Raw genomic sequence first — 57,671 nt, forward strand, 5'->3', positions numbered from 1 at the left:
GCCCGGCGGGATCATCGTCATGATCGAGGAGGTCCACGGCAAGCCCGTCAAGGTCGGCGAAACCTTCAGCGCGGCACACATCGTGGGCTACTTCGACACGGTCGAAGAGATGAACGAGGTCTACGACCAGTACAAAGGCCACAAAGGCCTGACCGCCGACACCTCGGGCTGGAAGCTGACGAAGTGACCTGACCCATCGACCGACCTCGGGAGGGTTGCGAGCCTCAATCCGCAGCCCCTCCCGAGCTTTGTCCCATAAGTAGTGCGAAGCTATTCGGGACATCAGGCGACCGACGGTCTTGGAAGGATGGAACGCGGCCTCATCGCCCGACGACTCGAGCCGACGAAGCATCAGGCTGAAACTTCGTTATAACTATACCGATCACCTGGCAGTGCTATCCTTAATCCCTCGTAGGGTAGTTCCCGCGGGCGCACGGGTTGGATGGACATAATCCCTCGGCTTTGCTAGAACTCCGGCGCGGTATGGGCGGCACTCGCCTTCGTGAAGGCCGCTCGGTAGGCCGGCATGGAGTTCATTCAGAGATGAAAAGCCGCCTTAAGTTGGCAGTTGTGTCGTCCCTCTCCCTGTTGGTTGCGTCGTCGGTCATTGGATCTCCGGAAGAGACGGATGAATCGAAACCGAGGCCGATCAAAATCATCGCCAGCCCGGCGATTCTACAGCCCGGAACTTCCTGCAAGATCGAGGTTGATGAACGACCTCCCACCGCACAGCGTTCGGTCGTGACGACACTCGAAGGGACCGTCATCGGGGCGGATGACAAGGGCATCCGCCTCAAGGTACACGAGTCGCGTCGCGAAATCGGCGTTCCGATCGCTTCGAAGCTTCCGTTTGCTAATCGCATGTTCCGCAACGTCGGTATCGGGAGGCCTGCTCCCGGGGCAAAGAACCCCGCCGTCGCGATCCCGGCTTCAAAGATCCGCTCTGTCACAATTCTTTCCATGAGCAAAGAGATCGCGCCAAATAGCCCGTTGAAATAGCCGCGAGTTCCGGTGGCGCGATCCCGAGCATGAGGGATGTCATCATTCCCATTGATGAGGAGTAGACTGTGCGCCGAGGCCCCTCCTGAGCCCTGCAGGGCCCTCGGCTTGCCTATCCCGGTGAGCAGGCGAAGGCTCTGGGCCAGGTCGTGGGCCGCAGCCGCGATCGTATAACGCTTGCTCACGTCTTCCAGGCCTCGCAGCCGGCTCCGACGCATGCCCCGCTGTCGCAGGTGTGCGCGAACGTCCTCATTCATGCGGGGGCAATATTCTAACGGGCTGTCAAAGCTCGATGACCGCCTTGACGACGCCATCGCCGGGCTCGTGGGCGAGGTGGAATCCGAGCTTGCGGCAGACGGCCTGCATCTCCCGGTTCTCGGGGAGGATGTCGGCCGAGATCCGGGAAAGCTTCTCGTCGCGGCCGATCTGGATCAGGCGGCGGAGGAACTCGGAGCCGAGCCCACGCCCCTGGAAGCCGTCGGAGACGAGCATGGCGAACTCGGCCTCGTCCTGGCCGTGGAGCTTGCTCAGGCGGCCGACGCCGAGGATCGCGTTCGTCCCCGTCGCCGGGTCCTTGCCGTCGGCCACGAGCGCCATCTCGCGGTCGTAGTCGTTGAAGCAGATGCGGGTCAGGCGGTCGTGCGAGGTCCTGGAGCTGAGCTTCATCGCGTGGAAGTAGCGGAAGGCCACGCTCCGCTCCGAGAGGGTCTCGTGGAACCGGATCAGGAGCAGCTCGTCCTCGGGTCGGATCGGCCGGATCAAGACGTGTGCGCCGTCCTTCGCGACCCAGGGGGAGACGTACTGGATGGGATAGGGGCGGATCGCAGGCCTGGACCACTCGCTCTCGGGGACCGAGATGTCGTGGGCGATGACCCGGGCGTCAAGCGCAAGCAGGCCTTCGGGCGAGGCGAGCAGGGGGTTGATGTCCATCTCCCGGATCCAGGGCTGCTCGACGACGAGCCGGCTGAACCTGACGAGGAGCTGCTCGAGCGCCGGGACGTCGACCGGCTTGCGGCCGCGCACGCCCCGCAGGGCTTCGAAGATCCGGGTCTGCTCCATCATCCGGCGCGCGAGCGTGGTCGTCAGCGGCGGCAGGGCCAACGCCCGGTCGCGGAAGACCTCGACGAGCTGGCCCCCGGTGCCGAAGAGTAAGACCGGGCCGAACTGGGAGTCGAGGCTGCTGCCGACGATCAGCTCGTAGCCGTCCCTGCGGATCATCGGCTGGATCGTCACCCCCTGGAAATGGCCGGGTCCGGCGTGCTCGAGCACCGAGAGGTCGATGGCCCGATAGGCGCGCCGGATCGAGTCGGCGTCGGTGAGGTTGAGCTGCACGCCGCCGACGTCGGTCTTGTGCGTGACCGACTCCGAGAAGAGCTTCAGCACCGCCGGGTAGCCGATTTCCTCGGCCGCCGCAACGGCCTCGTCCTCGGTGTGGGCGACGCGGGTGGGAACGGTCGGGATCCCGTAGAGCGCGAGGATTTGCTTGGATTCGAATTCGGTCAGAATCGTCCGGCCCGACTGGCGCACGGCCGAGCCGAGGGCATCGACCCGAGACCTCGCCTCGACGACGTCCTCGGAGTCGTCGGGCAGGGTGGGGGTCTCGTAGAGCCCCTTGAGGTTGTAGGCCGAGCGCCACATGGTCTGGAAGACCCTCGCCCCGGTGTCGGGGTAGGGGAAGGTCGGGATCCCTGCCTGATTCAGGATCATCTCGCCGGCCGCGACGTCGGCCCCCCCCATCCAGCTCGCGAGGACCGGCTTCCCCTCGATCCTGGCGAACGGGCGGAGTTGCTCGGCCGTCTGCGTCGGCTCGCTCATCGCCTGGGGGGTGAGGATCACGAGCAGGCCGTCGCTGTTGGGATCCTTGGCCACGGCCTCGAGCGTCTTGGCGTAGCGCCCGGCGTCGGCGTCGCCGAGGACGTCGATCGGGTTCGAGTGGCTCCAGGCGTCGGGCAGGAAGGTGTTGAGGGTGCCGACGGTCTCGGGCGCCAGCTCGGCGAGCGAGCCCCCTCGGCGGATCAGGGCGTCGGTCGCGAGCACCCCCGGGCCTCCCGCGTTGGTCACAATCGTCAGGCGAGACCCCTTGGGCCTCGGCTGCTTGGCGAGGACTTCCGCCATGTAGAAGACCTCGGAGATCGTGTCCACCCGGAGCACCCCGCAGCGCCTGAAGGCGGCGTCGAGGACCTCGTCGCTCCCCGCGAGCGAGCCGGTGTGCGACGCGGCGGCCTTGGCCGCGGCCTCGGTCCGGCCCGCCTTGATCGCGATGATCGGCTTCGTGAGCGCGACCTCGCGTGCGGCCGAGAGGAACGACCGGGCGTCGCCGACCGTCTCCATGTAGATCACGATGCACTTGGTGCGGGGGTCGTCGCCGAGGTAGTCGATCAGGTCGCCCCAGCCGACGTCGAGCATCGAGCCGATCGACACGAAGGCGCTGAAGCCGACGTGCTCGCGCAGGCTCCAGTCGAGGATCGCCGTGCAGAGGGCGCCGCTCTGGCTGAGGAAGCCGACGGTCCCCGGCAGGGCCATCCGGCCGGCGAACGTCGCGTTGAGGCCGCCGAGGGGGCGCATCACCCCCAGGCAGTTGGGGCCGATCAGGCGCATCCGCCCCTTCCTCGCCTGCTCGAGCACCCTGCGCTCGAGGTCGGCCCCGGCCGTGCCGACCTCCTTGAACCCGGCCGAGATCACGATCGCCCCGCGGACCCCGACCTCCGCGCACTCGCCGATCACGTCCGGCACCGTCGCCGCCGGAGTCACGATGATCGCCAGGTCGACCGGCTCGGGGACATCCGCGACCCGCTTGTACGCCTTGATCCCGAGCACGTTGGGCCGGGTCGGATTGACGGGGAAGACGGTCCCGCCGAACGGGTTCGAGATGAGGTTCCACAGGATCGTGCGCCCGACGCTCCCCGGCTTCTCGGTCGCGCCGATGACGGCGACGGTCCTGGGGGAGAAGATCGCGTCGAGCGGCTTGCGTTCCGCATGCAAGACGTCGTGCGCCAGGCCGGCACCGACGCCCTTGGGATCCCCATCCATCATCTTCCTCCTCGATGACTCTCGCGGGCGGTCGGCCCCTTATGTCCTTCGTGCCGAGGCCCGGCGCCAGTGTTTCACGGCCGGGGCGGCATTGCAACAAGAGACCCCGACGCCTGGCCTTCCCCCCCGAGGCCGACTACATTGGCGGGCCGACCCCCGACCATCGACATCGTGAAGAATCGTGACCGGAGAAGCTGAGCATGGGCAGCGGCGCCAAGGGCAAGCGGATCGTCATCACCGGGGCCACCCGAGGGCTCGGCCGAGCCCTCGTCTCCGGATTCGGCAAGCTCGGCCACGAGGTCATCGGCTGCGGGCGTTCCGCCGAGGCCATCGAGGAACTCCGCCTCGAACCGAGCCCCGCCGCCAACTTCGAGGTCGTCGACGTCGTCGACGCGGGGCAGGTCGAGGCCTGGGCCAGGGGCATCCTCGCCCGACACGGGCCCCCCGACCTCCTGATCAACAACGCGGCACTCATCAATCCCAACGCGCCCTTATGGGAGGTCTCGGCCGAGGACTTCGACCGGGTCATCGACGTGAACCTCAAGGGGGTCGCCAACGTGATCCGAAGCTTCCTGCCGGCGATGATCGGGCGGGGGAGCGGGGTCGTCGTCAACCTCAGCTCGGGCTGGGGCCGATCGACCTCCCCGGAGGTCGCCCCCTACTGTGCCACCAAGTGGGGCATCGAGGGCCTGACCCGGGCCCTGGCGCAGGAACTTCCCAAGGGGCTAATTGCTGTCCCCTTGAACCCGGGCATCATCGACACCGACATGCTCCGATCCACCTTCGGCGGCCGGGCCTCGGGCTTCCCCGACGCCAGCGAATGGGCGGAGTCGGCCGTCCCCTTCCTGCTCCAGATCGGGCCCAAGGATAACGGCAAGCCGCTCACCGTCCCGGGACATTGAAGATTCCTCCAGGATCGTGCGGGCTCAAACCGTCCTCGCTTCATTTGGACGTCGTCCGAGGCCGCGAATTCGTCTCCGGCGCATACTTCGGCTTTGGTGATCGAGGCCAGGTTTCCGCGGGATCCCTGGCTTTCAAAAGCCGCATAGCGAGCCATTCATGCTCGATTCACCGATGTCCGCCATAAAACTCGATGATTTGAGACGCCAGATGGCTCGAGTTGAGCGGAGTTCGCCTGGAGGAAGTGACGTCATCTCACCCCTCAACCCGAGCCGAAGGCCGAGGCGAGGCCCCCTCTACACGGCAACGTGACAAAACGACAGACGTGATGTCGAGGGGCGACAAAGTTGGCAACGAGGTGTCGACCCCTTCCCATGTTCTCACCATCGCCGATCCACTCGTTAGCGCCCGGGCGGACGAAAATTGTCCACCCGAAACATGCACGTGCCCCATCCGGGATCGTCCCCCAATTGATTTCACTCCAAGGCTTTAAGCGGTAACATAGAATTCCAAGTGTCACTCAAGCGATGATAGATAATTCGCCGGCGGCGAAATATTGACCGAAAGGAATCGACTTTGCATAACGATTTGAAATTGCATCCAGGAGGTGGCCTCGAGCGAAGAGTTTCGCAGAAGCTCGGCCGCACTGCCAATTGCCGGCCCAAAGTACCCATCGGCAGAATGCGAACTTGGTTCATTTAAATTCAGGTTTAAGATGCACATGCCTTCGATTTTAACGAGTTCGGAGGTCGCTTTTTGCTGAGGGTTGCTTTTTCCCAACCTCTGGTCGAACGGAAATTTAAGAAATCTTGCGGGCACACTCTCCCTGTTCCTTTTTTCGGGGGTCGAGGTATGATAAATCTCCGAAAAGTGAAGGTTTCGAGTGCTTTCGGTCATGCATACAGCAGAAGGCCTTAGGACGAGACGAACGCCTTGGGATTCATCCCGCCGCGAGTTCCTCCGCGCCGGGGGCCTGGGGTTATTCGGATTCGGCCTGCCAACCTTGCTCGAGTCCCGGGCGCGTTCCGCCGCGCCGACGGCCTCGACGTTCGGGAAGGCCAAAGCATGCATCATCCTGTTCATGTGGGGAGGCCCCGCACAGCAGGAGACCTGGGACCTCAAACCCGAGGCGCCTGCGGAGGTACGCGGAGAGTTTCGACCCATCGCCACGAATGTGCCGGGGGTCTCCATCTCGGAGCACTTCCCGATGCTGGCCAGGCAGGCCCATCGCCTGGCGATCGTCCGCTCCGTGCATCACGCCGACGTGAATCACACGACCGCGACGCATGAGTTACTGACAGGCCGGTCCATCCCCGTGGCCGGGGGTGGCCTGATGGAGGACGATTGGCCGCATTATGGAGCCGTACTCGCCCGGCTGAACAAAGGCCGAGAGCGATCGCCGCTGCCGCCGTTCGTGCAACTCCGGCCGACCGTCCCGGAAGGCGCCCCTCGCTTCGTGGAGCAGAGCCACGGGCAGGGGGCCGGCTGGCTCGGCCCGGCGCTCAACCCGTTCACGATCGACGACGATCCGAACCGCCCCGACTACCGCGTCGCGGCCTTCTCCTTGCCCGAGGATGTCGGCCCGGGGAGATTCGACGCCAGGCGTCGGTTGCTCCAGGCCGTCCAGGCTCAGGCGAGGTACCTCGACGCGAGTGCCCAGGTCCAGGCGCTAGATACTCATCGTTCGCGCGCCTATAACTTATTGACCGCCAGGCGTACGCTCGAAGCCTTCGACCTGGCCCGAGAAGATCCCAGAATCCGAGCACGTTACGGGTCCCATCCTCACGGCCAGGCCGTATTGCAATCCAGACGGCTCGTCGAGGCCGGTGTCCCGCTCGTGACCGTCTTCTGGCAGAATGACGGATTGACAAACGTCAGTGTGTACTGGGACACGCATAATCGCAATTTCATCGATCTGAAGACGCGCCTCATGCCGCCGAGCGACCAGGCCTTTTCGGCCCTGCTCGACGACCTGGACGCCAAGGGCCTGCTCGACGAGACGCTGATAGTCTGGACGGGGGAGTTCGGGCGGACCCCTCGTGTCGGGCAGGGAGTGGTAGGAGGGGCGGGCGCTGGGCGCGATGGTCGCGACCACTGGCCGCATTGCTTTTCAACCGTACTCGCGGGCGCGGGCATCCGCGGTGGCACCGTCTTCGGCGCCTCCGATCGCTGGGCGGCCCACCCCGCAATCGATCCCGTCACTCCGGCGGATATCGCCGCGACCGTGTATCACCTCCTCGGCGTCGACCCGGCCGTGGAGCTACCCGACCCGCTCGGTCGGCCCCTTCGTCTCTGTCTCGGGACACCGATCTGGGGGCTGCTCGGTTGAGTCGTTGATTGCAAGCGTGTCGAGGGGTAGGACCGACTCCGCAACGTCTTCCGGGGTAGGTTTTTGCCTCCGACACAGGCCGAGCGATCGAGTCCTAGCGTTCATGACAAAAAAAGGGCCCACCTCGGAGGGCCAGGCCACTGTCATCGACCCTTCCGAAGGATAACCTTGAGCCAAAGAACCCGAGGGTAGATCGAGTCGTCCTGAAGAGTCGTCCCCCAGCTCCACGGATTCGGATAAAGTAATCAGAGGAAGAGATTGACCCACATGACGCCATCCTTAGAGCGCCTTGCCGAGCTCGTTCGGCAAGCCGAAGCCAAGACCCGAGCGAAGAAGCTAGGGGCCGAGACTCAGCAGGCCGCCGAGCTCTTCCGCTCCGCCGAACTCCGCGCGCGTAGCGCCGCACAGAGACTCCGCGAGGTCCGCCCCGCCCGGCTCCGCGAACTCGAACAAGTCGACGCCGATGAGCTCCACCTCAAGGACCTGATCCGCAAGCTCGCGCAGTTCAAGTCGTCGCTCGACTCGGACGCCGACGCCGAGGCCCTGATCTCCAACGCCCAGATCGAGATCGACCGCAAGCGCCGGGAGGCCCAGGCCGAGCTCGAGGCCGTCGGCAAGGAGTCGGATGAGGCCAGGCGCGAGCTACGCGCGGCCATGGATCATTACCAGCAGCTTCGTCGAGAGCTTGACAGGCTCCAGCCCCAGCTTTCCGACAACTTCACCGCGGAAGACCGCCTGCTCTGGGATGCCGAGATCCATTTCCCTGGCGGACAGTTCCAGGCCCTGGCCCGCGAGGTCGAGGCCAGCGTGAATTACTTCGGAGTGCTCACGAAGCTCGAGCAATACGCCCAGTTGAAGATCTGGATCGGCCGATTCCGGATGCATCAGGCCATCAACGACGGCGAGATCTCCGAAGAGAACCAGGCGCTCGCCCAGCGCGTCTTCCACCAGCTCAAGACCTTATCTAAACAGTACGAGCCGGGTTATATCGAGGCCTTCCGCCACGACTTCCACACCGACTGGCCCGTCTACGTCGCCGAGGCGCAGGACCAGCTCGTCCAGGCCACGGAAACCGCCCGTCGCTCTAAAGATTGGGAACAGCAGCGGTTAGAGCAGCAGGCCCGGGACCAGGAACGCCAGCACCAGATGCGGGTGACGGGCGAGGCGGCCTTCGAGGAGCTCAAGGCCCTCATGGCCAGGACCTCGCTCCCGGATGAAGGGGTCGAGGAGTTCCTCGCCCAGCTCAAGCTCGTCGTCAACGGCCTGGGCGCATCCGACCAGCGCATCCTCGAACTCGTCATGCCCTATCGCGAGTTGATCTCCGGCGGCAACGGCCTCCGCGCCCTGCGTCGGAACCTCGACCGGATCCGCCAGGGGGAGTCCAAGGATGACGAGACACTTCAGGTCCGCTACGAAGACCTGATCTCGGCGACCCAGGGCATGCGTACCCTGATGATCGGGGGCAGCGTCCGCGAGGATGTCCGCAGGACCCTCCAGCGGCTCTTCGAGTTCGACCGGCTCGACTGGGAGCCCTACGAGGATGCCAAGCCGGCCATGCTCGACTCGCTCGAGCAGAGGGTACGCAACCGGGGCATGGACCTCGTCCTGATCCTCAAGAGCTTCATAGGCCATCACGTCCCGGAGCGGCTACGCCCCCTCTGCGAACAGCAAGGGATACCCTGCCTGATGGTCGAGCGTGGCTACGGCCCGGCGCAGATCGGCGAGGCATTGCGACGAGGGCTGATCAAACCCGTGAGGACGGACTGATTCCTGTCATCCCTTTCGACATCGAGTCGTCCGTCCGCCCCGAAAGCATGTCTCGTTGGCCGTGATTCGCGGTGATCCGGACCGAGCCTTCACGCGGCTTGATCTGCCAGTCGTCCGCCCCAAATCGCCAGAGCCCATCGTCTCCACCGAGCGGCATGGCCGTCCCTGGCCCTTGCTCGTGAAGCGACGGCGATCGCAACCCCGATCTCGACGGGTTGACCGGGCCTCACACCGATTCCCATCGAAATCGCAATCCCCGGGATTGCGGATTTCTAGGGAATTGCGCGCATCGAAGTCGCGTCCAAGAGCAAAGTCTCGACACCCGACGGAGGAACCCCGGAGATTCCGGCCGCATTCCGGGAAATTTCGGGATTGGTCGGGACATCGAGGTGCATAGGTCTCCTGAACGCCTCGCCGATCTTCGATCCGCCCCCGAGGACTTGGGCGAGTGGGACGGTACGATGGCTGAGGCGGCACTGCGGCGACAGAGGATGGAGGGATAAGCCTCGATGGCGAACCCGGGCCCCGCCCATCGAAATCTCGAGTCCCTGTTCGCGCGGGGGACAGCATCCGTCCATACGGACCGGCAGCTGCTGGACCGTTTCCTGGACCGGGGCGACAAGGCTGCGGCCGAGTCCGCTTTCGCAGCCCTGGTCGACCGGCACGGGCCGATGGTCTGGGGCATCTGCCTCAGGGCCCTCCGCGACCCCGCCGACGCCGGAGATGCCTTCCAGGCGGCCTTCCTCGTCCTCGCCCGCCGCGCAGGCTCGGTCACGGTGGAGACGTCGCTGGCCCCCTGGCTCCACGGCGTGAGCGTGAGGGTCGCGCGTCGAGCCCGAGTCGTCGCCCTGCGTCAGCGATCCCGCGAGCGGACCAACGGCGAGCTACCCGAATCCCCTTGCCGATCGACGGAAGCCGACGAGGGCCTCAAACCCTTGATCGACGAGGAGTTGGGCCGGTTACCCGGGCGATATCGCATCCCGTTGATCCTCTGTTACCTCGAAGGACTCACCCACGAGGAAGCCGCCGCCCGGATGTCCTGCCCGGTCGGGACCGTCCGCAGCCGCCTGGCGAGGGGCAGGGACCTGCTCCGCTCCCGCCTCGAGCGTCGCGGGCTCGCGCCTGGGGCTTCGGGCCTGGCGATGGCCTCGGCGTCGTTGCCGGCTGCCGGCCTCGATTCGCTCTCCCTCTCGACGGCCCTGGCCGCCGTGCGAATGGCGGCGGGCCGGGCGTCGGCCGAGGTCGTCTCGGCCCGCGTCGCCACCCTTGTCGACGGAGTTTCCCGGATCATGACCCTCAAGAAACTCGGCCTCGCCTCGGCAACCCTTTGCCTCCCCTCCCTGGCAATCGCCGCCTTCGCTGGCCCGAAGACCTCGGCACCGCGAACACCCCCGACACCTCCGGCAACGACCATTTCGACGCCCGCTCCCACTCCCGCCCCCAAGGTCGTGGAGTTGGCGCTCGCCCCCAAGGCGGAGGGCGCGACCGAGTCGAAGACCAGCGAGGCCTTCAACTCCTTCCCGCCCTTCGTGGTCAAGACGGTCCCGGCCGCGGGATCGGAGGAGGTCGACCCGACCCTGAAGGAGATCAAGCTCACCTTCAGCAAGACGATGATGGATGGGAGTTGGTCCGTCGTGCGGCACACCGAGAAGACCTTCCCCGAGATCGTGGGGAAGATCCATTATGAGAAAGGCCAGCGCACCTGCATCCTGCCCGTCAAGCTCGAGCCGAACACGACCTATTCCCTCTGGCTGAACACGGCGAAATTCGGCAACTTCAAGGACGAGGACGCCCGCTCGGCCGTCCCATACTTCCTCGTCTTCCGCACCAAGGGCTCCTGAGCGAAGCTTCGGATCCAAGGGCGTTCGAAACAGGGCGAGCCGGCGATCGTCTCCCTCCCGCGATCGGGAAGGGGAGGGCCGCCGGCTCATCGTCGTTAACCGCTAAAGCAAAGTCTAATCACTTGATCAGCTTGAGCTTCCGGAGCTTGGGGGCGATCACCCTCTGGCAGTATTCGTTGGTGCGGTGGTTGCGGTAGTAGTCCTGGTGATAGCGTTCGGCGGGGTAGAACGCGTTCATGGGGACGAGGTCGGTGACGATGGGCCGGCCGAAGACGCCGGCGTCGGTCAACTGCCTGTAAGACTTCAGGGCGGCCTTCCGCTGCTCTTCGCTGTGGAAGAAGATCACCGAGCGATACTGCGTGCCGAAGTCTTCCCCCTGAGCATTCAGCGTCGTCGGGTCGTGCGCCGCCCAGAAAACCTCGAGCAGGTCTTCATACGAGACGACGTCGGGATCATAGGTGACCCGGACGGACTCCGCGTGCCCGGTCTCGCCCGTGCAGACGGTGTCATAATCCGGACTCGGCACGACGCCGCCGGCGAACCCCGAGACGGCCGACTTGACCCCCGGGATGCGTTCGAAGATCGCCTCGATCGACCAGAAGCAGCCCCCGGCGAAGGTGGCCCGCTCGACCTTGGCCTTCTTGGGCTTGGCCTCCTTATCCTTCTCCGACTTGCCCTCCCCCTCGTCGGCCTTCTCCTTCTCCATCTCCTTGGCGGGCGTCGTCGACTTCTCCGAGGCGTCTCCCGGCTCCGACGCCTGCGACGGATTCTCACCAGTATTTGACGTCTTCGGCGACCCGGCGGGCTCCTGAGCCCCCACGGCCCCCGCCACGATCAGGACTGCCGCAACCCAGGGCATGACCAGCAGCGAACGAAGCCTCATGGCACGACCCCTCGAAAGTTACGAACCACGCCCCTTGGCCGAGACCCTTGGGCCCCGAAAGAAGATCCATCGAAAGCGTCCACACATCTCCAGATCGTATGCGAGAAAGCGTCCTCGCCACGACGAGAAAAGAGCCGACGGGGGATCGCCGATCGTGCCCGGGGAGGGGCAGGCCCTTTTCCTTCGCGGGGAGGCGCGGTGGAAAGGCCGGGGGGTGGCTTCGCGATCACGGCCGACGTTCCATTCTAGCAGGACGTCCAGACCCGCCGTAACCTGCGACAACGCGGTTATGGAGCTGCACGCCCAGGGGCGCCACCCTGGAGGAATCTCGCAAGGTCCTTCGCCTCCCCGGTTGGAATGTTACGGAGTCCTGGAGCCGGGCGAGGTGGCCCGAAACTCCGCTCGCAGTTTGTCGAAGGCCGGCGCCTTCTTCGAATTGTCGTGAAAAACTGCGAATCGATCGTCTTCGAAGCCCCGATTCAAACGAATCGTGCTCTCTTCGACGTCATATACCTCCTTAATCACGGGGAGGAGTTTGAACTGATTCCCATTCAGGAATGAGCTGAATTCTCCGTGCACGGGCAACCAGGCCGTCTTACCGTCGCGAAGGGAAATCCGGGCGAGTTTGACATTGCCCATGGCATACCAGAGATCGCCATTCGACCGGAACTCGTGCTTCAAGACGTGGCCTCCTCGCTCGAGATCAACCCAGAGCAGATGAGAACTCGCGCCCGGCACATTGGCTTCCGGGAGGATGACGACGCGGGCGCAACGATGCCCATCAATGTCTTCCCACCCCTGGAATTGGTAGGAACCTGCATGGAGCTTGGGAAGAATGTCGTCCCAGAACTCCAGGTAGAGAAATCGCTGCGGCGATCCAGTCATCCCTGTATAGGCGTGGTCGAGCTCGAGATAGGCCTTATGATCTCTCAAGATGCTGAGCCTCCGTCGCACGGCCTGATCTCGTGAGGAGTTGGGCTTCACATAGAGTTCCAGGATTCTCGCCCCATCCTCCGAACGGCGGGCATAGATGGCCTGGTAGCTCTTATCGACCCTCTCGGACTTCGAACGGTCGGGATCTTCCGGATCCACGAACGTCACGGATCCTCCGCAGATGAACTCGCAATCGCGGATCCTGGAGTGGAGGGCGCCAAGCATCTTCGAGAATTGTCCGGCATCGAGCGTCCCCGCATCCTTATCGTCGAGGGCCAGGGCCGCCAGAACGACAATCATGCTAAATGCCATGGCCCAGCATCTCCTCATTCCTAGAAAATTTGTCGCATTATCATGCCTGCGGCCATCGTAAGCGTAACTCCTTGCCGGTCAAGTGGGTTTGCGATCAACCGATCGTCTGAAAACTCCCGCGAGTTCCCTGCGTAAGGAAGGAACATCCCAGCCCAGCCTGAAAAAAGTTGGGGCAATCGCTGGGCGGCCCGGGCACATTCCTCCGGAAGCAGCACTTGCCAGGGAGCGATGAGCCATGGTCCGAGCGTCTTCGGCGGCGGTCTTGAGGGAGATTGATACCCTGTTCCGGGTCGGGGTCGATGAGGGGGCCGCCGATCGCTCGCTGGTCGAGGGGTTCCTGCGAGGCACCGGCTTGGAGGCGGAAGAGGCCTTCGCGCGGCTGGTCGAGCGGCATGCCCCGATGGTCTGGCGGACGTGCCGGCAGATCCTCGGGAACGCCCACGACGCCGACGACGCATTCCAGGCCACGTTCCTCGTGCTGGCCAGGAAGGCGGGGACGATCCGGGACGCCGGGTCGGTCGCCGGCTGGCTCCACGGGGTCGCCGGGCGGGTCGCCGCCAGGGCCAGAGTGGATGGCGCGATGCGACGCGTCCACGAGCTTCGCCACGGAGAGGGCAACGCCAAGAGGGTCGAGGACTCACCTACTCACGAGGGCTGGGCCGAACTCCACGAGGAAATCGACCGGCTCCCGGAACGTTTCCGGCTGCCCATCGTGCTTTTCCACCTCGAAGGCCTGAGCTACGAACAGGCGGCCGGGAGGATCGGGTGCCCGGTCCGGACCGTCCAGAGCCGGCTGACCCGGGGTCGAGAACGACTGCGACGCCGACTCGCCCGCCGGGGCTTCGGCCCCGCGGTGGCCTTGCTCGCCTCGATCCTGGGCTCGGCCGATGTCAGTCGGGCTTGCAGCCTGTCGCTCGCGCAGGCGGCCCTCCGGTTCTCTCATCAGACCCACGCGATCGCCGGGGAATCGACCTCGGCCGTCGCCCTGGCGGAAGGAGTGATCCAGGCGATGATCGTCTCGAAACTGAAGTGGCTCGCCCTCGGCTCGATCATGTTCGCGACCGCGGCGTCGGGGTTCGTGACCCTCGCGGCCTCGGGGGCCTCCGAGCCACCCGCGTCGCCCGCGGCCGACAATTCCGCCAAATCGTATTCCGCCACGCTGACCGACGGGACAAAGGTCGAGGTCGTCGCGATCTCCAACGGCTCGGGGTCGTGGTGGCGGCCCGACGGCTCGCCCCTCGATGAGGGCCCGGGGGAGATCTCGCTTCCCCCCTTGCGAGAGGTCCCGGGGCGAGAGGCCCGCGCGATCATCGTCCGCATGTCCGGGACCTTGGAGACGACGAACCTGAAGTGGCTCCCCCAGGAGGCGGAGGACTACTGGGGCGGCACTCCGACGAAGGGCGGCAAGCCCATCCCCGGCCTGAGCGTCTACCTCGCCTCGCTGCCGAGCAATCGCAAGACCTGCGCGGTGGAGTTCCGCATCGCCGCGGGCGCCTGGAAGTTGGAGGCCAACAACGACGGCAAGGGGGGGACGTCATTCTCCGCAGGCTCGCACAAGTTCTATTTCGGCAAGGCCCGCGAGTACCGCGGGGGGACCGCCATCGCGATCGCCCAGAACATCGTCGGCCAGGACCTGCGCGTCGTGGCCATCGGCCCGGAAGGGGCGACATACCCGGCTACTTATTCCTCGGGAGGCGGGGAAACCACCCTGAGCCTCCTGGATGCCGAGTTCAGCCTCCCGCCCGGCCAGATCCGCGAGTACATGGTCCAGTCCCGGCCCTTCGAGCGCAAAATCATCGCGGATATCGCGTTCCAGCCCCGAGCCACTTCCAACCTCGGCGAGCGTTGAGGTCCCTCCATCCTCGGATTCGCCAGGGCCCTTGCACTCGGATCGGAATCTCCTGATACTCCAGGCGAAGCGAGGAAGTCCAACGGGCATCTCCCGTCGGGTCGAGGTCAGGGGGGTCTGATCATGAAATGGTCGTTTGGAAATTTGTTCAACATCATGCTCGCCCAGGCGGCGATCCTGGCATGGGCCTCGGCCTCGACGCGGGCCGAGGCGCCCGCGAAACCAACGACGCCGAGGCCCCCGGCCGTGCCGCTCGTGACGAGCGACCCGTACCTGAGCATCTGGTCGGAGGCCGATCATCTCTATGATGACAACACGCGTCACTGGACCAGGCGCGAGCATTCGCTCAACAGCCTGATCCGGGTCGACGGCAAAGCGTATCGCCTCATGGGCAAGGAGCCGGCGGACGTCCCGGTGCTGCCGCAGGTCGGCGTAACAGTCCTGCCGACGCGATCCATCTACGAGTTCGAGGATGCTCGCATCCACGTCCGCCTGACCTTCATGACCCCGGCCTTGCCGCACGACCTCGACGTCCTGGCCCGGCCCCTCACCTATTTGACCTGGGAAGCACGCTCGGTCGACGGGGCCTCGCACGAGGTCTCCGTCTATCAGAGCGTCAGCTCGCAGCTCGCGGTCAACACGCCCGACCAGGAGGTGGAGTGGGCCCGCGAGTCGATCGGCGGACTCAATGCGCTGCGGGTCGGCTGCGTCGATCAGACGCTCCTCAGCCCGGCCGGCGACGACGTCCGGATCGACTGGGGCTACGCCTATGCGGCGGCGCCTGCCGGCACCTCTCGGGCCGTCGTCGGGGCGAGTGCAGCCCTGCTCCAGGGGTTCGCGAGCCTGGGGACGCTGCCGGGTCAGGACGACGAACGCATGCCCAGGGCCGTGGCCGACGACCAGCCCGTCCTGGCCTTCACGCTCGACATGGGCAAGGTCGGGGCCGAGGCGGTCGGGCGGCACCTCATGATCGCCTACGACGAGATCTACGCGGTCAAGTTCCTCGGCAGCAAGCTCCGCCCCTTCTGGAGGCGCGACGGCGCGACGCCAGCGGATCTCTTCAAGGTCGCCGAGCGTGATTACAACGGCCTGGTGAAGCGCTGCGCGGCGTTCGACGACGAGTTCATGGCCGACCTCGAGGCCCAGGGGGGCCCGAAGTTCGCGAGGATGTCGGCCCTGGCATATCGGCAAGCCCTGGCCGGCTGCGGCCTCGCGGCCGACGCCAACAAGCAGCCCCTCTTCTTCGCCAAGGAGAACACGAGCAACGGCTGCGTGGCGACGGTCGACGTCATCTATCCGGCGGCCCCGCAGTTCCTCCTGATGGGCCCGACGTATGCCAAGGCCCTGATTACACCCTCGATGATCTACGGGGCCTCCCCGCGCTGGAAGTTCCCGTTCGCGCCGCATGACGTCGGCGTCTACCCGCAGGCCAACGCCCAGGTCTACGGCGGCGGCGAGAGCCCCGGCAACGAGGCGGAGAAGATGCCGGTGGAGGAGAGCGCGAACCTGATCCTCCTCTGCGACGCGATCGCCAAAATGGACGGCAACGCCGACTTCGCCTCGCGATGGTGGCCGCAGCTCACGCTCTGGGAGGCCTACCTCGAGAAGTACGGGCTCGACCCCGAGAACCAGCTCTGTACCGACGACTTCATGGGGCACCTCGCCCACAACGCGAACCTCTCGATCAAGGCGATCCTGGCCATCGCCGCCTACGGCGACCTCTGCCGGATGCGGGGCGACGTGGCCGCGGCCGAGAAGTTCGGGGCCATCGCCCGCGCCGACGCCCGGCACTGGATCGAGGCGGCCGGCGACGGCGACCACTCGCGCATCGCCTTCGACAAGCCGGGGAGCTGGAGCCAGAAGTACAACCTCGTCTGGGACAAGCTCCTGAACCTCAACGTCTTCCCGCCCGAGGTCGCCCGCAAGGAGATCGCTTATTACAAGAAGGTGATGCAGCCCTTCGGACTCCCGCTCGACTCGAGGACCAAGCTCACCAAGACCGACTGGTCGTTCTGGGTCGCGACCCTCGCCGAGTCCAGGGCCGACTTCGAGGCGATCATCTCCCCCATCGAGGACTACCTGAACCAGACGACCGCCCACGAGCCGTTCGTCGACTCATACTACACCGACAACGTGAAGAGCGACGGCATGCACGCCCGGCCGGTGATCGGCGGGGTCCTGATCAAAATGCTCGCCGACCCGGGCGCCTGGAAGAAGTGGGCGAGCCGCGACAAGCAGAACGCCAGGGACTGGGCCCCCATGCCCGAGCCGCCCCAAATCACCGACGTCGTGGCCACCTCGCGGAGCAAGCCCGCGACCTGGCGCTACACCTTCGAGGCACCGCCCAAGGATTGGAATCGGGCCGACTTCGACGCCAAAGGTTGGAAGGAAGGCCCCGGCGGCTTCGGGTCTGCGGGGACCCCGGGAGCCGTCGTCGGCACGCCCTGAAATAGTGCCGATATCTGGATGCGACGCGAGGTCACCCTGCCGGAAGGGTTCGACGTCTCTCGGCTCCAGCTCCTCACCTACCACGACGAGGCCGTCGAGATCTACCTCAACGGGGCCCTCGCCGCGAGGGCAGGGGGCTACGTCACCGACTACGAGCCCCTCGAGATCCGCGCGGCGGCGCGAGAGGCCCTGAAGCCGGGGGCGAAGGTCGTCATCGCCGTCCACTGCCACCAGACGACGGGCGGCCAGGGGGTCGACGTGGGGCTCGTCGACGTCGTCGAGGGGAAGCCTTGATCCGTCAACGGGCAACGTGACGTTGATGCATGAGTCGGGCGAGGGGGGCCGGGCACCGTCGACGAGGCGCGTGCCCGCCCCCCTTCCAGGTCCGAACTTTCCTGCAACCGTCAACACCGTGCTTGACAATTGCCGCGATTTTCATTCAACTTTTCCTGGTAAGACGCGGCAGAATCCCGCCCGGGATCGCCGGTCGTCTTCCGACGAGCAACGGACGCCCCCCCCAGTTCGATGCGACGACCCATCCGCCACATCCTGTTGGTCTCCTTGATCGCGCTCTATGGCGCGATCACCGTGGCGGGACCGTCGCTTCACTCCTTGCCGGGGTTCGAGCCGACGCATGAGGGTTCCCTGGACGCCGGGCCGAAGGCTCCGCAACACGGGCACCCCGTCAAGTCGTCCGACGACTGCTCGATCTGCCAGTTCCACCTCTTAGGACAGATCGCCACCGAGAGCGTCGAAATCACGACGATCGACGTCGTCGCGGCGCTGCCGGATGAGACGCCTTCCCTCTTCGCCCCGGCGCGACCACGCGCGGCGGCGAGCCCGCGCACCTCCCTTCGCCTGATAGGCTCCTGCGCCCGCACCAGATCCGCCGTTGAGGCGTGAGCGCCGGGGGATCCCCCCGAGGATCTCCGCGCCCTCCCGGCGGAGGCCCTGGAGCCTTAGAAACATCGTGTCACCGTTGCGAACGGAGCCGGCCCGAGGCCGCGAGCCGCTCGAGCGACGGCCCTCGCACATGCTCCGTCCCGCCCCGGGTTGATCGCCCGGGATCGGCGTCGGCATCTCAAAGGCATCCGGCGTGTCCGCGTACCCAGGTACCGCGGCCACCGCCCCGAGTCGCCCTATCACAGGCCTCGACGCCCGCGTCGGGTCATGTTCATCCCCCCATTCGATCGTCCGATCCGAAAGGTCTCAAGCCATGCGCCGGCGTGCGTTCACGCTCATCGAACTCCTGGTCGTCATCAGCATCATCGGGCTCCTGATCGCCCTGCTGCTCCCCGCCGTGCAGAGTGCCCGCGAGGCCGCGAGGCGTGCCCAGTGCACGAACAACCTCAAGCAGATGGGCCTGGCCTTCCACAACTATCACGAGACCCACGGGCAGTTCCCCCCCGGTTACCTAACCCTGCCCGGCGGCAACGCTCTGATGGGGACCCCCGACCCGCTGACGCGCGACACCGGCCCCGGCTGGGCCTGGGGCTCCTTGATCCTGCCGTTCATGGAGCAGACCCCGCTCCACAACGCGATGAACTTCAGCCTCCCCTGCTGGCTGCCGTCCAACTCCACCGGCGCCCGGGTCTCGCTGAACGCCTACATGTGCCCGTCCGTCAGCGAACCATCCAGGACCTACGAGGTGAAGGACGAGGGGGGGACGGTCATGACGACGTTCAGCCGCTCCCACTACGTTGCCAACTCGGGCCGGCAAGAGGCCTGGGCCTTCGCCGAGGACGACTGGACCAACCTCTCCGACGGCCCCATCTACCGGAACTCGAAGACCAACGCCGCCACCGTGCGCGACGGCCTGTCGAACACCGTCTTCCTCGGCGAGCACAGCCCGATCCTGAGTGACAAGACGTGGGTGGGGGTCGTCCCCGGCTCTACGATCTGCCCGACCCCCAAGTTTGCCTTCTCGTTCTGCGACGTCGCGGCCACGCAGGTGCTCGTGCATAGCGGGCCGAACTCGTGGGAGGCGCCCCCGCTGGTCCATCCCCCCAATGCTCGCATCAGCAAGCTCTGCCAGATGTACGCCGAGCATCCGGACGGATGCAACGTGATGATGGGGGACGGCAGCGTCCGCTTCGCACGCTCCTCGATCAACCAAATCACCTGGTCGGCGCTCGCCACATGCTCCGGCGGCGAGGTCATCAGCTCCGACCAGTACTGAGCCGAATCGCCCGGCCCGGTGTCATGGCCATGGCACCGGGCCCGCGAGGTTCATCGTCATCAACGCAAGCACTTACGCAAAAACGAAAGCAATCATTGTGCCTGACCTGAAGGGTCGAGGAGGACTCGGGTGATGGGTTCGTTCCGTGTCGGCATGCGAGGCATCGGCCTGGGCGTGTCGTTTGCAACCGTCGCGATCCTCGTCGCGGGCTGCGGCCAGTCTCCGCAGGTCTCGGGGCACAACCGCGAGATCATCGTCTCGCTCGCCACGGCGGTCTCGTCCCGCAACGATGGCTGGCTGGACGCGAACGCGAAGCTCATCGAGGAGCGTCATTCCCAGGGCAAGCTCGCCGACGGGGAATACGAGGCCCTCAAGCAGATCGTCGCGAAGGCCAAGGCGGGGGACTGGCCGGCCGCCGAGAAAGAGGTCTACGCCCTCCGCGACGGCCAGCAGCCGACCGCCGAAGACCTCGAGAACCTCGCCGGCCGCAAGCTCGGGGACCACGGCGCCCCCAGGACCCTCAAGAAGGCCGCCCGAGGTCTGAAGCGGTGAGGCCTGGCCCTCGCCCATCGCAAAGGGGCATAGCATCGTCACATGAGCACACCGGCAATCCTCAGCGGCCCGGCGTCATCCGCCCCGCCAGCTTCCCCGAGTGGTGCACGACCTGCTCGACCCGGTAGCGGTCGTCGGGGGTCCGATAGACCTCGCGACGCTCGAGGCCGGGGTCGGCCGCGAGGGCCTCGGCCTGGCCGAGATCGACCTTCTTCGGATCCTCGTCGGGGCTGCGCACCAGGAGGTAGAACGGGCGTCCGGGAATCTCGGCCATCCAGCTCAGGAGGCGTTCGCGACGGCCATACCGTTGGGCGACGACATCGTCATCCTCGAGCAAGGGCACGGCCTGCCGGGCTGTGTAGAGATAAACGGTCTCCGGCCAGTAGGCCGCGACGACCGAGTCGGCCTCGGTCCGGGTCCGCAGGTACGCGAGCGCCTGATTCAGGCTCGCGTTCGTACTCCCCCCCGGCCATTGCCGACCGCTCCTGTGGAAGACCATGACCGACCGTCCCGCCACGCTCAGGCCGCTCGCCCAGGGCAGGAGCAGGGCCGCGAAGACCAGGGGCGTCGCGAACCGGGGTCGCTCCGGGGCATTCGCGTATTCGTACGCCATCGGCAGGATCCGGCGGGCGACGAGGTCCACCCCCAGCCCAAATGCCAGCAGCACCATCGGGAAGAGGCTCAGGAGGAAGCGGTCGATGATCGAAGGCCAGGGCCAGACCGCGAAGATGCCGGCGGTCGCCGCGAAGTGAACCCAGGCGGGCAGGTCGCGCCGGGTGCTGCTCCTCGCCAGGCGGAACACCCCGATCGCGACGATCGCGGTGAAGATCCCGCGGATCAGGGCCGAGCCCCCCGGATGCACCGACGAGTACTGCACCAGCGGGGCGGTGTACCTCAGGTTCGGGAACAGCACGTCGGTCGGGAAGTCGAAGAGGGTCGACCACGTGTTACCGCCCACGATCCGCAGGCCGGCCTCGGCCGAGGACCAGCCCGCGCGGAACTCCAGGGCATAATCCCCCGAGGCGACCGGATGCACCCGGCGGGCGATGAGCCCCTTCGCGGGTAGCAGGACCAACACCAAGCCCAGCGCGCACGCGACGACCCGCCCGCGTGCCTTCGGCCCGATCGCCGAGGCCACCAGGGCGGCCAGGGCCAGGCTGATGCCATTCCCCCGGATCAGCATCGCCAGGCCGGCGAACACCCCATCCGCGAGCGAGGCCCTCCAGGGGCGGTCGAGAGGCCGCGTCGAGGCCCAGCGCGCCATCAAGAGGTACGCGATCGCGCAGAAGGGCATGTCGGAGAAGATCGTGGTCGAGCATCCGATCAGCGCGACGTGATGGAAGAGGGTCGTCAGCACGATCAAGGTTGCCGACCAGGGGCCGAGGCCGATCCGGGTCAGCCAGGCGAAGCCCCCCAGCCCGAAGACCCAGCCCGAGGCCAGGACGACCCCGCGGGCCACGGCGATGTCGCGAGAGAGCGAGGGCGATCCGGGCGCGAAGCGGAGGGCCATCGAGATCGCGCCGGGGAGACCGATCGGATACTTCGGCGACGGGTTGCCCGGCCGGCTCGGGAGCGCGTAACCCTTGCTGTCCCGAAGGGATTGCGCCGAGGCGAGGTAGATCCCGTCGTCGAGTACGACCCCCACGTGGCCGCAGTCCAGGCTCGTGGCGACGGCGGTCCAGCCGAGGAGCCCCGCCAGCAGGACGACGCGTGCGTCGAGTCGCCGGCGCAGGCCGTCGGCGACCATGCCAGTTCGCATCATGCGTATGCCCACCTCGTGCCCCGCGGCCTTGGAACCCGCGAGGACCATCCATGGAAGTCGATCAAAGTTGCATGACGGCAGGCCTTGCGAGGGGCTTGCTTCAAGCTCGCCTCCACCTGTCGACGGCGTTATGGTATGGTCTACCGAGTTTGGCGGAAAGGCAGTTTGTCCGAAATTTACCGAAACTCACGACTCCCTGAGCGATAGGCCTCTCCTCACAATGCGAGAGGTCGAGGCCGGCGGAGTCCCGCCCCGGTAGGGCGAAGCGAAGGCAAATCACACAAGCGACGACGCGAGGGCGGGGACGATTCCGACCTTGTTCAATGATGACATGACGGCAGTCTTTGCTTGGCCATTCTTGAGTTCAGTTCGATGACTGGATCATGAAGGATGAATCGTCCATGGAGCCACGGCTGGCCGCGCGAGCGCGGGGCGAGTATCGGGTTCGGCTCGAGGGGGCGGTCACCTCGGCCCGCCCATTGGTCCGGCCAGCGCCCCGGTCGGCGATGTTCTTCCCCCTGGTCGTCCTGGTGGCCGTCCTGCCCGGGCTCTACGGCCTGACCGGCTGGGATCTGACCCCGCCCGGCCCCTGGTGGGGCCTCCGGGGCCTCGCGGTGCTCGAAGGACTGGTCGTCGACCAGATCCCCGCGCTCTCCGACCTGAAGCCCGGCCCCGAGGCCGCCGCGTACCGCCGAGTCGCCTTCCAGCCCCCGATGTACGCCTGGCTCGAGGCGATCGGCCTGACATTGACCCCCGACCGCGACCCGAGGGCCACCGTGCTCCCCAGCTACGTGGCCGGGGCCCTGGTGGTGATCCTCGTCTATTTCCACGGCCGGCTCTGGTCGAGCCCGGGCACCGGCCTGATCGCGGCCGTCCTGGTCGGCTTCAACCTGAACCTGCTCATCCAGATGCAGCAGGCGACGCCCACGACCCTGGTGCTCGCCGCCACGCTGGCCAACCTCTACTGCTATGGGCGGCACCTCCGCGCCACGTCCGAGTCCTCGCGCGCCTGGGGGTGGAGCAGCTCGGTCACCTGGGGCATCCTGGGGGGCGTGAGCCTGGGCATCTCCCTGATGACGGTCGGGGTCTTCGGCCTGATCAGCGTGCCGGTCGTCCTGCTGCACCAGGGCTACCTGCGGGCCGGATCTCCCCCCGGCGAGCGCAACAGCGGGCTCTGGGACGCCTGGCGGAATAACTCGAGCCTGACCACGGGGGCGCTGGCCCTCTCGATCGCACTCCTGCTCGCGGCCCCCTGGCACATCTGGATGTACCTCACCTACGGGACCGAGGCCATCTACGCGCTCTTCTCCCCGTATGACCCGAGGGGGCAGGAGACGCAAGGGCTCCTCGCCAGGCTCGTCTCCCTCGCCCCCACGACGATGTCGCTGGGGATCTTCGCGGCCGTCCGCCTGGTCCGCGAGGCCCTGACGGACGAGAACGACGACGAGAAGATCATCGGCGGGGTCTTCTGGGTGATGTGGCTCGTCACGGCCGTCCTGGCTCCCGCCGTCCTGCCGAGCGGCCCGAGGCCCGCGCTCCAGCTCTTCCTGCTCGTCCCGCTGAACCTCCTCGCCGCCCGGGCCATCTCGGACCTGGCCAACCGCCGGATCCCGATCCGGACCCTGATCTGGCTCGCCCCCGCGACCGCCGTCTCGATCGCCTGGTGGGGGAGCACGACCCTGCAACACGCCATCGCCGACGTCGCCCACAAGCGTGCCGACTCCAGCACCGCGCTCGGGCTGCACCTCGCGATCGACCTGCTCGTCATCACGATCGCCATCACCCGGGGTCTCGACCGCTGGGCGCGTCGCCGCGACGATCGCCAGCGTCAGGTGCTGGGGGGATACCTGGCCGCCGTCCTGGCCATCACGGTCGTCACCGGGGCGCACGAGGTCTGGTTCCGCCACGGCGAGACCAATGAGCTGCTCATGCTCCGCTCGATGATCCTCAGGCGCGACCGCGAGCGTCCGTTCGACCTCGTGGCCGTGGTCAGCCCCGATGCCGCCCGGGGGCCCGTCGGACCGCCGACCGGGGGTCGGCTCCGGTTCATCCTCCGCTCGGCCCTGCCGCACCTCCCCCAGCGCGACCTGACCACCACCGACGACCTGCTCGCGCTCCCGGAGGGGCAGAGGCTCGTCATCCTCGCCGGCACGGGCCAGCGTCTCTCGTACGCCGTCCAGTCCCGGCTCGGGCTCGAGGCCATCCACCCCGGCCGCACCGACGTCCTCTACGCCTTCGCCACCGCCAACGAGGCCAGCACGAAGTCGCCGAGGCGCTGACCGATCGCCGGGTCGGCCACTTACTTCTTGATCCCCTTCCTGGACTTGGCCTTCTCCAGGTACTTGGGGATCAGCTCGTCGAGCCGGCCTCGGGCCTTGGTGCTGACCAGCTTGCCGTCGGCGTCGACGAGGAAGACGGTCGGGATCCCCCGGATCTCCCAGGAACGCGTGAATTCCCCCTTGAACGAATCCCCCTGGTAGAACTGGGGCCAGGGGATCTCGTTGGAGGTGACGAACTCCACGAGTTGCTCGTAGCCGCCATCCTCGCGGGGCTGGTCGAGGCTCACTCCGATGAACTCGACCCCCTTCTTGCGGTACTTCGCGTAGAGCTCCTTCATCTTCGGCATCTCGGCGACGCAAGGGCCGCACCATGTCGCCCAGAAGTCGATGACGACGACCTTCCCCTTGAGGGCCGGGATCGAGACCGGGTTGCCCGAGAGCGCGTCGTTGAAGGCGAGGTTGAACGGCTTGCCGATCGCCTCGCCTTGCGGGGACGAGTCCCGCTCGGACCTCGACGCGGCGTTCTCCTTGACCTCCTCGGCGTAGGAGCTCTTGGGATACGAGTCGGTCAGGCGCTTGTAGATCGCCTCCTGACGCGCCGGGTCGGGGGTCTGATCCGCCAGGTTGTAGAGCAGGAGCGCCCCGCGTTCGTCCTTGTCATCGCGCTTGATGAAGTCATCGACGGCCGCCTGTGCCGCCTCGGGCGTGGTCGAGCTCTTGCGCAGGACGACCGTCGCCCTGGTGAACGCGGCCTCCTTGAGCAGGGCCTCGTTCTTGACCTTGGCGAGGACGCCGTCGAGTTCGCTGGATAGCTCGGCGACCTTCTTGGGGCTCGGGTCGTTCAGCCGAGACTCCCAGCGCTCGGTCATGATCTTGGGGAGTTGCTCGTTCTCGGGGTCCGATTTGTAGAGTTCCAGCGCGAGCGTCGCCCGACGGTTGAGGGCCTTCACCCGCTTCGAACGGGCGTCCTGCAAGGCCCGCGCGGTCTTGCGCTTGGTGGCCTCGAGCTTGGGGACCTCGATCGCGTTGTATTCGTCGAGGATCTTGCTCGCCGATCGCCCTTCGGCCAGGACGACGGTCGCCAGGGCCAACCAGGCAGTCAAGGCGGCGACGCCGCACTTCCGGATCATCACTCGTGACATACTTAAACTCCGGCCTCATCCGGATTCGGCGGCAGACAAGACTCGATCGCCCCATCCATGCCGGATCACATCAAGCGTAGGGAACTCGAAACGACTCTCGAATCCAGACCTCTGAGTCATACGTCGAGGATTGACAAATCCGACCGCCCGATCGACCCGATTCTCTGATTTCGGCCGAGATTTTCGCCGAGGCCCTCACCTCGAGGGAAGATCCGGGGCTGTCGATCCTCCCAAACATGCCCACAAAACCCCGATTTTTCCGATATTCGGCACTCCGTAGGGTGTGGCACCTTGCTCATTTTCCTGACATTCAGTACACTCCTGAACGAAATGTCGAGAGGAACGTAAGAACAGACAGTCCAGGATGGAGGCCGCGGCAAGGAGCCCAAACTCGACTCATCGCCACTCCCCTCACTCGAGGAGGCCAGAGACGTGGCGACGAGACCGGAGAGACTTCCGAAAGAGAGCAGGGAGGAGACCGCCGATGTCGACCTCATTGACCGTGACGCGGCCCAATCCGAGCCGGCGGGCCCACGGGCCTTCGATCCGAGAAGCCTGCCTGGTGGGCAATGTGGACCCGGATCAGGAGTGGGCAGCCCAGGAACGTATCTCCCTCTCCGGCCGAATCTATCGGGTCTCGGCCATCACGTCGGGCCCCGGTGCCACGGGGGAAGCCCCGCGGTACGCCCATCTCGTCCCCCTGGCCGAGGGTTGACGCAGAGACCAACGCCTCGCGAAGGCATCCGGACACGATCGGTCCGGGGCCTCTCCGGGATTCGACCACCATCCGAGCCTCGATCGGCCATGCCCCAGCCATCGCAAGGGAAGCGGCACCCGCTCTTCGATCGCGACCCCTCCGACCCGGCCAGGGTCGCCGCCGAGCTCGCGCAGCGGGGGCGGATGATCCTCGACGTCGCCACCATCGACCTCGAGGCGGCCGAGGCCGCGCTCGGGGCCTTCCATCCCACGTCCTGGCATTTCCGCAACGCCTTGCACGAGGCCATCCGATCCTGGGACCGGCTCCGCGCCCAGTACGGCAAGAACGCCCTCGAGGCCGCCCTGAGCGCACCGCCGCTCACGGTCCTGACCCTGGGGCATACGAACGAGGAGGCCCCTCGCTTCACCCTGATCCCCATCGCGGGGCAGACCTATCGCGCCCTGAGGGTCATAGGAACCCCGCTGGCCCCGGTCCAGTGGTGCCTCACCCGGCTTAATCCGCCGCTCGAGGACGGCCCTTATTATGTCTGCCGACTCCAGGACGGCTCGACCCAGTGCGACTGTGCGGAGTGGACGTACAACATCGAGGGCAACAGCCCCGTCACCCTCTGCAAGCACCTTGGCGCCCTGCGGGCTCTGGGGTGGATTTAAGATCCGAGCATCCTCTCTTTTCAACACGGCTCGGATCGCCTAAAGTGTTCGGACCATACCGATCCGGCATGGGCGGCGAAGGAGGATGTATGACTTCGCCATTAAACTTTTCGCCCCCGCCTTACAATGCCGCTGAATCCCGCTCCTTCGGCGCCGACAGATGGTTAAGTGCTTGCCAAACAAGCAAATAGCTATCGCACATTCATCCGAAATCTTCTTTAATTTGGCAATACAATTCGGGCCCGACCGGGGACGAACCTGGGCCGACGATCCAAACTCGGTTCGCGTCCTAAGATTCCTTGGGAAGGCTCGATAGAATGACCTACACTCGTGCAGAAGGCCGGGGACCACGCCTCGATGCCGGCGACATCATCGAGTCCTGCTCGTCGTGCTCCCAGGTCCCGCTCCGCATGATGGCACAGTTACCGTCAAACTGAGGACGAACCGGGGAATGGATCCTTCGAATATCCCTGGATCCGAAGTCCAAGCCAACATCCCGCACGGTGCGAATACTTCCAGTAGTGGGCCGCGCAAGCCGGCGGAACATTGCATCCTGCGGCTGAACCGCCTGGCCTGCCGCCTCGCGCGCGTGCCGATCGCGCTCGTGGACTTCGAACAGGATTCGCCCGAGGGGAAGGCCGCCGCCCCGTTCGTCCCCGAGCTGCCCGCCTGGTTCCGCTCGCCGATGGGCCAAAGCCTCACCGAGCGGCTTCTCGAGGGCGGCGCCCCGCTGGCGGTCAACGACCTGGGCCTCGCCACCTGGGCGGGGACCGAGCTGAACCGCATGACCGCGGCCGCCAGCGAGGTACGATCCTGCCTCGGCGTCCCGATGCTCAGCCCCAAGGGGCGGACCGTCGGCATCCTCTGGGTCTTCGACACCGCCCCGCGCGAGTGGGTCGATGCCGACTTCGAGCCCCTCGACGACCTCGCCGTCATGGCGATGGCCGAGCTGACTCGAGAGGTCGGAGACTCGGGGAGCGGCGGTCCGGGACAGGGGGGGCAGATCGACCCGTCCGGCCCCAGGTTCGGCGCGATGGGCTGGGCCCCAAGGCCGGTGGTCGAGGATCCGGACTGGTTCGCCCTCTCCGTCGTCGATGCCTTCGGCGCGAGGATCGCCGTGATCGACCATGGGGGGACGATACTGGCGGTGAACCGGGCCTGGCGCGACTTCGCCGCCAGGAACCCGGCGCACTACGCCAACGCCTGCGAAGGGGGCAACTTCCTCGACATCTGCGACGAGGCCGCGAGCCATCGCGAGGAAGGCGCCGCCCAGTTCGCCTCGGGCGTCCGAGACATCCTCTCGGGGGGCCAGGCCACCGTCACCCAGGAATACCCGTGCGTCCAGGACGGCCAGAGGCGCTGGTTCCTCGCCCGCGTGAGCCCGTTCGCGGTGCAGGGGAAGGCGCGTGCGGTCGTGAGCCACCACGACATCACCGAGCAGAGGATGGCCCGGGAGGAGCAGGAGCGGTTCTTCTCGATCGCGCTCGAGCAGCTCGTCATCGCCGGCTTCGACGGCCGCATCCGGCACGTCAACCCGGCCGTCGAGCGGAACTTCGGCTATACCTCCGAGGAGCTCGTGGGGCGGGAATTCTTCGACCTGATCCATCCCGACGACCGAGAGGCCGCCATCCGGGGGTTGGCCGGGCTCGCCTTCCAGAAGCCCGCCGCCCACCATGAATGCCGCTGCCTGCACAAGGACGGCTCCTTCCGCTGGTTCTCATGGATCACGGTCCCCGTCCCCGAGGAAGGGGTCTTCTACTCGGCGGGTCGCGACATCACCGACCAGAAGCAGGCCGAAGAGGAGATCCAGCGGCTCAACAACCAGCTCGAACGCCGGCTCGAACGGCTCGCCGCCCTCCGCGTGATCGACATGGCGATCGCCTCGACCCTCGACTCGAGGCGGATCCTGGAGATCCTCCTCGACCAGATCCTCGGGCAGCTCAAGGTCGACGCCGCCGCCGTCCTGCTCTACGACCGCAAGACCGGGAGCCTCGAATACACGGCCGGCAAGGGCTTCCTCACCGACGAGGTCCAGCGCAAGGGCCCGATCCTGGGCGACGGGTGGTCGAGCCGGGCGGTCCTCAACAGCTCGGGGGCGATCTACGTCCTCGACCTGCTCCAGTCCGAAGGGGTCGCCAAGCGAAACCTGATGCCCCCCGAGGAAGGCTTCCGGGCATGCGCCATCATCCCGCTCCTGGCCAAGGGGCAGGTCAAGGGGGTGCTCGAGCTCTTCCAGCGGACCGCCTTCGCGATCGACTCCGAGTGGTCCGAGTACCTCGAGACCCTCGCCGGCCAGGCGGCCATCGCCATCGACAACGCCTCGCTCTTCGAGAACCTCCAGCGCTCGAACCGGGAGCTGACCCTCGCCTACGACGCGACGATCGAAGGCTGGTCGCACGCCCTGGACCTCCGCGACCGCGAGACCGTCGGGCACACCAAACGCGTCACCGAGCTGACCCTGCGCCTGGCCAGGGCGATGGACGTCGACGACGAGGATCTCGTCCACATCCGCCGGGGTGCCTTGCTGCACGACATCGGCAAGATGGGCATCCCCGACGCCATCCTGCACAAGCCGGGGCCGCTCGACGAGCGCGAGCAGGAGATCATGCGCCGGCACCCGATCTACGCGTTCGACATGCTCAGGTCGATCCCCTTCCTCGGCAAGGCGATCGAGATCCCCTACTACCACCACGAGAAGTGGGATGGCACCGGCTATCCGCAAGGGTTGAAGGGGGATGAGATCCCCATCTCCGCGCGGATCTTCGCCGTCGCCGACATCTGGGACGCCCTCTGCTCCGACCGCCCCTATCGCAAGGGATGGGCCGACACCCAGGTCATCGAGCACATCCGCGGGCTCTCCGGCAACCACCTCGACCCCAACGTCGTGCGGTCCTTCCTCGAGATCATCGAGCGCGAACTCCCGCCCTGCTGATCCCGGCGGGGACGTACCCTCGCCAACCCCGTCCTGCCCTCGGGCGTCACGTGAGGGTCGGGCGCCCACGCTTGCGGATCCCTTCCTCCGCCCGGCTTTACGTCTCCATGCCGGCTTGCCCAGACGCAACGTCAGGAATGGATGCCGCAATGTTCACCTTGGCGCATCCCTTCGTGATCACGCCACAAAGATTACCAATCTCTCGAACATCGTAGAGATTCGGAAATCAAAATCCTCTTCCATCTTCGAACTTGACAGTCGCGGGTGTCGACACAACCCTTAATACGCGGGGCATGACCCGGCACCCACGATGACGCCGAATCGCTGCGGATTCGGCCACGCTTACTCATTCGGAGCCTTTCACATGCTCAAGACATCGTCTCGCCTGGTATTGTCGTCGGCCGCGTTCCTGGCGGGCGCGACGATCGGCGCGGCCCTGATGCGGGGGCCGGCCCCGGCGCACGCGAGCGGGGAAGGGCACGGGGCGTCGACCGCAGGGGTCAAGGCGCCGATCGCCGAGGTGATCCACTGCCCGCTCGCCTTCGCGGGGGTCCACCTCCAGAAGGACCGGCCGACGAACTCGCAGGTGGCCTACCACTACTGCAAGCCGGTCAACGACCGGGTCAGCCAGTGCCTGCTCTACGACGGCACGGGCCCCGACGCGAAGCTGATCGGCGTCGAGTACCTCGTCACCGACGAGGTCTACCGCTCCATGCCCGAAGAGGAGCGAGCTTACTGGCATGATCATAAGTACGAGGTTGACTCTTCCTTGATCCGGAGCCTGACGCAGTCGGGCGAGGACGAGAAGAAGACCCTGGCCCAGGTCCGCACGCTCTGGGGCAAGATCTACCACACCTGGGTCGAAGGGGCCGAGTATCCCCAGGGCCCGGCGAAGCTCTTCTGGGCCGTCACCGGGGAGAAGCCCCTGGTCCTCCCCGCCGACGCCAAGCTCCCCCCCGAGCTGGGTCGGGCCCGGTCGTCGACCGGAACCCGCGAGTAAGTCGGGACGCGTTGATGGAAGATGGGACGGCTGAGGCCGCGCTCAGCGGGGTGAAGCCTTCGCGGCGCGGGCCCTCAACTGGGCGAGCTTCTGCTCGGTGTCGGGGCGGAAGTAGGCCCCCGGCGGGGCCAGATCGAGGGCCCTCTGCAGGTCCCGCTCCGCACCCGCCTCCATGCCGAGCGAGAACCGCACGAGGCCCCGGAAGTAGACGAACATCGGCTCGTCGGGGAAGCGTTTGACGGCGACGCTGAACGCCTCCTCCGCCTCGTTCAGGCGCTCCATCCGATGCAGGCACATCCCGAGTTGGAGGTGCCCCTGGGCGAGGTCGGGGAAATCCCGGACCGCCTTCTCGAAGCACTCGAGGGCCTTCGGCAGCTCCTTGCGTTCCATATACGACTTGCCGCGTGAGACGGCGACCTCGGCCGAGAGCGAGCTGGGCATCGTGTACCCCTTCCACTCGCTGAAGAGGTTATGGAGCCGGATCCGGTCATCCCAGCCCGCGACGACGTGCGCGGCGGGGAGGGCGAGGTTGCCGAGCAGGAGACCCGCGAAGATCCAGGCGACGTGACGCCTCGGCGACCGGGCGAGCAACACCATCCCCAGCACGACGACCGGCATCAGCGTCGAGACCGATCGGCTGAGGTCGTGGGCCATCGCCAGGTTCGTCGCGAGCGTGGCCAGGATCATCAGGAACAGCCCGACGCCCCAGAGCGAGCCTCGCCTGACGAAGGTCGCCGCGACGGCGACGGCCACGAATGCCCAATCGAGCCGGAGCCCGAACCAGAGCCCCTCGAGCAGCGAGCCGAAGCCCGGCAAGGTTGCGAGGTGCTCCTTGACGTGCGCGGCCGAGCTCTCGTGCCGATCCAGCGCCAGCGACGCCAGTCGGACCGCGACGTACGGGAACGCGGCCAGCACGCAGAGCCCCAGCTCCCCCATGAGGCGTGAGCCGACCTTGATGCGTCCCGGCTCCCGTCCCTGTCCCGCTCCCCACCCCATCCCGAGGCCGATCCCTCGCACCACGAGGCAGAGGGGCAAGGCTAGCAGGAAGCGTTCGTCCACCCAGGGCGAGAGCAGGGCGACGAGGAAAAGGATCCACCTCGACGGCGTGAACGACGCCAGGAGCATCCCCAGGACATACCAGGCGTCGAAGTAGGCGAGCCAGCCCGTGGAGACGAAGAACCACGACGCCGTCCCCGCCAGGGCCGTCGCCAGGAACGCAAGCCGCCGATCGCCCGAGCCGACCGCCACGACCCAACCCGCATACGCCAGGGCGAGGAACACACCGACGAACGGCAAGGCCAGGAAGGCGGTCCTGGAGAGGTGCAGGTAGTGCGCCAGAGCGGGGAAGAGGAGGCGCCAGTTGATTACCCGGTTGGTCGGCGTGGTGATCCTGACGCCCGGATCCTCGACCTGGCGGAGGGTGTCGATAGCTCGGTTGACGTCGGGCGGGTTCGTCGGGCTCGGGGACAGGTCGACCAGTTGCCAGAAGAGCAACCTCGGGGCGAAGGCCGTGAACACCAGCGCGAACGCGAGCGCCGCCGCCAGGCCGACGAAGAGGGTCAGGGCCAGGCGCCCTCGCGGCCGGGCCGGGGGAGACTTCGGGTCGACGGGTTGCGGGGCGGGTGCGGCAGCCATCGCGCGGCAAGTTCCTCGGATCGGAGTGGAACCCGGACCGACGCGAGCCTCTCGCCCGCGTCGGTTCGAGGGTAGTCCAAAGGCGTCGGCTCGTCCATGAGCCAAAGCCCCGTCGCCCCCCTTTTCCTGCGACCATCACGCAAGCCTGAAAAGGGCCTCGAGCAAGCGGGGCAGAGGCTCGATACTGTTTCTCGACCAATTCGATCGAGATTATTGATTTTCGAACTTGACAGCCTATGTCGGCGAAGGCATGATCACGAACGTCGATCGTTGATCTATTGCTGGTTTGAACCGGCGATGGAGTGTGGATTCGAGGATCGTCTCGGATCTCACGGCGCGACGACGGCCGCTCCTCTCACACGGATATCGGCAATGACACGATCCTGTTGTCGCTAATTCCCGTCGCTCGACCGCGAGACCGCGGGCCTCTCCCCGGGCTGCCATGGCCCCGGCACAAGGCCCGGGCCTCGCCACGTCCATGATCCGCCCGGCCGGACGCGCCGGGCCCTCCGCAGGCCGACTCGAACCCGCTACGGACGCGCCATGCGTGTCGCGGGCCGTGGAGCTCCTGCGCCCACTCCCTCCCGCATCGCCGTGACATGAAAGGCGACGATCATGAGCATGAGAACCCGTCGAGGCTTCACGCTGATCGAGCTCCTGGTGGTGATCGCGATCATCGCCGTCTTGATCGCATTGCTTCTGCCCGCTGTGCAGTCGGCCCGAGAGGCCGCGAGGCGGGCCCAGTGCGTCAACAACCTCAAGCAGCTCGCGCTGGCCGTGCACAATTATCACAGCACGAACAACAGCCTGCCGATGGGCGAGGCCCCCGGCGTCATCTCGCCGTTCGTGGGGGTGCTCCCTTACATCGAGCAATCCGCGCTCTTCAATGCCCTGAATTTCAGCTCCCCTTACGTGGCGCTGGGAGGGCTCGACTTCCTGAGCAACGACCTGGCCAGCCTGACGGTAGGCCAGACCAAGATCAACTCGCTCGTCTGCCCTTCGGAGGTCAATCAGAATCGGGATAATTTCGGCTTCAACTACTGGGCGACGAACTACGCCTGGAACGCCGGGAGCTGGCATCTGAAGGCCTACAACTGGGACGGGCTCTTCGGCCGCAGGATCGACACCACGAGCAGTCGGGCGCCCAACGGCACGGCCACGATCCCGGCCTTGCCGACCGTCGGGTTCCAGGGGGTGACGGACGGCCTGAGCACCACGCTCCTCGTGGGCGAATCGGCCGCAGGGCCGATCAACAACGGCTCGACCCCCACCCGCTACTCCGAATGCTACGGCGTGAGCCGGATCCAGCCGTCGGTCACGGACACCACGCTGCCCGACGCCTGCCTCGGCCTGGACTGGCAGAACCACGACGCGATCGCCGAGAGCGGCGGCTACCAGTGGCGCTACAAGGGATACAGCTATCTCGACGGCACGATGGGCCGGACCTGGTTCAACACGATCCTCCCCCCCAACAAGCTCTGCTGCGCCTTCGGCGGCGGCAACATGACGGCGGCCATCAAGCCCCTCTCGTCCTACCACCCCGGGGGCGCCAACGCGGCCTTCGCCGACGGCAGCGTCAGGTTCTTCAAGGAGTCGGTCAATCGCCAGGTCTTCTCCGGCCTCGGCACGCGTGCCGGCGGCGAGATCGTCTCGTCCGACTCACTCTGAGCCTACCGGCATCAACATCCGATCGAGAGATCCCAATGAACCGACTTACTCACATCGTCCCACTCTTGACCCTGGCGGCCGCCGGCGCATTCGGCATGACCGGCTGCGGAGAGGGCTCGATCCCGGCGGCATCGGCCGAGGAATTGCTCGACGCCCAGAAGCTGCGGGCGGCGAGCCTGAAAGGCGAAGGGGATGGGGGAGCACCTCGCCTCTCCCCCTCGGCCAGGAAGTCCGCCGCGAAGCGACGCCAGGCCCAGGCCCGCCCCAGCAACTCGCCCTCGCCGACGACCACGTCGCTTCGCTGAAATCACCACTCATTGTTTCCTCCATAGAACCATGGCCGCGGGCGTTCCTCCCGGCGTCCCCGACGGCCGTCGCATAACTCGGAGAAGATCATCACATGAATGTGAGACGACGCTTACGAACGACAGTCTCTTTATGGGCGGCCCCGCGACGCCCGATCCTGCGGGTCGTCGCGGGCGCGTGGATCGGCCTGGCCGCCGCGGGATCGGCGACGGCCTCGGAACCGGGGGCCGCGAAGCTCTCGAAAGAGGAGGGGATCGCCTTCTTCGAGAAGAAGATCCGGCCGGTGCTGGTCAAGAATTGCTACAGTTGCCACGCGGGCAGCGTCCAGGCCCGGGGAGGCCTGCGCCTGGACACGAAGGCCGGTCTCGTGATCGGCGGGCAATCCGGCCCGGCGATCTCGACCCAGGAGCCGAGTGAGAGCAAACTCCTCTCGGTGCTCAACTACGAGGGGCCCGAGATGCCCCCCGCCGGGCAGTTGCCCCAGGAAGTCATCGACGACTTCAAGACATGGCTCTCCCTCGGGGCCCCCGACCCTCGCGGCGACGAGGGGAAATACTCGGCCTCGCGCAAGATCGACTTCGAGGAGGCCCGCAAGCACTGGGTCTACCAGGCGCCGAAGAAAGGCGAGGCCCCCAGTCCCAAGCAAGACGGCTGGGCCTGGTCGCCGGTGGACCGCTTCATCCTCGCGAAGCAGGAGGCGACCGGGCTCCGGCCCGTCAAGGACGCCGAGCCCCTCGTCTGGCTGAGGCGGGTGAGCTTCGACCTCGTCGGCCTGCCCCCGACGGCCGAGCAGGTCGCCGCCATCGAGAAGGACGCGAGCCGTGACGGCCGGGCGAAGATCGTCGACCAGCTCCTCGCCTCCCCGCAATACGGCGAGCGATGGGGGCGGCACTGGCTGGACGTCGCCCGCTTCGCCGAGAGCACGGGCAAGGAGCGCAACTTCGTCTACCCGCAGGCGTACCGGTATCGCGACTGGGTCATCGACGCCTTCAACGCCGACAAGCCGTATGACCAGTTCATCAAGGAGCAGGTCGCCGGGGATCTCTTGCCCGCCAGCATCCCCGTCGATCGGGACGCCCAGGTCATCGCCACCGGCTTCCTCGCGCTGGGGCCCAAGGGCATCAACGAACGCAATCGCGAGTCGTACTTGCTGGATATCGCCGACGAGCAGATCGAGAACGTCGGCCGCGCGATCCTCGGGCTCTCGATCGGCTGCGCGCGCTGCCATGATCACAAGTTCGACCCGTTCACGATGGGGGACTATTACTCCCTGGCCGGCATCTTCCGCAACAGCGACGCCAAGGTCGGCATCTCCAACCGTCAGCAGAACGGCGGCCAGCCCAACCTGCTCGTCGAGCTGACGGGCACCGGCACGAGCGTCGCGAGCCTCGTCGACCCCAAGCTCGTCGCGTCCATCAAGGAACTCGAGCGCGAGAGGCAGAGCCGGCAGGACGGCCTGAGGCGGCTCCGCGAGCAGGCCTCGCCCGAGGTCCTGGCGGCGGTGGCCTCGGCGACGCCCGACCAGACGGCGCTCGCTCAGATCCTCAACGGCCTGCCCGACGCGGCCGGAGATAAGTCCAAGGCCAAGCTCGAGGAGCCGCCCAAGGCCCCCGACACACCAGCACCTGCGCCCGGCTCGTTCGAGGACATCCGGGGCAAGCAGCAGGCCCAGTTCGCCCTGATCCGCAAGCTGAACGGGCTCAAGGAAGAGTACGGCCTGAAGACCGCCTCCGCCACGGCGATCGGCCTGGCGGACATCCCGAAGCCCAAGAACATCAACATCCGCCTGCGTGGTGAGGCCGACAAGCTCGGCCCGGAAGTCCCCCGAGGGTTCCCTCAGGTCATCACCGTCTCGAACCCGCCCGCGATCGACCCTGCCGAGAGCGGCCGTCGCCAGCTCGCCGACTGGCTCACCCGGGGCGATAACCCGCTGACGGCCCGCGTCGTCGTGAACCGGCTCTGGTCCAAGCTCTTCGGCGCGGGGATCGTGCCCACCGTCGACGACTTCGGCGACCAGGGGCAGGCGCCGACCCACCCCGAGCTCCTCGACTACCTCGCCGTGGACTTCGTCGAAAACGGCTGGAGCATCAAGCGGACCCTCAAGGAGCTGGTCCTCAGCCGGACCTATCAGCTCGGCAGCGAGGACGACGCGGCGAACCTCGCCAAGGACGAGGCGAATGAATGGCTCTGGCGCTGGAACCGCAAGCGGCTGGACGCCGAGGCCCTCCGCGACGGCATCCTCGCCGCCAACGGCCGGCTCGACTTCTCGCGGCCGAAAGGCTCGCCGGTGATCGAGCTGGGCTTGCGGGAGCTTGGGCCCAACTCCGACTTCGCCCCGGTCTCGCGCCCGTCCCTGCAGCGGAGCGTCTACCTCCCGGTCCTCCGCAACCGCCTGCCCGAGGCCCTCGCGATCTTCGACCTCCCCGACCCCAGCCTCGTCGCCGGCAAGCGCGAGATCACCACGAGCGCGACGCAGGGACTCTACCTGCTGAACAGCCCGTTCGTCCTGGAGCAGTCAGACCACCTCGCCAGGAAGCTCCTCGACGAGCCGAACCCCGACGAAGGCGCGCGGATCGACAGGGCCTTCCTGGCCGTCGTCGCACGCAGGCCGACCGAGGCCGAGCGCGAGCGGGTGAGAGCCTTCCTGGCCGAGTCGACAACCTCGGGGCAGGGGGGCGAGGCCGCCAAGGTCGAGGCCTGGACGCGGTTCGCCCAGTCGTTGCTGGCCCTCCCCGAATTCCGGTACCTCTTCTGAACCACCCAGGACCAGGACACGAACATGAGCATATTCTTCAGCCCTACCCACTCGCGGCGCCAGTGGCTCAGGTCGACGGCCTGCGGATTCGGATCGCTGGCCCTCGCGGGCCTGCTGAATGACGAGAAGGCCCGGGGCGACTCGACGTCGGGCCCGGTAGGCCCCCACTTCGCCCCCAAGGCGAAGCGGATGATCTTCGTCTTCCTGCAGGGGTCCCCCTCGCAAATCGACACGTTCGACTACAAGCCCAGGCTCCAGAGCGACGACGGCAAGCCTGTCGCCGCAGGGACGGGCAACCCGCTCAAGTACCTCGGCTCCCCCTGGAAGTTCTCGCAGCACGGCGAGTCGGGCCAGTGGATCTCCGAGCTCTATCCCCACGTCGCGAAGCACGCGGATAAGCTTTGTCTGCTCAAGAGCCTGACGACGGACATCCCCAACCACCCCCAGGCCGTCTTGCAGCTCCACACGGGGGCGTTCCGGTTCGCCCGGCCCTCGCTCGGCTCGTGGCTGCTCTACGGGCTCGGCACCGAGAACAAGGAGCTGCCCGGCTTCCTGGTGCTCAACCCCCTGATCCGGGTGGGCGGGGCTCAGAATTATGGGAATGCGTTCATGCCGTCCCGGTTCCAGGCCGCCAGGATCGGGCAGGAGGGCCAGCCGATCTCCAAGGCCGAGCTGGGCCATGTCTTGAACTCGCGCTGGGACGCAAAGGTCCAGCGCCGGCAGCTCGACCTGCTCGCCGACCTCAACGCCGCGAGGCCGCAGCACACGGCCGATGAGGGGGACCTCGACGGCGTGATCCAGTCGTACGAACTGGCCTTCCGGATGCAAGGCTCCTTGCCGAAGCTCTTCGACATCTCGAAGGAGACGAAGGAGACGCTGGACCTCTACGGCATCGGCGAGGCAGCCACCGACGACTTCGGGCGTCAGTGCTTGCTCGCCAGGCGTGCGGTGGAGTCGGGCGTGCGGTTCGTCGAGGTCACGTCGACCGGCTGGGACCACCACGCCAACCTGCGCCGGGACATGGTCCGCGGCTGCAAGTCGGTCGACCAGCCGGTGGGGGCCTTGCTGACGGACCTCGAGCGCCGGGGTCTGCTCAAGGATACCCTCGTCCTCTTCGGCGGCGAGTTCGGCCGCCAGCCGATCGGGCAGTCGGCCGACGGCCGCGACCACCAAGTCGACGGCTTCACCATGTGGCTCGCCGGGGCGGGGGTCCGGGGCGGATACTCGTACGGCGCCACCGACGACTACGGCCAGAAGATCGTGGATAAGAAGATGCACATCCACGACCTGAACGCCACCCTCCTGCACCTGATGGGCCTCGACCACACCCAGTTGACCTACGGCTACTCCGGCCGCGATTTCCGGCTCACCGACGTCTTCGGGGAGGTGGCCACCGAGATCATCGCCTGAGCGGGCGTCTGGAACTATCCGGCCCGACCCGATTTGGGGCTTCCGCGGTGGGACCGAACCCCCTGCCGCGGTAGCCCTTTCTTATTTGTTCGAGAGAAATGCAGAGACATCGCCGCTATGATTCTATTTAAGAAGGCGCCAGCGCTGTGCGGAATGGCGGCGGGGCCCAAGGGGTCGGGAGATAGCACGATGACGCGAGCGACGGTGTTACGGTCGATTGGCCTGGCGAGCCTGACGGCGAGCGTCCTTGCGGTCGCGTTCGCGGCAGAGCCAGAGGCGGAGCGGCGAGGGCGGGCCGAGTTCATGCGGGAGAAGCTGGGCCACTCCAAGAACATCCTCGAAGGGCTCGCCCGCGAGGACTTCATCCAGATCAAGAGAGGGGCGAGGGCTTTGAAGGCGATGAAGGAGTCGCCCGAATGGCCCGCGATGAGCCGGCCGGCCTCATCGCGATATGGCTTCTACTCGTTCGAGTTTCAGGAACTCCTGGAACAGCTCGAGGCCAAGGCCGTCGCCAAGGACATCGACGGCACCACCCTGGCCTACGTCCGCCTGACGATGAACTGCGTGAACTGCCACAAGGAGCTGCGGGCCCGAGAGAAGTGAGGCGGGCTGCCGAGGCCGATCCGGGATCGGCCTCGAGCGGCAGCCTGCGCGGGCACCTTTCAATTCTAGGCGGGACCATTCGATCCCGATGGGTCGAATCAAGGTTTCTCCCCCTCTTTCGCTGCATCAGGTTCTCCGAGCCCTTGCTTGGGTACCTTATTAAGGACATCGTTAAAGTTTACATGTATCCATTTAGCCTCCGACGCATCGAAGGTAAAGCTATGGCCTTTTCCCTCGATGGTGACCGTTTGCGGTCCGACGATCGGCGTCGCGTTGATCCCTTCAGGAACTTCAAGGACATCCCACTTAAGTGCCTCAGGGCTGAATGCGTAAACGTATCGCCCGAGGCCATAAGCGGCCACACCAGGCGCCACGATCGGCATTGCCGAGCCCGTAGTCACGGGCTCGCGTAACTCGAAGGGAATCCAGGTCCCTTTTAGGTTATTCGTTGCCACTATCCTCGTGATTTTCGGCCCCGAGATTGCCATGGCCACGACTCCCGGCCCTACAATCGGCCGGGCCTCGGTGGGCATGTTAGCCGTCCCCAGTGGAACCGGCTGGCTCTTATCCTTCCTCCTCTCGCGGCCAGTAGGCTTGTTACCTTTGGGTGCGTTGATCAGGAGCGTATCGCCATCCGGCGAGAAACGTGAATCGGGCGGTAGAGCAACTTCTGCCTTGGTTGCGGCATCATCGACATTCGCAGCATCCGGGTTGGGTTCCTCTCCCCCGAGATTGATCGAATTCAACTGATCGCGGATTAACTGAAGCTGCTTCCGAAGCCTGCGATTCTCCGCCTTCGAAGCAGACAGCTCGTCTTTGAGCGCTGCCAACGACCTGGCGAGTTCGGCTCGGTCGCCGCCCTCATTCGGTCGTGGGGCAGCGCGAACGCCGTGATCCTTGCTAATACGGGGGGCAATAGGGGCGCTGCCGCCCATGCCCCCGAACTGGCCATACGTCCGCGCACCGCCGACGGCGAAGAGGCCGGCAAGCCCGATGGCGCCGAGGACCTTGATCTTGGAGATGGTCATGGTCGAGAGGACTCCTCGAGCGAGGATGACCGGGGCGGTCGTGGCCAACGAGGCCACCGCCGAACGTCGCCCCGCGAAGATGAGGGATGCCTGGACGGTCGCAACGAGGAGGCTCGCGGGGACCGCCGCCGGGGCAGGGTCGACGGCCAGGGCCGGGGTCAGGAACGCCGAAGGCACGACCGCCCCGTGGCGGGAAAGGCTCGTGCGGAGCCGCTCCCGGGCCCGGGCGAGCCGGGAGAGGACCGTCCCTTGCGGGCAGCCGATCCGATGCGCGGCGGCCTCGGTGGTCATCCCCTCGAGGTAGCAGAGCACGGTCGGCTCGCGATAGCGCTCCGGCAATCGTGCGATCGCGTCGTGCAGCTCGGGCCAGGCCTCGACCTCGCCTTTGTCGCCGCGCTCTCGCATGACCTTCTCCGCCCTCAGGCGTTCGTGCTTCCGGCGCCTGGCCGCGTCCACAAGGGCCCGCCTCGCGACCCGCCGGGCCACGCCGTGGAGCCAACTGGCCAGCGACTCACGCTTGCGGACCGCGCCGGCCCGCCGCACGAAGACGAGGAAGGTCGCCTGGAAAGCATCCTGCGCCTCGTCCGAATCGCCGAGGATCTGGCGGCAGACGCGCAGGACCATCGGCCCGTGCCGCGCGGCCAGGGCCATGAAGGCGACCTCGTCGGCCCCATCGCCCCCGAGTAGGAAGCGGTCGAGCAACTCCCCATCCGACAGCCCGCCGACCGACCCGACCCGCCAGAGCGTGTCCAGGTCCTTCGGCAGCGCCGATTCCATCGGCCCGAGCCCCATCAATCCGGCCCTCCCACGTTGAAACCTCCCTTAGTGCCGGAACCCTCCCCGATTATTCCCACTTTCCTCGACAAATCCGGAATTCCATCTCCAGGCGTTCCCTCGCCGTGAGATCATCCGAAAATCCGCCGACGATCGCGCACTCCCCAGAGCGATTTTCCCCGGAAGGCCTGGCCAATCCCTGCCGAGGTCCCTACGCTGGCCATCCCGGCGACTCCTGGAGATTTGAGAACTCCGGCCGGGGCAGGGGGCCCTTCAAGTCGTTGGCATGAAGATCGAATATCTCATCGGGATGCTCGGCGTCGCGGTCTTCGCGGCGAGCGGTGCGCTGGCGGCGGGGCGGAAAAGCTTCGACTGGCTCGGCGTGGTCGTGATCTCGGTCGTCACGGCGATCGGCGGCGGGACGATCCGCGACCTCCTCCTGAACCGGCACCCGATCTTCTGGATCGCCGACCCCGGGTATCTCTGGGTGATCCTCGGGTCGACCTTGCTGACCCTGATCTACGTCCGGTTCCGCCGTCCCCCGCTGGCCTTTTTGCTGATCGCCGATGCGCTCGGCCTGGCCTTCTTCACGATCGGAGGAGCGCGGGTGATCGAGGAGCGACACCTGCCCTCGATCATCGTCGTCGTCATGGCGACCATCACGGGCGCGGCGGGGGGCGTGCTGCGGGACGTGCTCTGCGGCGAGATCCCCCTGCTATTCCGGCCGACGACCGACCTCTACGCCATCCCCGCGATCGCCGGCACGACGATCTACCTGACGCTCGACGGGGCGGGGCTCGACCGGTCAATCGCGGCGATCGTCGGCATGACAACGATCGCCGGGCTGAGGCTCGCCGCCATCCGCTGGAAGCTCCGCCTGCCCGTCTTCACCTGGCAGGAAGACGGGCCGGATCCCGATGGGCGGGCGACGAAGTCCTGACGGCTCAGGCCTTGCGGAACAGCTCGGTGGAGAAGTACCGCTCCATCCGGTCGGGGAAGACGGTGACGATGTGGGCCTCGGGCCCGAGGCGTTCGGCGGCCATGATCGCCGCGCGGAAGTTGAGGCCGGAGCTAGGCCCGACGGGGAACCCCTTGCGGATCAGGCGACGTGCGGTCTCGAGGGCCTCGTCGTCGGCCACGTCCAGCTCGACGAGGTCAGGGGGGCGATGCTCGGCGTAGATCGTCGAGAGCCCTTCGACGACGCCCGGGATCCGCCCGCTGAACGAGCAGCACTCCGCGCCTTCGAGGGCCATCCCCGAGATCGGCCTGGCGGCGAAGGCCGCGGCCCGGCAGCCGTAGTCGGCGAACCCCTGGCAGAGCCCGACGAGCGTGCCGCCGGTCCCCACGCCGCTGACCACGCCGTCGACGCAGCCCCCGGGGATCTGCCCCATGATCTCCTGCGCGGTCTGGTGGCGATGGGCGCTCGGGTTGTCGAGGTTGACGAACTGGAGCGGCAGGTAAGCCCCGCGCGCGGCGGCCTCACGCTCGGCCCCGGCGAGTGCCCCTCGGATCCCCTCGGCCCTGGGGGAGAAGACGACCTCGCCGCCGTAAGACTCGATGATCAGGCGGCGCTCCTGGCTCACCCCTTCCGGCATCACCGCGACGAAGTGCAGCCCCATCTGCGCCGAGGCCAGCGCCATGGCGATGCTCGTCGAGCCGCTGGAGGCCTCGACGACGGTCCCGCCCGGCCGCACGTCCCCCCGGCGGAGCGCCTTGCTGAGGATGAAGTTGGCGATCCGATCCTTCGTCGAGCCGCTCGGGTTGAGGAACTCGAGTTTGCACCAGATCAAGGGGCCCGCCGGGTCCAGTCGCACCGGCACCAGCGGGGTCGGGGCCGTCCGGTCGAGATAGCGGTTCACGTCGGGGAGACGCACGATCATGCTCACGGTCGAAACCTCGAGAGGAAACCATATCGGCCGATGTTTCCCGATCCGTCGGGCCCCGCCATTGTTCCCGATCGCGTCGCCGAGGGCCAGGCCATCGGCGACAATCGGGACTCCGCGTCACTTCGATGATGGGCCCTTCGCCTTCGGGGCGAGGTCGCGCCAGAGCCAACGCAGCGAGTCGGGCATGATCGCCCGGCCGTGCCTGTTGCTGTGGAACCCCTGGCCGTAGACGAACTGGTAGTCGTACCCGGCGAACGCCAGCGACTTCGCCATCTGCTGGTTCGCGAGCGGCCAGTTCCCGTTGGCGTTGTCGAGGTCGTTCGCCCCGTCCTGGAGGAAGACCCGGATCGGCTTCTTGGGCGTCTTGCGGATCAGGGCCTCGTAGTTGTGCCCCCCTTCGCGGACCGTCTTGCCGCTGGCGATATTCGTGAAGCTCCCGACCCATGATAATACTTTACTAAAGGCGTCGGGCCGTTCCCAGGCGACTGTCCAGGCGCAGATGCCGCCGCTGCTGATGCCGGCGATCGCCCGGCTTTCGGGGTCGTGGCGGAGCTTCACCGTCTTCTCGACCTCGGGGAGGATCTCCTCGAGCAGGAACCGGGTGTAGGCGTCGGAGAGGGTGTCGTACTCGACGCTGCGCTGACGACGTCCCTCGGGCCCGGGGAGTTGGCCGGGGTTGATGAAGATGGCCACGGTGACGGGCATGTCCCCTTGCGCAATCAGGTTGTCGAAGACCGTGGGGACGAAGTCCTTGTAGCCCGCGCCGTCCTGGAAGACCATGACGCACGAGGGCTCGTCGGGCTTGGCCTTCGCCTGCTCGGGGACGTAGACCCACCAGTCGCGGGTCGTGCCGGCGAAGACCTTGCTCTTCCAGGCGGGCGGCTGGGTCAGCGTCCCTTTGGGAACATCAGGCCTGGGTCGACTGTCGGCGTGCTCGGTGTAGACCTCGAGATCATTGGTCCCGCGATTGCCGCGACGATCGACCCGCTTCCCTCCCACCTCATAAACCCAGCGCAGGGCCGCCCCCTCGGGCAAGGAGATGTGGGCCGCATAGGCGTGAGTCTGGCCGATGCGGAGGAGCGGGAACTGATGCGTCCCGTCCTGCGAGACCACGCGGACGCCATCCTGCGGCTCGGTCGTCTCGATGGCCCAGGCCACGTCGAGGGCGTCGACCTTGGGGCGAGCCCCGCGAGTGAGCTCGTCCTTGCCGAACCAGTCTCGCACGGACTTCGCGAGCTTCTCGGCGGCCTCCCCGTCGGGTTTGGCCGCCAGCTTCTCCCCCAGCAACCTGGGCGAGAGCGGTTCCTCGCCGTTGGCAACCATCGGGATCCAGAGCCCGCAAAGCAGCGGGCAAACCCACGCGAAGGCCGTGCGCGTCGTCATCTCGTGTCGCTCTCCCCTTGGTCCGCGATGCCGTTCGGGTCGTCCGAAGTCTCGCCGCGAATGCCGCATCATAGGCACTCGGACCGGCGTCCGCACCAGGCCTCTGGCGGCATCTCAGGGGAAAATCGATCGATGAGGTCTCGCGGCGTCCTCACTTCAGGGGGAGATAAATCTCGGTGACGGCCTCGTGCTCGGGGACGTCCGGGAAGAAACGGACTCGCTTGCAGAAGAGCGGAAAGTCGCGGAGTTCCTCGCCGCTCTGCGGCAGCCACTCCGCATAGATGAAGCGCAAGGCCTCGACGAAGCCCTCCTCGGGGCCCACGTGCCGGAGCAGGGCACAGCGACCGGCGGGAATGACCCTGGCGACGAGGCCCTCGTCATTCGGCGGCAGATCCTTATCGGTCGCCGCGCAGAGATCCAGCCGGAACTGCTCGGGAGGCACCTCGGCCGGGTTGTCATACAGCAGGTTGAAGGTATCGCTGACCTTCGGGGGCAGCTTCTCCTTGCGTCGCCAGTCGATGAACTTGCGGATCGAGGCCCCGAGCAGCGTCGGGTCGCCGCGATGCTCCAGGACGGCCACGCGGGTCTCCTCGAAATTGACAATGTCGACCTGTCGATTCTCAGTCTCTGAAGTCATGAGCATCCTCCTCGCCGATTCGGCCGGCTCGTACCCGGGCTGCCCGAGCGCGAGCTCGGGCCTTTTCCTGACGTCGCTCGGCGCATGTCCGGTGAGCTTCTTGAAGGCCCTCGCAAACGCCTCCGGCCCCTCATACCCGCTCCCCAGCGCGACCTCGATGACCGAGTCGTCGCGAAACGCCAGCCGGTAGGACGCCCGCTTGAACCGGGCGATCTGCACATATTTAAAAACCGTCACCCCCAGCAACCCCGAGAATTGCCGGTGGAAATGAAACTTCGAGCACGACGCGACGCCGCTCAGCATCTCGACGCTCAGGTCCTCGTCGACATGCTCGCCGATAAACTCGAGCACCCGCCTGAACCGAGCCAAATAGTTCTCAACCGCCGAGTCATCCACCATCGCCTCCTTGTCTGTTCCCGGAGAGACTATCCTCGGCGAGGAGGCTTGTCCTGGCAGATGTTGCTCTTTGTTCGAATCTCGTCGAGAAACAGGGCGCGAAGCGTCAATCCACGCTGGGCCATGACTCGCCCGCATAGCCGAGATCAAGCAACGAAAAAGCCCCGCCATTCAGGCGGGGCTTATTGATTCCGTAATCCAAATTGGCGAGCCCGTCGATTCTGCACGTCGACGGACGAGCTAAGACGTGATAGGGAGATCAATTCTCGGGGGCAAGGGAAGACTGGGCTTCGACGAGTTCCGCCTCGATGGGGGATTCACCATTGGCGGCGACGGCCGGGCGCAATTGCCGCTGCTGGTCCCAGGAGGATCGGAAGACGTCGCCGAGGAGCTCGAGATCCTCGAAGGAGCCCAGGTTGACGCACGACCATCCGAGTTGAGGGACGGTCACGGTCAGCGTCGGGACGAGTTGCTGCGTCAGGTCCGGGGACATCGGGAACCAGACGCATGGGCGCTTCCTGTCGAAATAGAATCGACAGATCACCCACGTATGCCGCTCGGGCAGGTGGACCTTGAAGTAGGAGACGGTGTCCAGATAGGCGATCGGGCGATCGGCGCCGAGCAGCCGTTGGGCCGTGGCGAAGCCGTCGAGTTCTTCCTTGGTCGTCTCGATCCGGGATGCCGCGGCCGCCCCGCCATTGGTCGGCGCCTCGGGCTGCGGAGGGCTGCTCAGGACCATCGACAGCATGCGCTGCTTGACCCATTCCTCCAATGCATTGGCGACGACCGGCTTCCAGAAGTCGAGCACGGATTTCGTCAGCATCCGCGTCTCGATATTGGTCACGGCCAACCGCACGAGATCGACCGACGGTTCCAGCAGGCGGCTGAGTTCCGCGACGAGCAGGTTCTGCGCGTGTTTGCGCTCGGCGAAGGTGCGGATGAGCTGGGGATTATATTGCGACTTGTGGAGCAGCGTCAGGAAGTCATACGGAGGCTCCTCGTCGGAGAGCACGTCCCACTTGATGAACGGCTCTTTATCCATGACGTTCGAATGGGTGACGTCGGTGAAGAATCGCCACTGGACGCCGTTGGTCAAGATCCCGAGCTTAACGTCGGTCGCCTTGGCGAAATAATCACCTAATTGCTCGTCATAATTCGTGAGCCGCTTCCCGACTTCCTTGGCTTCGACGAAGAAGATCGGGCGACCGCCCTGGAAGAAGGCCCAGTCGATCGGCTTGACGGATCGATCCTTGCCGAAGTCCGCCCGATATTCGGGGACGCATTCTCGGGGGTCGGTCAGGTCATAACCTAATGTGGTGAGAAGTGGACCTATCAGGCTTTGCTTGGTGGCTTGCTCGTTACCCCTGACGTGTTCGGCCAGGTCTTTCACGCGCTTGACGTAAGAATTGATCGCCTCGCTCATAATTTCCCCCAAGTGTCTCCGGCGACGCCCGAGAAGACTTCGGATATTGCAATACGCGAAATTGGTACAGCACTGAAATTCCTATCATCAGGTTTCCTATTTTAAAAGTCGAGGCGCTCGCAAACTTTACATACGTTTCGGCTATAAGATGCCGCAGCTCGATTGAAGCGTGCGGCATCCCAAGCCTTCCGTCGAAGATAAGACTCAGGAAATGGACTCTTCGTCCGAGCCCGCTTCATCCGCCTCGTCGGTGTGGTCGCTGGCCTCGGCCTCGCCGACGCCATCATCGAGGATGTGCGGCTCATGGCCGTCGCCGGCGTGAGCCTCGGCGACCGCAATCTCGGCATCCAGAGCCTCGCCCGCGGCGAGTTCTTCCTCGGGGAGCTTGGCGAGGCTGCTGACGCTATCGCTCTCCTCGACGCGAATGAGCCTGACGCCCTGCGTGTTTCGGCCGATGAGCCGCATGTCGGCGACCGGGGTGCGGATCAAGATCCCGCCCGTCGTCGTCAGCATCACCTCATCCTTCTCCGTCACCTTGGCGATCGCGACCACAGAGCCGTTGCGATCATTCGTCTTGATGTCGATCAGGCCCTTGCCGCCCCGCTTCTGCGAGCGGTACTCGGTCAACGCGGTGCGCTTGCCGAAGCCCATGCCGCAGACGGTGAGGAGGCTCGCGGGGTCGTCGTCGCCGTTGGCGACGACCATGCCGACCACCTCGTCATCGTCGGCGAGGCTGATGCCCTTGACGCCGTAGGCGGGGCGGCCCATGGCGCGGACGTCGGACTCGTCGAAGCGGATGGCCATCCCCTGGCTGGTGCTCAGGATCACCTGGTCTCCGGCCTTGGTCCGGGCGACGCCGATGAGCTGATCCCCTTCATCCAGGCTCAACGCGATGATCCCGCGGCCGAGGGGGCGCCTGAAGGCCGTCAGCTCGGTCTTCTTGACCGTGCCTCGGCGGGTGACCATCATCAGGCACTCGTCCTCGGCGAACTCGCGGACCGGGATCAGGCCGGTGATCTTCTCCCCTTCGGCGAGCTGGAGCAGGTTGACGATCGCGCGACCGCCCGAGGTCCGCGTGGCCATCGGCAGGTCGTAGACCTTGATCCAGTAGACCTTGCCGTGGTCGGTGAAGAAGAGGATGTAGTCGTGCGTCAGGGCCACGAACATATATTCAAGGAAGTCCCCTTCCTTGGTGTTCGTGGCGGTGATCCCGCGGCCGCCCCGGTTCTGGGCGCGGTAGGTGCTGGGGGGCAGGCGCTTGATGTAGCCGTCGTGCGTGACGGTGACGACCATGTACTCTTCGCGGATCAGGGCTTCCTTGTCGTAGTCGCCCAGCTCCTCGGGGTCGATCTGGCTGCGGCGGTCGTTGGCGTAGCGCGACTTGAGCTCGCGCATGTCGGCGCGGATCAGGTCGAGGATCAGGCGCTCGTCGCCGAGGATCAGCTCGTACCCGCCGATGTCCTTGCGCAGGCCGTTGTACTCGAGCGTGAGCTTGTCGGCCTCGAGGCCGGTGAGCTGCTGGAGCCGCATGGCGAGGATGGCGTCGGCCTGCATGCGGGTCAGGCTGGTGGTCGCCTTGGCCTCGGGGTCGTTCAGCGCCCGGCGTAAGATCTCGGCCGAGACCTCGAGCCCCATCAAGCGGGCGCGGGCCTCGGGCGGGTTGGCCGACGACCGGATCACGCGGATGATCTCGTCGATGTACGCCAACGCGACGAGCAAGCCCTCGAGGATGTGGGCGCGGGCCTTCGCCTGGCGGAGCTGGAACTGGGTCCGGCGTCGGATGACGATGACCCGGTGCTCGACGAAGAGCCGGAGCAGGTCCTTGAGCGGCAGGGTCTTGGGCCGGCCGTCCACCAGCGCCAGCATGATCACGCTGAACGTGTCCTGCAGCGGCGAGTACTGGAAGAGCTGGTTGAGGACGACGTTGGGGTCTTCCCCCTTCTTCACCTTGACGACGATCCGGACCGGTTGCTTGCGGTCGCTCTCGTCGACGATGTCCGTCACCCCGGTGACGCGGTCGGTGTTGACGAGCTCGGCCAGCTTCTTGAGGAGCGGCTCCTTGGTCAACTGGTACGGGATCTCGGTGAAGACGATCTGGGATCGGCCGTCCTTCTGCTCCTCGATCGCGTACTTGGCGCGGAGGATCACCTTGCCGCGGCCCGTGCGGTAGGCCTCGCGGACGCCGTAGCGGCCGCAGATGGTCCCGCCGGTGGGGAAGTCGGGCGCGGGGATGATCTCGAGGAGCTCGTCGAGCTCGATCTGCGGGTCGTCGATGTAGGCGACGACGGCGTCGCAGACCTCGCCGAGGTTGTGGGGGGGGATGCTGGTCGCCATGCCGACCGCGATGCCGCCCGAGCCGTTGACGAGCAGGTTGGGGAACTTGCCGGGGAGGACCCGGGGCTCCTGGTGCTTCTCGTCGTAGCTCGGCTGGAAGTCGACCGTGTCGAGCTTGATGTCCTCGAGCATCTCGGCGGCGACCGGGCTGAGCTTGGCCTCGGTGTACCGCATGGCCGCCGGGGGGAGGCCGTGGATCGAGCCGAAGTTCCCCTGCCCGGTGATCAGCAGGTGGCGCATGTTCCACCACTGCGCCATGCGGGCCAGGGTCGGGTAGATCGAGTTGTCGCCGTGCGGGTGATACCGCTTCATCGTCTCGCCGACGATGCCCGCGCACTTGCTGGTGCTGCCGCCGGGGGAGAGGCCGAGGTCGAGCATCGCCGTCAGGATCCGCCGCTGCGACGGCTTCAGGCCGTCGCGCACGTCGGGCAGGGCGCGGCTGACGATGACCGACATCGCATAATTGAGGTAACTTTCCTTGAGCTCTTCCTCGATACTCAAGGGCAATGGCCGTTGCGGGTCGGCCGGCGGTACGGCTGTGCTCACAGTCAAGTCGCTCCCTCGTCGGTCGCCACGCCCCGGGACGCCAAATTGTCGAACCTAAGTTCGTGGCTGGTCAAGGGTTTCATTGTAACCGAACCGCCCCCCCCTTGCAACTCAGACGCCGGGGAAAGCCCCGCGCCCAAGTTCAATCCAAACAAAGATTTGCGGCATTTTAGAGCGGGCGGCCGCCGGTTGTCGGCGGATGAAGCCGAGGAGGAGCCGGATCCGGGGGTGTTCCGGGGCTCGTCGCCCGGCTATTGGGGGGGAGGAGAGGAGGCCTCGTCTCCGGGCTCGGAGAGGCGCCAGCCCTGGGTGAGCGTCTCGATCGCGACGGCCAGGGCGGGGTCGGCGGCGAGCCTGGCGGCGGCCGCCTTGCAGGCATGGCGCACGGTCGCCGGGTCGCGACCTCCGAAGTAGGCCCCGATGGCCTGGAAGCTCAGCGGAGTGAAGCCCCGGGCGAGGTGCATCGCCAGATGCCTCGGCTCGGCGACCGACTGCCGGCGCGTGTCGGAGCGGAGGTCGCGGACGCGGACCTTGAACTGCGCGGCGATCGCGCGGGCGATCTGCTCCAGGGTCACGGCCGACGATCGCGTCGTCTCGGCCACGAACGGGTCGACGAGCTGGCGGTCGAGCGGCCGGCGCTCCACCTTCGACGTGAGCGCGGCCTTGGCGAGCCAGCCGTCGAGCGTCCGATAGCCGTCGGCGGCCTCGACCATCGCGTCGATCGCGGCGGCCGCGAGCCCGAGGCCACGCAACCGGGCCGACTCGAGCAGATAACGACGGCGAGAGGCGGGGCCGGGGGGGTCGATCCGGACGGCCAGGCCGCCGACCAGGCGATTGACCAGCCGCCGGGGCCAGCCCTCCCACTGCGCAGGGCCGACCCGGGCCGAGACGACCACGCAGGCCCCCGCGTCATCGAGCGCGTCGAGCGTGTGCACCAGCTCTGCGAGGGCCAGGGGGGCACGCTCCAGGGCGTGCAAATCTTCGATGACGAAGAGGTCGAGGCCGCGGAACCTGCCCCGGAGGTCGGACCAGCCCCCCGCCTGATCGGCCGCCTCGGCGCAGGCCGCCGCGAAGGACTCGGCCGCCAGGTGGGCCACGGCCGATTCCGGGCGCCGGCGGAGCCACTCGGAGACGAGGCCCGTCAGCAGCCGCGACTTCCCCACCCCCGACGGCCCGTGGACCACCAGGGGGGAGATCCCCGCCGCGTCCCCCTTCGCCAGGGCCAGGACGCTCGCATGCGCCAGTTCGTTCTCCGGCCCGGTCAGGAACCCGTCCCAGGGTTGGGGCTCGGGCGTCGCCGGCGGGACCATCACGCGCGGCCAGGACGAAGAGTCCATCCTGGGCTCCTTTCCCCATTCCAAATCCAAAGCCAACGGCCTCAATCCATTTCGCCAGCGTCTCCATAGCACGCCGCCCCAAACGCGTGAAGGCCAACCCACTTTGAGAAGGGCTGGCCAAGGGAGACATCGTGGGTTTCGCGGTCAAGGAGGAGTCAGCGGGAGGAGAAGTGAGGGGGGAGGCTTCAGGTCGTGGTCGAGGTGAGGGGCGAGTTCGAGGTTCCTGCCGGCGGCGTCTTGGTCATCCCTGTTGCCTTCGTCGCCATCCCGGCCGGGTCGGTCGCATGACCTCGTCTTTCGTCAGCTTCGAAGATCTGCTGCGACTCGTGGGGTTAGATCAATCCACGGTCGGGGTTGCCCCTTTAGCCCGAGGGCAGGCGAAGAGACCTGCTCTCGTCCCTCGTTTCCCGGACGGATGGCGGTCGGGGCCGGAGGGTCTTGCGAAGCTGACGAAGACGAGTGCGAAGGAAAGTTGCCCCACTCGAGCCGGGCGAGGCAACGCATCCGGGAGCTTGCAGTCGCACTACATCAGGCCGCGTTGGCAGCCCGGCGGCCGCGGAGGCGGGCCCAGCCGAAGGTCGTGAGGCCGATGCCGAGGAGGCCGAGCGAGGCGGGCTCGGGCACGGCGGTGGCGTTCAGGCTGACGTTGTCGAAGCTGACCGAGCCGACCAGGTTCGCGGTGGTCAGGCCGGTCGGCTGGTCGAAGAGGCGAATCCCGATGGCACCGGTCGGGGCCGTGTTGCCGGTCGTGTAGTTGAGGGTGACCTGGTAGGTGTTGCCTCCCAGGAGGTTCACCGAGATCAACTGTGAGTTGCCGGTCGAGGTCGAGGCCACGTCCGAGCCGTTCGACGTCAGGGCGATGCCCACGTTCTTGTCATTCATCAGGGACACGCTGAGCGGGCTGGTGGTGGTGACTTCCGCGGTCAGGGTGTAGGTGGTGTTCGCGGCGTAGTTCGTGCCGAGGGTCTGCGAGAAGTACCCACCATTGCTCACGAGGCCCAGCACGTTGATGCCGGCCACGCCGCTGATCGTCGCCGCGCTGCTGCCGATCGTCAGCGTCGGCGGGGCGAGCACGCCGAGGGCACCGGTGTACGTCCCGGTCCACGGGCCCGAGCCGATGGTGGCCGAGCCGTTCCCGTTCAGGAGGCCGCCGCCGATCGAGCCGTTATTCGACGCGGTGGAGAAGTCGCTGTTGCCGACCGGGATCACGGTGGCCTGGGCCGAGGCGCCGGCGAAGAGGAGGACAGCGGCCGCTATGAGGGACTTCGAAGAAAACATGGACATTCTGGCGCTCCTTTGGATGAAATCCGAAGTTTCTTTTGACGACCAGTTGTTCCCCACCGGGCTGCGTCGTCCTTGCTCTCGTCAGTACAGGTTTATGAATTAATCGAATTACGAATTGCCGTAAAGCGGCCATGTGCAAGAACGAGCAGGCGTTTTTCATTTTCAACTCTTGTCTAAGTTTGTCACATTCAATGTTTAGACCCGTAGATCCACTTTCGAAAGCGAATCCATAATCACCGCAAATCGGCAGAATTTCCGGTTCGAATATTTGTGAGAATTCTGGATTAAAGCATGTTTTGTCTCAATTTATCTCCAATAAACTTAGACGGCGCGTTTCGCGCGAGGATCCGCGCACGCGTAGCCGGCCACCGAGGCCGGACAACCGGCCCGGCTCACCCGATTAAATGTTTAGATATACTATCCTATTCATATTTGATGCTTTGACGTAAGGCAGCTCGTCCCGGCCTGTACGCCGCATGCGGGAGCAGGGCCCTCCCTTGATTCTGCATTATCGATAATCTATAATGAGGACCGGCTGAGATGAGGGCCGGATGCCGATGGATAACGAGCGGAACTGCATGAGCGACCGGATCCGCCGCGAGCTGGCGGCGAGGATCATCGACGGGCGGCTGAAGCCCGGAGAGCGGCTGATCGAGCTGGCGATCGCCCGCGAGTTCGACACGAGCCAGACGCCCGTCCGCGAGGCGCTCCGGGAGCTTGAATCGTCGAGGCTGGTGGAGTCGGTGCCGTATCGGGGCACCCGGGTCCGCGAGGTCGGCGCCGAGGAGATGGCCGAGGCCTACGCGGTGCGGGCCGCCCTGGAGCAGATGGCGGCCGAACTCGCCGCGGCCAGGCTCGGGGGCGACGTCTCCGATCTGCGCCGGTCGCTGGCCGGCCTGCACAAGGCCGCGAAGGGGCGGGATCGGGAAGGATACGCCAGGCACGACCTGGACCTGCATCGCGGGATCCTCGAGGCGTCCGGGAACCGCGTGCTGCTCCAGGTCTGGGAGTCCCTCGCCTTCGAGACCAGGGTCCGCCTGACCCTCGCCCGCGGCGGCCTCGACCTCGTCGCCGAGGCGCGCAAACACGACGCCATCATCGACGCACTGGAGGCGGGCGACGGGAAAGCGGCCGGACTCCTCCTCAGGAAACATTCGGAATCGTTCATTGGATTAGACTTGGATCAAAGGCCGCCGGGGGAGGGCTGATCGCCCATCGCCCCGCACGTCCCCGGGATAACCCGCGTCGCCCCCCGCGCGGACGCCCCTCGAGAGCGAGTCGTTCGCGTTCGTGCTCGTGATCAGGTACATCAGCGAGACATTCCAGAGGGAGGCTTTCGGATGAGGATGACGACGCGCAGGGATTTCCTCGGGGGTATCGCCTCGGCCACGACCCTGGCGGCGACGGCGACGAACGCGATGGCCGCCCGGGATCAGGGGGCGGCCCCGAAGCGGAAGCCGGGCGCGGGCCCCTTCTGGCCCAATGGCGCGAGGATGGCCATCTCGATCTCGATGCAGTTCGAAGCGGGTGGCGAGCCGGACGAGGGGGCGGATAGCCCCTTCTCGTCGTCCCCTTTGCCCAAGGGGATCCCCGACCTCCCCGCGAAGACCTGGTTCCAGTACGGCTATCGCGAGGGCGTCCCGCGCCTGCTCGACCTATGGGATCGGCACAAGGTCAAGGTGACGTCACACATGGTCGGCGACGCCGTGCGCAAGAACCCCGGGCTCGCCAGGGAGATCGTCGAGCGCGGGCACGAGGCCGCCGCGCACGGCATGACCTGGCAGCCGCAGTATTCCCTCTCTCGCCAGGATGAGAAGGCGTTCGTCGCCGCCGGGGTCGCGGCCGTGAAGGAGGCGACGGGCAAGACCCCCGTCGGCTACAACTGCAACTGGCTCAGGCGGAGCGTCAACACGCTCTCCGTCCTCCAGGAGTTGGGCTTCCTCTACCACATCGACGACGTGAGCCGGGACGAGCCGTTCACGGTCCCGGTCGACGGCAAGCCCTTCGTCGTGGTGCCGTACACGCTCCGCTGCAACGACATCCTCCTGTTCGAGAACCGGCACTTCTCCACGGCCGACTTCCTCGCGCAGCTCAAGGACGAGTTCGATCAGCTCTACCTCGAGTCGGCATCGAGGCGCAGGATGATGTCGATCAGCACCCACGACCGCATCGGCGGCACGCCGGCCGTCGTCCGCGCCCTGGGCGAGTTCCTCAAGTACGCCCGGGGGCACGAGGGGATCTGGTTCGCCCGCAAGGATGAGATCGCACGCTGGGCCCTCGAGAGCCCGGACACGATCCACGAGTCGGCCTGATCTGAAAGGGCAGGGGCCGGCCGTCGTGGCCGCAATCGCCGGACGGCCCCTTGACCCTGTTTCGATGGCTGTCTATATTGACACGCGTCGAAACACCAATGGGCGGCGATGGCGGTCATGACGACGATCGAGTTCCAACGCGTGGCGAGGGCCCTGGCCGACCCGCAGCGACTGGCCATCCTCGAGCGCATCGCGGCCGAGGCGGGGGAGATGCCTTGCAAGAGGCTCGTGCAGGAGGCATCCGTCTCCCAGGCCACCATCTCGCACCACCTGAGAGAGTTGAACGAGGCCGGCCTGATCGAATCCAGGCGTGCGGCCCAGTGCGTCTATCTCAGCCTCCGCCGGGAGACGATCGCGGCCTACTCGCGGGAGCTGGCCCGGCGGATGGCCACGAACCTCGCGCCGCCCCCCTCGGACTGACGATCCCCCTTCGGGCCGACGCCGGCGCGTCTCGACGCGCGTCCCGTCATCCATATCAACGCGACACGACACGAGGGATTGAACATGAACCGACGTGAACTGATGCGCACGGGAATCGGGGCGACGGGGGCATTGCTCGTCACGGGCGGGCTCCGGGGGGCCGAGCCGGCCGACGACTCCGATCCCGCCCCGTTGATCGCCAAGATCGGCGAGGAGATGGCCAAGATCCCCATCACCTCGTCCGAGATCGGCGCGGGCTTCGACCTGCTCCAGGGGGCCGGCGGCAACGTCGCCGTGCTCCAGGGGTCGGAGGGCCTGCTCGTGGTCGACTCCGGCATCCCCGGCAAGGCCAGGGAGCTGCTCGAGGCCGTCAAGCGGGAGGGAGGCAAGCCGGTCTCGATCCTGGTCAACACCCACTGGCACTTCGATCACGCGGGGGGCAACAAGGCCTTCGCGGACGCCGGGGCGAAGATCTTCGCGACGAGCGTCACGCGGAAGCGGCTCTCGACCGAGCAATACACCGAGGTCTTCAAGCTGACATCCCCGGCGTCCCCCCCCGAGGCCCTGCCGAGCCTGACCGGCGACCATGCGGAGCTCTTCGTCGGCGATGAGGTCGTCGTGCTGACCGCCGTCCCCCCGGCGCACACCGATGGCGACCTGATCGCGCACTTCAAGAAGCACGACGTCATCCACACCGGCGACCTCTTCTCGAACGGGTTCTATCCCAACATCGACGAGTCGAGCGGCGGCTGGATCGGCGGCATGATCGCGGCGGCCGACCGCATCCTGAAGCTCGCCGGGCCGAATACGAGGATCATCCCGGGGCACGGCCCGCTGGCCAGGCCGGCGGACCTCTCGGCCTTCCGGACGATGCTCGTCACCCTCTACGACCGGCTCTCCCCGATGCTCGACTCCGGCAAGACCCTGGAGCAGGCCATCGCCGCGAAGCCGACGAAGGACCTCGACGCCACCTGGGGCACGGGCTTCTTCAACGGCGGCATGTTCACCCGGATCGCTTACCTCGGCCTCATCAAGCACCGCGCCACCGCGGGCAAGTGATCGAGGTCGGAGCCGTCGAAGCGGGAGATCGGGGCCGAACCGCGCGACCCCGGTCTCCTCGACGTGATGCCTGGCGAATTCAGGCGCCCGCGCCGACGCGAAGGTCGCGGAGGGCGTCCTTGCGACGTCCGGGGTCGAGGGCGATCGGCCGGAGCGCCTCGGCGATCTGTTCGAACAAGGCGCCCCACCCGCCGGCCCGCGAGCGGCGGAAGAGCCGGGCCGAGGGATACCAGGGGGAGTCCTCGCGCTTCTCGAGCCAGCGCCAGTCGGCGAGGGCCGAGAGGGCGACCCAGGTCGGCGCGCCGAGCCCGCCGGCGAGGTGCGCCAGGCCGGTGTCGGAGGTAATGACCAGGTCCAGGTTCATGATCATCGCCGCGCGATCGACATACGTGCCGTTCGCCTCGTCGACCCGGCCGCCGAGGTCGACGACCTCGCACTGCCGGGCGAATTCCGGCAGTTGCTCGGATCCGCGTTCCCTCTGGAGGCTGAAGAGGCGGACCCCTTCGAGCCCCCCTAGCGGGGCGAAATGCCTCAGGGGGATCGAGCGAAACTGGTCGTAGCGGAACGCCGGGTTCCCTTGCCAGCTGATCCCGACCCGAAGCTCGCGCTTGCCCCCGCCGTACGCCTCGAGTTCCTCCCTCCAGAATTCGACCCGCTCGGGGTCGGCCCGGAGATAGGGGACGTCCACGGGGATGGATGCCTCCTCATTCGTCCCCAGGATGTAAGGCAGGCTCATGAGGGTGCAATAGGTGTCGAACGGGGGCAGGTCGTCCTCCTCGTCGACGACCCGGTCGACGATGGCGAGCCGCTCCAGGAATGGGATGAGCGTCGCCTTGCATCGCACGAACACCGAGGCGCCCTGCTCCTTGAGCAGGCGGGCGTAGCGGATGAAGTGGAGGGTGTCGCCGAAGCCCTGCTCGGTGCAGAGCAGGATCGTCCGCCCTTCGAGCGGCTCCCCTCTCCACAAGGGCTGGGGGTACTCGGGCGGCTTCACGTCCGGCATCCGCCAGCGGTACTCGTGATCCGCCCAGCCCGTCTCGTAACGGCCGAGCTTGAGCAGGAGAAAGCCTCGATTCGTCCTGGCGACCGCGGAGTCGGGCTTCATCTCGAGCGCCCGGTCGTAGTAGGCCACGGCCTCGGCGTAACGCCAGCCCCGCTCGAGGGCGAGCCCCATATCGCTGTACGCCTCGGCATAGTCGGGCCTCATCGCGATCAGCCTCTGGAACTGGGCCACGGCCTCGGGGACGCGGCCGGTGAGCGCGTACGCATGCCCCAGGTTCGAGATCGCCTCGTCCAGGTCGGGCTTGAGTTCGAGGGCGCGGAGGTAGCTCGGCACGGCCTCGGCGTAACGGCCGGCGGAGGCCAGGGCGAACCCGAGCGCGTTGTGCGACTCCGCATTCTCGGTCTCGAGCCTCAGGGCCTCGCGGAAGCAGGTCGCCGCCCCCTCGGGTTGCTTGTTCAACAGCAGGGTGTGGCCGAGGTTGACGTACGCCTTCGTGAAGTTCGGCCTGAGCCGCAAGGCCCGGAGGAAGCTCGCCACGGCCTCTGGCAGCTTGCCCTGGTTCTTGAGCAGGACGCCCAGGTTATGGCAAAGCTCGGCGGAATCGGGCCGGATCTCGAGCGCCCGCTCCAGGGTCGCCACCGCCTCATCGTAGCGGCTGAGCGATAACAAGGGGATGCTTCGGTTAACCAGCGTCCCGAAATCGTCGTGCCGGATCTCGAGCGCCTTATTCAGTGTGGCCAGGCTCTCCTCGTGCTTGCCGAGCAGGCCGAACGTCAGGGCCATCGCGTTCAGGGCCTCGACGAAATCGGGGCGGAGGCGGCAGGCCTGCTGATAACCCTCGACCGCCTCGTCGAGACGCCCCTGCGAGACGAGCAGGTTCGCGTGGCGGTAGAGTTGATCGGCATGGGCCGCCGCCGACTCGGGGGCAGGGGGTGCGAAGCCCGACTGCGACTCGTGCGGCGAGGCT

General features: G+C 66.4%; 42 protein-coding genes (2 of these 42 running past the window's edge). 27 read left to right on the forward strand and 15 right to left on the reverse strand.

Going from position 1 to position 57,671, the window contains the following annotated elements; genetic code table 11:
- Together ACOYYX_RS00385 and ACOYYX_RS00390 are read left to right on the forward strand one after the other, a co-directional pair.
- Nucleotides 1-187, forward strand: partial view of a hypothetical protein gene (locus tag ACOYYX_RS00385; RefSeq protein WP_422927956.1) — the end only. 932 nt of this gene lie to the left of the window's left edge; the window shows 187 of its 1,119 coding nt (coding positions 933-1,119); the start codon falls outside the window, past its left edge; the stop codon is at nt 185-187.
- A 356-nt stretch (nt 188-543) separates the two neighbouring features.
- Entirely contained in the window at nt 544-999 is a 456-nt protein-coding gene (locus ACOYYX_RS00390) for a hypothetical protein (RefSeq protein WP_422927957.1), read from the forward strand.
- A gap of 282 nt (nt 1,000-1,281) precedes the next feature.
- Here the strand turns inward: ACOYYX_RS00390 and ACOYYX_RS00395 are convergent, their stop codons facing one another.
- A complete protein-coding gene (locus tag ACOYYX_RS00395; protein WP_422927958.1) occupies nt 1,282-4,032 on the reverse strand; it encodes a bifunctional acetate--CoA ligase family protein/GNAT family N-acetyltransferase in 2,751 nt (916 codons plus the stop codon).
- 197 nt (nt 4,033-4,229) lie between these two features.
- Here ACOYYX_RS00395 and ACOYYX_RS00400 point away from each other — a divergent pair, with 197 nt between their 5' ends.
- From ACOYYX_RS00400 to ACOYYX_RS00415, 4 genes are all read left to right on the forward strand, one after another.
- Nucleotides 4,230-4,931 carry an SDR family oxidoreductase gene (locus ACOYYX_RS00400; protein ID WP_422927959.1) on the forward strand — a complete coding sequence of 234 codons (702 nt, stop codon included), beginning with the start codon at nt 4,230-4,232 and terminating at the stop codon, nt 4,929-4,931.
- Between the two features lie 893 nt (nt 4,932-5,824).
- A complete protein-coding gene (locus tag ACOYYX_RS00405) occupies nt 5,825-7,258 on the forward strand; it encodes a DUF1501 domain-containing protein (RefSeq protein ID WP_422927960.1) in 1,434 nt (477 codons plus the stop codon).
- A 267-nt stretch (nt 7,259-7,525) separates the two neighbouring features.
- Nucleotides 7,526-9,025 (forward strand): hypothetical protein, encoded by a 1,500-nt coding sequence (locus ACOYYX_RS00410; protein ID WP_422927961.1) that lies wholly within the window; start codon nt 7,526-7,528, stop codon nt 9,023-9,025.
- Nucleotides 9,026-9,534: 509 nt separating this feature from the next.
- Nucleotides 9,535-10,866: an RNA polymerase sigma factor gene (locus ACOYYX_RS00415; RefSeq protein WP_422927962.1), complete on the forward strand. Its 1,332-nt coding sequence runs from the start codon at nt 9,535-9,537 to the stop codon at nt 10,864-10,866.
- 118 nt (nt 10,867-10,984) lie between these two features.
- On the opposite strand, the gene msrA is transcribed toward ACOYYX_RS00415, so the two are convergent.
- Both msrA and ACOYYX_RS00425 read right to left on the reverse strand, forming a co-directional pair.
- Nucleotides 10,985-11,749: a peptide-methionine (S)-S-oxide reductase MsrA gene (msrA, locus tag ACOYYX_RS00420; protein ID WP_422927963.1), complete on the reverse strand. Its 765-nt coding sequence runs from the start codon at nt 11,747-11,749 to the stop codon at nt 10,985-10,987.
- 360 nt (nt 11,750-12,109) lie between these two features.
- Complete coding sequence (locus ACOYYX_RS00425) at nt 12,110-12,994, reverse strand: hypothetical protein (RefSeq protein ID WP_422927964.1); 885 nt, start codon at nt 12,992-12,994, stop codon at nt 12,110-12,112.
- 235 nt (nt 12,995-13,229) lie between these two features.
- On the opposite strand from ACOYYX_RS00425, the gene ACOYYX_RS00430 reads away from it, so the two are divergent.
- The 6 genes from ACOYYX_RS00430 (at nt 13,230) to ACOYYX_RS00455 (ending at nt 20,022) form a co-directional block, all read left to right on the forward strand.
- Nucleotides 13,230-14,843 (forward strand): RNA polymerase sigma factor, encoded by a 1,614-nt coding sequence (locus tag ACOYYX_RS00430; protein WP_422927965.1) that lies wholly within the window; start codon nt 13,230-13,232, stop codon nt 14,841-14,843.
- A gap of 123 nt (nt 14,844-14,966) precedes the next feature.
- Nucleotides 14,967-17,291: a glutaminase domain-containing protein gene (locus ACOYYX_RS00435; RefSeq protein ID WP_422927966.1), complete on the forward strand. Its 2,325-nt coding sequence runs from the start codon at nt 14,967-14,969 to the stop codon at nt 17,289-17,291.
- An 18-nt stretch (nt 17,292-17,309) separates the two neighbouring features.
- The gene (locus tag ACOYYX_RS00440) at nt 17,310-17,585 is read left to right on the forward strand and encodes a hypothetical protein (RefSeq protein ID WP_422927967.1); all 276 of its coding nucleotides are present in this window, start codon (nt 17,310-17,312) and stop codon (nt 17,583-17,585) included.
- Nucleotides 17,586-17,816: 231 nt separating this feature from the next.
- Complete coding sequence (locus ACOYYX_RS00445) at nt 17,817-18,194, forward strand: hypothetical protein (RefSeq protein ID WP_422927968.1); 378 nt, start codon at nt 17,817-17,819, stop codon at nt 18,192-18,194.
- A 313-nt stretch (nt 18,195-18,507) separates the two neighbouring features.
- A complete protein-coding gene (locus ACOYYX_RS00450) occupies nt 18,508-19,470 on the forward strand; it encodes a DUF1559 domain-containing protein (protein ID WP_422927969.1) in 963 nt (320 codons plus the stop codon).
- Nucleotides 19,471-19,602: 132 nt separating this feature from the next.
- The gene (locus ACOYYX_RS00455) at nt 19,603-20,022 is read left to right on the forward strand and encodes a hypothetical protein (RefSeq protein WP_422927970.1); all 420 of its coding nucleotides are present in this window, start codon (nt 19,603-19,605) and stop codon (nt 20,020-20,022) included.
- Nucleotides 20,023-20,083: 61 nt separating this feature from the next.
- On the opposite strand, the gene ACOYYX_RS00460 is transcribed toward ACOYYX_RS00455, so the two are convergent.
- Complete coding sequence (locus ACOYYX_RS00460) at nt 20,084-21,784, reverse strand: hypothetical protein (RefSeq protein ID WP_422927971.1); 1,701 nt, start codon at nt 21,782-21,784, stop codon at nt 20,084-20,086.
- Nucleotides 21,785-22,185: 401 nt separating this feature from the next.
- Here ACOYYX_RS00460 and ACOYYX_RS00465 point away from each other — a divergent pair, with 401 nt between their 5' ends.
- The gene (locus tag ACOYYX_RS00465; RefSeq protein WP_422927972.1) at nt 22,186-24,063 is read left to right on the forward strand and encodes an ArnT family glycosyltransferase; all 1,878 of its coding nucleotides are present in this window, start codon (nt 22,186-22,188) and stop codon (nt 24,061-24,063) included.
- A gap of 20 nt (nt 24,064-24,083) precedes the next feature.
- On the opposite strand, the gene ACOYYX_RS00470 is transcribed toward ACOYYX_RS00465, so the two are convergent.
- Nucleotides 24,084-25,205 (reverse strand): TlpA family protein disulfide reductase, encoded by a 1,122-nt coding sequence (locus ACOYYX_RS00470; RefSeq protein WP_422927973.1) that lies wholly within the window; start codon nt 25,203-25,205, stop codon nt 24,084-24,086.
- Nucleotides 25,206-25,689: 484 nt separating this feature from the next.
- Between ACOYYX_RS00470 and ACOYYX_RS00475 the strand changes: the two genes are divergently transcribed.
- The 4 genes from ACOYYX_RS00475 to ACOYYX_RS00490 all read left to right on the forward strand — a co-directional run bounded on the left by ACOYYX_RS00475 (nt 25,690) and on the right by ACOYYX_RS00490 (nt 30,505).
- Nucleotides 25,690-25,920 carry a hypothetical protein gene (locus ACOYYX_RS00475; protein ID WP_422927974.1) on the forward strand — a complete coding sequence of 77 codons (231 nt, stop codon included), beginning with the start codon at nt 25,690-25,692 and terminating at the stop codon, nt 25,918-25,920.
- Nucleotides 25,921-26,009: 89 nt separating this feature from the next.
- Nucleotides 26,010-26,573: a hypothetical protein gene (locus ACOYYX_RS00480; RefSeq protein WP_422927975.1), complete on the forward strand. Its 564-nt coding sequence runs from the start codon at nt 26,010-26,012 to the stop codon at nt 26,571-26,573.
- A gap of 451 nt (nt 26,574-27,024) precedes the next feature.
- Nucleotides 27,025-29,505, forward strand: coding sequence for an HD domain-containing phosphohydrolase (locus ACOYYX_RS00485; RefSeq protein WP_422927976.1), 2,481 nt, complete (start codon nt 27,025-27,027; stop codon nt 29,503-29,505).
- Nucleotides 29,506-29,869: 364 nt separating this feature from the next.
- The gene (locus tag ACOYYX_RS00490) at nt 29,870-30,505 is read left to right on the forward strand and encodes a DUF1264 domain-containing protein (protein ID WP_422927977.1); all 636 of its coding nucleotides are present in this window, start codon (nt 29,870-29,872) and stop codon (nt 30,503-30,505) included.
- Nucleotides 30,506-30,547: 42 nt separating this feature from the next.
- Here ACOYYX_RS00490 and ACOYYX_RS00495 read toward each other — a convergent pair whose 3' ends face one another.
- Nucleotides 30,548-32,140, reverse strand: a complete 1,593-nt coding sequence (locus tag ACOYYX_RS00495; RefSeq protein ID WP_422927978.1) for a tetratricopeptide repeat protein — start codon at nt 32,138-32,140, stop codon at nt 30,548-30,550.
- Between the two features lie 621 nt (nt 32,141-32,761).
- On the opposite strand from ACOYYX_RS00495, the gene ACOYYX_RS00500 reads away from it, so the two are divergent.
- From ACOYYX_RS00500 to ACOYYX_RS00520, 5 genes are all read left to right on the forward strand, one after another.
- Nucleotides 32,762-33,808: a DUF1559 domain-containing protein gene (locus tag ACOYYX_RS00500; protein WP_422927979.1), complete on the forward strand. Its 1,047-nt coding sequence runs from the start codon at nt 32,762-32,764 to the stop codon at nt 33,806-33,808.
- A gap of 35 nt (nt 33,809-33,843) precedes the next feature.
- A complete protein-coding gene (locus tag ACOYYX_RS00505) occupies nt 33,844-34,113 on the forward strand; it encodes a hypothetical protein (RefSeq protein WP_422927980.1) in 270 nt (89 codons plus the stop codon).
- Nucleotides 34,114-34,208: 95 nt separating this feature from the next.
- Nucleotides 34,209-36,869 (forward strand): PSD1 and planctomycete cytochrome C domain-containing protein, encoded by a 2,661-nt coding sequence (locus ACOYYX_RS00510; protein ID WP_422927981.1) that lies wholly within the window; start codon nt 34,209-34,211, stop codon nt 36,867-36,869.
- 24 nt (nt 36,870-36,893) lie between these two features.
- Nucleotides 36,894-38,279: a DUF1501 domain-containing protein gene (locus ACOYYX_RS00515; RefSeq protein WP_422927982.1), complete on the forward strand. Its 1,386-nt coding sequence runs from the start codon at nt 36,894-36,896 to the stop codon at nt 38,277-38,279.
- 189 nt (nt 38,280-38,468) lie between these two features.
- A complete protein-coding gene (locus ACOYYX_RS00520) occupies nt 38,469-38,882 on the forward strand; it encodes a hypothetical protein (RefSeq protein ID WP_422927983.1) in 414 nt (137 codons plus the stop codon).
- A gap of 98 nt (nt 38,883-38,980) precedes the next feature.
- Here ACOYYX_RS00520 and ACOYYX_RS00525 read toward each other — a convergent pair whose 3' ends face one another.
- Nucleotides 38,981-40,687: an RNA polymerase sigma factor gene (locus ACOYYX_RS00525; protein WP_422927984.1), complete on the reverse strand. Its 1,707-nt coding sequence runs from the start codon at nt 40,685-40,687 to the stop codon at nt 38,981-38,983.
- A 283-nt stretch (nt 40,688-40,970) separates the two neighbouring features.
- Between ACOYYX_RS00525 and ACOYYX_RS00530 the strand changes: the two genes are divergently transcribed.
- Nucleotides 40,971-41,624 (forward strand): trimeric intracellular cation channel family protein, encoded by a 654-nt coding sequence (locus tag ACOYYX_RS00530; protein WP_422927985.1) that lies wholly within the window; start codon nt 40,971-40,973, stop codon nt 41,622-41,624.
- Nucleotides 41,625-41,628: 4 nt separating this feature from the next.
- Here the strand turns inward: ACOYYX_RS00530 and ACOYYX_RS00535 are convergent, their stop codons facing one another.
- The 7 genes from ACOYYX_RS00535 to ACOYYX_RS00565 form a co-directional block, all read right to left on the reverse strand.
- A complete protein-coding gene (locus ACOYYX_RS00535; RefSeq protein WP_422931571.1) occupies nt 41,629-42,564 on the reverse strand; it encodes a PLP-dependent cysteine synthase family protein in 936 nt (311 codons plus the stop codon).
- A gap of 123 nt (nt 42,565-42,687) precedes the next feature.
- A complete protein-coding gene (locus ACOYYX_RS00540; RefSeq protein WP_422927986.1) occupies nt 42,688-43,953 on the reverse strand; it encodes an alpha/beta hydrolase in 1,266 nt (421 codons plus the stop codon).
- A 151-nt stretch (nt 43,954-44,104) separates the two neighbouring features.
- Nucleotides 44,105-44,989 carry an AraC family transcriptional regulator gene (locus ACOYYX_RS00545; RefSeq protein ID WP_422927987.1) on the reverse strand — a complete coding sequence of 295 codons (885 nt, stop codon included), beginning with the start codon at nt 44,987-44,989 and terminating at the stop codon, nt 44,105-44,107.
- Between the two features lie 256 nt (nt 44,990-45,245).
- The gene (locus ACOYYX_RS00550; protein WP_422927988.1) at nt 45,246-46,409 is read right to left on the reverse strand and encodes a hypothetical protein; all 1,164 of its coding nucleotides are present in this window, start codon (nt 46,407-46,409) and stop codon (nt 45,246-45,248) included.
- Between the two features lie 204 nt (nt 46,410-46,613).
- Nucleotides 46,614-49,289, reverse strand: coding sequence for a DNA gyrase subunit A (gene gyrA / locus ACOYYX_RS00555; RefSeq protein ID WP_422927989.1), 2,676 nt, complete (start codon nt 49,287-49,289; stop codon nt 46,614-46,616).
- A gap of 251 nt (nt 49,290-49,540) precedes the next feature.
- A complete protein-coding gene (locus ACOYYX_RS00560; RefSeq protein ID WP_422927990.1) occupies nt 49,541-50,626 on the reverse strand; it encodes a DnaA ATPase domain-containing protein in 1,086 nt (361 codons plus the stop codon).
- Between the two features lie 528 nt (nt 50,627-51,154).
- Entirely contained in the window at nt 51,155-51,910 is a 756-nt protein-coding gene (locus tag ACOYYX_RS00565; protein ID WP_422927991.1) for a PEP-CTERM sorting domain-containing protein, read from the reverse strand.
- Between the two features lie 551 nt (nt 51,911-52,461).
- On the opposite strand from ACOYYX_RS00565, the gene ACOYYX_RS00570 reads away from it, so the two are divergent.
- The 4 genes from ACOYYX_RS00570 (at nt 52,462) to ACOYYX_RS00585 (ending at nt 55,701) form a co-directional block, all read left to right on the forward strand.
- The gene (locus ACOYYX_RS00570) at nt 52,462-53,118 is read left to right on the forward strand and encodes a GntR family transcriptional regulator (RefSeq protein ID WP_422927992.1); all 657 of its coding nucleotides are present in this window, start codon (nt 52,462-52,464) and stop codon (nt 53,116-53,118) included.
- 132 nt (nt 53,119-53,250) lie between these two features.
- Nucleotides 53,251-54,222: a polysaccharide deacetylase family protein gene (locus ACOYYX_RS00575; RefSeq protein ID WP_422927993.1), complete on the forward strand. Its 972-nt coding sequence runs from the start codon at nt 53,251-53,253 to the stop codon at nt 54,220-54,222.
- 117 nt (nt 54,223-54,339) lie between these two features.
- Nucleotides 54,340-54,642, forward strand: coding sequence for an ArsR/SmtB family transcription factor (locus ACOYYX_RS00580; RefSeq protein ID WP_422927994.1), 303 nt, complete (start codon nt 54,340-54,342; stop codon nt 54,640-54,642).
- An 84-nt stretch (nt 54,643-54,726) separates the two neighbouring features.
- Nucleotides 54,727-55,701, forward strand: coding sequence for an MBL fold metallo-hydrolase (locus ACOYYX_RS00585; RefSeq protein WP_422927995.1), 975 nt, complete (start codon nt 54,727-54,729; stop codon nt 55,699-55,701).
- A gap of 79 nt (nt 55,702-55,780) precedes the next feature.
- Here the strand turns inward: ACOYYX_RS00585 and ACOYYX_RS00590 are convergent, their stop codons facing one another.
- On the reverse strand, nt 55,781-57,671 hold the 3' portion of the coding sequence (locus ACOYYX_RS00590; RefSeq protein WP_422927996.1) for a tetratricopeptide repeat protein. 65 nt of this gene lie beyond the right edge of the window; only the last 1,891 of its 1,956 coding nucleotides appear in the window; its start codon lies beyond the right edge, outside the window; the stop codon is at nt 55,781-55,783.

The sequence above is a fragment of the Singulisphaera chitinilytica genome, from assembly GCF_049331405.1.
Taxonomy (GTDB): Bacteria; Planctomycetota; Planctomycetia; order Isosphaerales; family Isosphaeraceae; genus PoT.

What these genes read in the sequence shown, in the direction of transcription:
- ACOYYX_RS00510 (WP_422927981.1), top strand. Translation starts at nt 34,209, where the DNA reads ATGAATGTGAGACGACGCTTACGAACGACAGTCTCTTTATGGGCGGCC.
- ACOYYX_RS00410 (WP_422927961.1), top strand. Translation starts at nt 7,526, where the DNA reads ATGACGCCATCCTTAGAGCGCCTTGCCGAGCTCGTTCGGCAAGCCGAA.
- ACOYYX_RS00520 (WP_422927983.1), top strand. Translation starts at nt 38,469, where the DNA reads ATGACGCGAGCGACGGTGTTACGGTCGATTGGCCTGGCGAGCCTGACG.
- ACOYYX_RS00460 (WP_422927971.1), bottom strand. Translation starts at nt 21,784, where the DNA reads ATGATGCGAACTGGCATGGTCGCCGACGGCCTGCGCCGGCGACTCGAC.
- msrA (WP_422927963.1), bottom strand. Translation starts at nt 11,749, where the DNA reads ATGAGGCTTCGTTCGCTGCTGGTCATGCCCTGGGTTGCGGCAGTCCTG.
- ACOYYX_RS00450 (WP_422927969.1), top strand. Translation starts at nt 18,508, where the DNA reads ATGCGCCGGCGTGCGTTCACGCTCATCGAACTCCTGGTCGTCATCAGC.
- ACOYYX_RS00490 (WP_422927977.1), top strand. Translation starts at nt 29,870, where the DNA reads ATGCTCAAGACATCGTCTCGCCTGGTATTGTCGTCGGCCGCGTTCCTG.
- ACOYYX_RS00465 (WP_422927972.1), top strand. Translation starts at nt 22,186, where the DNA reads ATGGAGCCACGGCTGGCCGCGCGAGCGCGGGGCGAGTATCGGGTTCGG.
- ACOYYX_RS00445 (WP_422927968.1), top strand. Translation starts at nt 17,817, where the DNA reads ATGCGACGACCCATCCGCCACATCCTGTTGGTCTCCTTGATCGCGCTC.
- ACOYYX_RS00545 (WP_422927987.1), bottom strand. Translation starts at nt 44,989, where the DNA reads ATGGTGGATGACTCGGCGGTTGAGAACTATTTGGCTCGGTTCAGGCGG.
- ACOYYX_RS00440 (WP_422927967.1), top strand. Translation starts at nt 17,310, where the DNA reads ATGCGACGCGAGGTCACCCTGCCGGAAGGGTTCGACGTCTCTCGGCTC.
- ACOYYX_RS00535 (WP_422931571.1), bottom strand. Translation starts at nt 42,564, where the DNA reads ATGATCGTGCGTCTCCCCGACGTGAACCGCTATCTCGACCGGACGGCC.
- ACOYYX_RS00405 (WP_422927960.1), top strand. Translation starts at nt 5,825, where the DNA reads ATGCATACAGCAGAAGGCCTTAGGACGAGACGAACGCCTTGGGATTCA.
- ACOYYX_RS00485 (WP_422927976.1), top strand. Translation starts at nt 27,025, where the DNA reads ATGGATCCTTCGAATATCCCTGGATCCGAAGTCCAAGCCAACATCCCG.
- ACOYYX_RS00540 (WP_422927986.1), bottom strand. Translation starts at nt 43,953, where the DNA reads ATGACGACGCGCACGGCCTTCGCGTGGGTTTGCCCGCTGCTTTGCGGG.
- ACOYYX_RS00570 (WP_422927992.1), top strand. Translation starts at nt 52,462, where the DNA reads ATGCCGATGGATAACGAGCGGAACTGCATGAGCGACCGGATCCGCCGC.
- ACOYYX_RS00585 (WP_422927995.1), top strand. Translation starts at nt 54,727, where the DNA reads ATGAACCGACGTGAACTGATGCGCACGGGAATCGGGGCGACGGGGGCA.
- ACOYYX_RS00480 (WP_422927975.1), top strand. Translation starts at nt 26,010, where the DNA reads ATGCCCCAGCCATCGCAAGGGAAGCGGCACCCGCTCTTCGATCGCGAC.
- ACOYYX_RS00525 (WP_422927984.1), bottom strand. Translation starts at nt 40,687, where the DNA reads ATGGAATCGGCGCTGCCGAAGGACCTGGACACGCTCTGGCGGGTCGGG.
- ACOYYX_RS00455 (WP_422927970.1), top strand. Translation starts at nt 19,603, where the DNA reads ATGGGTTCGTTCCGTGTCGGCATGCGAGGCATCGGCCTGGGCGTGTCG.
- ACOYYX_RS00470 (WP_422927973.1), bottom strand. Translation starts at nt 25,205, where the DNA reads ATGTCACGAGTGATGATCCGGAAGTGCGGCGTCGCCGCCTTGACTGCC.
- ACOYYX_RS00515 (WP_422927982.1), top strand. Translation starts at nt 36,894, where the DNA reads ATGAGCATATTCTTCAGCCCTACCCACTCGCGGCGCCAGTGGCTCAGG.
- ACOYYX_RS00530 (WP_422927985.1), top strand. Translation starts at nt 40,971, where the DNA reads ATGAAGATCGAATATCTCATCGGGATGCTCGGCGTCGCGGTCTTCGCG.
- ACOYYX_RS00400 (WP_422927959.1), top strand. Translation starts at nt 4,230, where the DNA reads ATGGGCAGCGGCGCCAAGGGCAAGCGGATCGTCATCACCGGGGCCACC.
- ACOYYX_RS00475 (WP_422927974.1), top strand. Translation starts at nt 25,690, where the DNA reads ATGTCGACCTCATTGACCGTGACGCGGCCCAATCCGAGCCGGCGGGCC.
- ACOYYX_RS00415 (WP_422927962.1), top strand. Translation starts at nt 9,535, where the DNA reads ATGGCGAACCCGGGCCCCGCCCATCGAAATCTCGAGTCCCTGTTCGCG.
- ACOYYX_RS00435 (WP_422927966.1), top strand. Translation starts at nt 14,967, where the DNA reads ATGAAATGGTCGTTTGGAAATTTGTTCAACATCATGCTCGCCCAGGCG.
- ACOYYX_RS00425 (WP_422927964.1), bottom strand. Translation starts at nt 12,994, where the DNA reads ATGGCATTTAGCATGATTGTCGTTCTGGCGGCCCTGGCCCTCGACGAT.
- ACOYYX_RS00430 (WP_422927965.1), top strand. Translation starts at nt 13,230, where the DNA reads ATGGTCCGAGCGTCTTCGGCGGCGGTCTTGAGGGAGATTGATACCCTG.
- ACOYYX_RS00575 (WP_422927993.1), top strand. Translation starts at nt 53,251, where the DNA reads ATGAGGATGACGACGCGCAGGGATTTCCTCGGGGGTATCGCCTCGGCC.
- ACOYYX_RS00580 (WP_422927994.1), top strand. Translation starts at nt 54,340, where the DNA reads ATGACGACGATCGAGTTCCAACGCGTGGCGAGGGCCCTGGCCGACCCG.
- ACOYYX_RS00390 (WP_422927957.1), top strand. Translation starts at nt 544, where the DNA reads ATGAAAAGCCGCCTTAAGTTGGCAGTTGTGTCGTCCCTCTCCCTGTTG.
- ACOYYX_RS00500 (WP_422927979.1), top strand. Translation starts at nt 32,762, where the DNA reads ATGAGAACCCGTCGAGGCTTCACGCTGATCGAGCTCCTGGTGGTGATC.
- ACOYYX_RS00565 (WP_422927991.1), bottom strand. Translation starts at nt 51,910, where the DNA reads ATGTCCATGTTTTCTTCGAAGTCCCTCATAGCGGCCGCTGTCCTCCTC.
- ACOYYX_RS00560 (WP_422927990.1), bottom strand. Translation starts at nt 50,626, where the DNA reads ATGGACTCTTCGTCCTGGCCGCGCGTGATGGTCCCGCCGGCGACGCCC.
- ACOYYX_RS00550 (WP_422927988.1), bottom strand. Translation starts at nt 46,409, where the DNA reads ATGAGCGAGGCGATCAATTCTTACGTCAAGCGCGTGAAAGACCTGGCC.
- ACOYYX_RS00395 (WP_422927958.1), bottom strand. Translation starts at nt 4,032, where the DNA reads ATGATGGATGGGGATCCCAAGGGCGTCGGTGCCGGCCTGGCGCACGAC.
- ACOYYX_RS00495 (WP_422927978.1), bottom strand. Translation starts at nt 32,140, where the DNA reads ATGGCTGCCGCACCCGCCCCGCAACCCGTCGACCCGAAGTCTCCCCCG.
- ACOYYX_RS00505 (WP_422927980.1), top strand. Translation starts at nt 33,844, where the DNA reads ATGAACCGACTTACTCACATCGTCCCACTCTTGACCCTGGCGGCCGCC.